This window comes from Blastococcus sp. SYSU D01042, from assembly GCF_054050515.1.
In genome coordinates this window covers 57,672-113,693 of sequence record NZ_JBJGZM010000011.1, presented here as the reverse complement: position 1 = coordinate 113,693, position 56,022 = coordinate 57,672, and the positions used below count along the sequence as shown (strand labels likewise).

At 75.8% G+C, this 56,022-nt stretch carries 55 protein-coding genes (2 of these 55 running past the window's edge); 18 read left to right on the top strand and 37 right to left on the bottom strand.

The window, feature by feature from the left end; genetic code table 11:
* The 9 genes from ACI79H_RS17905 to ACI79H_RS17865 form a co-directional block, all read right to left on the bottom strand.
* A protein-coding gene (locus ACI79H_RS17905; protein ID WP_456555773.1) for an ATP-dependent helicase crosses the window boundary here: on the bottom strand, positions 1–2,976 show its 5' portion. 216 nt of this gene lie to the left of the window's left edge; only the first 2,976 of its 3,192 coding nucleotides appear in the window; it begins with the start codon at positions 2,974–2,976; its stop codon lies off the left edge, out of view.
* Positions 2,977–3,043: 67 nt separating this feature from the next.
* Positions 3,044–3,208, bottom strand: coding sequence for a hypothetical protein (locus tag ACI79H_RS17900; RefSeq protein ID WP_456555772.1), 165 nt, complete (start codon positions 3,206–3,208; stop codon positions 3,044–3,046).
* Between the two features lie 46 nt (positions 3,209–3,254).
* On the bottom strand, positions 3,255–3,725 hold the full coding sequence (locus ACI79H_RS17895) for a GNAT family N-acetyltransferase (RefSeq protein WP_456555771.1): 471 nt from the start codon (positions 3,723–3,725) through the stop codon (positions 3,255–3,257).
* Between the two features lie 28 nt (positions 3,726–3,753).
* Positions 3,754–4,506 carry a transglycosylase domain-containing protein gene (locus ACI79H_RS17890; RefSeq protein WP_456555770.1) on the bottom strand — a complete coding sequence of 251 codons (753 nt, stop codon included), beginning with the start codon at positions 4,504–4,506 and terminating at the stop codon, positions 3,754–3,756.
* A gap of 4 nt (positions 4,507–4,510) precedes the next feature.
* Positions 4,511–4,894 (bottom strand): MGMT family protein, encoded by a 384-nt coding sequence (locus ACI79H_RS17885; RefSeq protein WP_456555769.1) that lies wholly within the window; start codon positions 4,892–4,894, stop codon positions 4,511–4,513.
* 44 nt (positions 4,895–4,938) lie between these two features.
* Entirely contained in the window at positions 4,939–5,520 is a 582-nt protein-coding gene (locus tag ACI79H_RS17880; protein WP_456555768.1) for a TIGR03086 family metal-binding protein, read from the bottom strand.
* A gap of 71 nt (positions 5,521–5,591) precedes the next feature.
* Positions 5,592–6,752 carry an adenylyltransferase/sulfurtransferase MoeZ gene (gene moeZ / locus ACI79H_RS17875; RefSeq protein WP_456555767.1) on the bottom strand — a complete coding sequence of 387 codons (1,161 nt, stop codon included), beginning with the start codon at positions 6,750–6,752 and terminating at the stop codon, positions 5,592–5,594.
* Between the two features lie 107 nt (positions 6,753–6,859).
* Positions 6,860–7,783: a DUF3152 domain-containing protein gene (locus ACI79H_RS17870; protein WP_456555766.1), complete on the bottom strand. Its 924-nt coding sequence runs from the start codon at positions 7,781–7,783 to the stop codon at positions 6,860–6,862.
* Between the two features lie 87 nt (positions 7,784–7,870).
* On the bottom strand, positions 7,871–8,902 hold the full coding sequence (locus ACI79H_RS17865; protein ID WP_456555765.1) for an alpha/beta fold hydrolase: 1,032 nt from the start codon (positions 8,900–8,902) through the stop codon (positions 7,871–7,873).
* A 70-nt stretch (positions 8,903–8,972) separates the two neighbouring features.
* Between ACI79H_RS17865 and ACI79H_RS17860 the strand changes: the two genes are divergently transcribed.
* Together ACI79H_RS17860 and ACI79H_RS17855 are read left to right on the top strand one after the other, a co-directional pair.
* The gene (locus ACI79H_RS17860; RefSeq protein ID WP_456555764.1) at positions 8,973–9,620 is read left to right on the top strand and encodes a TetR/AcrR family transcriptional regulator; all 648 of its coding nucleotides are present in this window, start codon (positions 8,973–8,975) and stop codon (positions 9,618–9,620) included.
* A gap of 98 nt (positions 9,621–9,718) precedes the next feature.
* Positions 9,719–9,958: a DUF3107 domain-containing protein gene (locus tag ACI79H_RS17855; RefSeq protein ID WP_456555763.1), complete on the top strand. Its 240-nt coding sequence runs from the start codon at positions 9,719–9,721 to the stop codon at positions 9,956–9,958.
* Between the two features lie 54 nt (positions 9,959–10,012).
* Here the strand turns inward: ACI79H_RS17855 and ACI79H_RS17850 are convergent, their stop codons facing one another.
* Positions 10,013–10,663: a ferritin-like fold-containing protein gene (locus tag ACI79H_RS17850; protein WP_456555762.1), complete on the bottom strand. Its 651-nt coding sequence runs from the start codon at positions 10,661–10,663 to the stop codon at positions 10,013–10,015.
* Positions 10,664–11,097: 434 nt separating this feature from the next.
* On the opposite strand from ACI79H_RS17850, the gene ACI79H_RS17845 reads away from it, so the two are divergent.
* The 4 genes from ACI79H_RS17845 to ACI79H_RS17830 are packed head-to-tail and all read left to right on the top strand — an operon-like array spanning position 11,098 to position 15,575.
* Complete coding sequence (locus ACI79H_RS17845) at positions 11,098–12,615, top strand: DEAD/DEAH box helicase (RefSeq protein ID WP_456555761.1); 1,518 nt, start codon at positions 11,098–11,100, stop codon at positions 12,613–12,615.
* 32 nt (positions 12,616–12,647) lie between these two features.
* A complete protein-coding gene (locus tag ACI79H_RS17840) occupies positions 12,648–13,748 on the top strand; it encodes a PQQ-binding-like beta-propeller repeat protein (protein WP_456555760.1) in 1,101 nt (366 codons plus the stop codon).
* A 43-nt stretch (positions 13,749–13,791) separates the two neighbouring features.
* Complete coding sequence (locus ACI79H_RS17835) at positions 13,792–14,700, top strand: alpha/beta fold hydrolase (RefSeq protein WP_456555759.1); 909 nt, start codon at positions 13,792–13,794, stop codon at positions 14,698–14,700.
* Positions 14,697–15,575, top strand: a complete 879-nt coding sequence (locus ACI79H_RS17830; RefSeq protein ID WP_456555758.1) for an oxygenase MpaB family protein — start codon at positions 14,697–14,699, stop codon at positions 15,573–15,575. The genes ACI79H_RS17835 and ACI79H_RS17830 overlap by 4 nt, the downstream gene beginning before the upstream one ends.
* Positions 15,576–15,582: 7 nt before the next feature.
* Here the strand turns inward: ACI79H_RS17830 and ACI79H_RS17825 are convergent, their stop codons facing one another.
* From ACI79H_RS17825 to ACI79H_RS17810, 4 genes are all read right to left on the bottom strand, one after another.
* The gene (locus ACI79H_RS17825; RefSeq protein WP_456555757.1) at positions 15,583–16,440 is read right to left on the bottom strand and encodes a PHP domain-containing protein; all 858 of its coding nucleotides are present in this window, start codon (positions 16,438–16,440) and stop codon (positions 15,583–15,585) included.
* Between the two features lie 40 nt (positions 16,441–16,480).
* Positions 16,481–17,104 carry a PH domain-containing protein gene (locus ACI79H_RS17820; protein WP_456555756.1) on the bottom strand — a complete coding sequence of 208 codons (624 nt, stop codon included), beginning with the start codon at positions 17,102–17,104 and terminating at the stop codon, positions 16,481–16,483.
* Positions 17,105–17,111: 7 nt separating this feature from the next.
* Positions 17,112–17,270: a hypothetical protein gene (locus ACI79H_RS17815; protein ID WP_456555755.1), complete on the bottom strand. Its 159-nt coding sequence runs from the start codon at positions 17,268–17,270 to the stop codon at positions 17,112–17,114.
* A gap of 160 nt (positions 17,271–17,430) precedes the next feature.
* Complete coding sequence (locus tag ACI79H_RS17810) at positions 17,431–18,054, bottom strand: DUF6758 family protein (protein ID WP_456555754.1); 624 nt, start codon at positions 18,052–18,054, stop codon at positions 17,431–17,433.
* A gap of 71 nt (positions 18,055–18,125) precedes the next feature.
* Here ACI79H_RS17810 and ACI79H_RS17805 point away from each other — a divergent pair, with 71 nt between their 5' ends.
* On the top strand, positions 18,126–18,545 hold the full coding sequence (locus ACI79H_RS17805) for an NUDIX hydrolase (RefSeq protein WP_456555753.1): 420 nt from the start codon (positions 18,126–18,128) through the stop codon (positions 18,543–18,545).
* 27 nt (positions 18,546–18,572) lie between these two features.
* On the opposite strand, the gene ACI79H_RS17800 is transcribed toward ACI79H_RS17805, so the two are convergent.
* Entirely contained in the window at positions 18,573–19,079 is a 507-nt protein-coding gene (locus ACI79H_RS17800) for a MaoC family dehydratase (protein WP_456555752.1), read from the bottom strand.
* A 180-nt stretch (positions 19,080–19,259) separates the two neighbouring features.
* A complete protein-coding gene (locus ACI79H_RS17795; protein ID WP_456555751.1) occupies positions 19,260–19,553 on the bottom strand; it encodes a WXG100 family type VII secretion target in 294 nt (97 codons plus the stop codon).
* Positions 19,554–19,708: 155 nt separating this feature from the next.
* Between ACI79H_RS17795 and ACI79H_RS17790 the strand changes: the two genes are divergently transcribed.
* Positions 19,709–23,881 carry an FtsK/SpoIIIE domain-containing protein gene (locus ACI79H_RS17790; RefSeq protein ID WP_456555750.1) on the top strand — a complete coding sequence of 1,391 codons (4,173 nt, stop codon included), beginning with the start codon at positions 19,709–19,711 and terminating at the stop codon, positions 23,879–23,881.
* A 5-nt stretch (positions 23,882–23,886) separates the two neighbouring features.
* On the opposite strand, the gene ACI79H_RS17785 is transcribed toward ACI79H_RS17790, so the two are convergent.
* From ACI79H_RS17785 to ACI79H_RS17770, 4 genes are all read right to left on the bottom strand, one after another.
* Entirely contained in the window at positions 23,887–24,399 is a 513-nt protein-coding gene (locus tag ACI79H_RS17785) for a DUF6912 family protein (RefSeq protein ID WP_456555749.1), read from the bottom strand.
* Between the two features lie 96 nt (positions 24,400–24,495).
* Positions 24,496–25,875: a WS/DGAT/MGAT family O-acyltransferase gene (locus ACI79H_RS17780; protein ID WP_456555748.1), complete on the bottom strand. Its 1,380-nt coding sequence runs from the start codon at positions 25,873–25,875 to the stop codon at positions 24,496–24,498.
* Between the two features lie 70 nt (positions 25,876–25,945).
* Positions 25,946–27,241, bottom strand: a complete 1,296-nt coding sequence (locus ACI79H_RS17775; protein ID WP_456555747.1) for an AAA family ATPase — start codon at positions 27,239–27,241, stop codon at positions 25,946–25,948.
* On the bottom strand, positions 27,241–27,966 hold the full coding sequence (locus tag ACI79H_RS17770; protein ID WP_456555746.1) for an SAF domain-containing protein: 726 nt from the start codon (positions 27,964–27,966) through the stop codon (positions 27,241–27,243). The genes ACI79H_RS17775 and ACI79H_RS17770 overlap by 1 nt, the downstream gene beginning before the upstream one ends.
* 187 nt (positions 27,967–28,153) lie before the next feature.
* Between ACI79H_RS17770 and ACI79H_RS17765 the strand changes: the two genes are divergently transcribed.
* The gene (locus ACI79H_RS17765) at positions 28,154–28,420 is read left to right on the top strand and encodes a helix-turn-helix domain-containing protein (RefSeq protein WP_456555745.1); all 267 of its coding nucleotides are present in this window, start codon (positions 28,154–28,156) and stop codon (positions 28,418–28,420) included.
* A 19-nt stretch (positions 28,421–28,439) separates the two neighbouring features.
* Here ACI79H_RS17765 and ACI79H_RS17760 read toward each other — a convergent pair whose 3' ends face one another.
* Entirely contained in the window at positions 28,440–29,009 is a 570-nt protein-coding gene (locus ACI79H_RS17760; protein WP_456555744.1) for a hypothetical protein, read from the bottom strand.
* Positions 29,010–29,141: 132 nt separating this feature from the next.
* On the opposite strand from ACI79H_RS17760, the gene ACI79H_RS17755 reads away from it, so the two are divergent.
* From ACI79H_RS17755 to ACI79H_RS17740, 4 genes are all read left to right on the top strand, one after another.
* Positions 29,142–29,747, top strand: coding sequence for a hypothetical protein (locus tag ACI79H_RS17755; RefSeq protein ID WP_456555743.1), 606 nt, complete (start codon positions 29,142–29,144; stop codon positions 29,745–29,747).
* A 44-nt stretch (positions 29,748–29,791) separates the two neighbouring features.
* Positions 29,792–30,349, top strand: a complete 558-nt coding sequence (locus ACI79H_RS17750; protein ID WP_456555742.1) for an Rv3235 family protein — start codon at positions 29,792–29,794, stop codon at positions 30,347–30,349.
* A 72-nt stretch (positions 30,350–30,421) separates the two neighbouring features.
* The gene (locus tag ACI79H_RS17745; RefSeq protein WP_456555741.1) at positions 30,422–31,720 is read left to right on the top strand and encodes an acyltransferase family protein; all 1,299 of its coding nucleotides are present in this window, start codon (positions 30,422–30,424) and stop codon (positions 31,718–31,720) included.
* Entirely contained in the window at positions 31,717–32,961 is a 1,245-nt protein-coding gene (locus ACI79H_RS17740) for an acyltransferase family protein (RefSeq protein WP_456555740.1), read from the top strand. The genes ACI79H_RS17745 and ACI79H_RS17740 overlap by 4 nt, the downstream gene beginning before the upstream one ends.
* A gap of 55 nt (positions 32,962–33,016) precedes the next feature.
* Here the strand turns inward: ACI79H_RS17740 and secA are convergent, their stop codons facing one another.
* Positions 33,017–36,007 (bottom strand): preprotein translocase subunit SecA, encoded by a 2,991-nt coding sequence (gene secA / locus ACI79H_RS17735; RefSeq protein ID WP_456555739.1) that lies wholly within the window; start codon positions 36,005–36,007, stop codon positions 33,017–33,019.
* An 82-nt stretch (positions 36,008–36,089) separates the two neighbouring features.
* On the opposite strand from secA, the gene ACI79H_RS17730 reads away from it, so the two are divergent.
* Both ACI79H_RS17730 and ACI79H_RS17725 read left to right on the top strand, forming a co-directional pair.
* On the top strand, positions 36,090–36,482 hold the full coding sequence (locus ACI79H_RS17730) for a pyridoxamine 5'-phosphate oxidase family protein (RefSeq protein ID WP_456555738.1): 393 nt from the start codon (positions 36,090–36,092) through the stop codon (positions 36,480–36,482).
* 11 nt (positions 36,483–36,493) lie between these two features.
* Positions 36,494–37,042 carry a GNAT family N-acetyltransferase gene (locus tag ACI79H_RS17725; RefSeq protein ID WP_456555737.1) on the top strand — a complete coding sequence of 183 codons (549 nt, stop codon included), beginning with the start codon at positions 36,494–36,496 and terminating at the stop codon, positions 37,040–37,042.
* Between the two features lie 41 nt (positions 37,043–37,083).
* Here ACI79H_RS17725 and hpf read toward each other — a convergent pair whose 3' ends face one another.
* The 14 genes from hpf to ACI79H_RS17655 all read right to left on the bottom strand — a co-directional run bounded on the left by hpf (position 37,084) and on the right by ACI79H_RS17655 (position 53,006).
* The gene (gene hpf / locus ACI79H_RS17720) at positions 37,084–37,779 is read right to left on the bottom strand and encodes a ribosome hibernation-promoting factor, HPF/YfiA family (RefSeq protein ID WP_456555736.1); all 696 of its coding nucleotides are present in this window, start codon (positions 37,777–37,779) and stop codon (positions 37,084–37,086) included.
* 72 nt (positions 37,780–37,851) lie between these two features.
* Positions 37,852–38,607, bottom strand: a complete 756-nt coding sequence (locus ACI79H_RS17715; protein WP_456555735.1) for a ComF family protein — start codon at positions 38,605–38,607, stop codon at positions 37,852–37,854.
* Between the two features lie 69 nt (positions 38,608–38,676).
* A complete protein-coding gene (locus tag ACI79H_RS17710) occupies positions 38,677–40,410 on the bottom strand; it encodes a GerMN domain-containing protein (protein WP_456555734.1) in 1,734 nt (577 codons plus the stop codon).
* Positions 40,407–42,125, bottom strand: coding sequence for an MtrAB system histidine kinase MtrB (mtrB, locus tag ACI79H_RS17705; RefSeq protein WP_456555733.1), 1,719 nt, complete (start codon positions 42,123–42,125; stop codon positions 40,407–40,409). The genes ACI79H_RS17710 and mtrB overlap by 4 nt, the downstream gene beginning before the upstream one ends.
* A gap of 91 nt (positions 42,126–42,216) precedes the next feature.
* Positions 42,217–42,924 carry an MtrAB system response regulator MtrA gene (mtrA, locus tag ACI79H_RS17700; RefSeq protein ID WP_456555732.1) on the bottom strand — a complete coding sequence of 236 codons (708 nt, stop codon included), beginning with the start codon at positions 42,922–42,924 and terminating at the stop codon, positions 42,217–42,219.
* Positions 42,925–43,083: 159 nt separating this feature from the next.
* A complete protein-coding gene (gene ahcY / locus ACI79H_RS17695; RefSeq protein WP_456555731.1) occupies positions 43,084–44,580 on the bottom strand; it encodes an adenosylhomocysteinase in 1,497 nt (498 codons plus the stop codon).
* Between the two features lie 172 nt (positions 44,581–44,752).
* Positions 44,753–45,721, bottom strand: a complete 969-nt coding sequence (locus ACI79H_RS17690) for a GmrSD restriction endonuclease domain-containing protein (RefSeq protein ID WP_456555730.1) — start codon at positions 45,719–45,721, stop codon at positions 44,753–44,755.
* Positions 45,722–45,817: 96 nt separating this feature from the next.
* Complete coding sequence (gene manA / locus ACI79H_RS17685) at positions 45,818–46,993, bottom strand: mannose-6-phosphate isomerase, class I (protein WP_456555729.1); 1,176 nt, start codon at positions 46,991–46,993, stop codon at positions 45,818–45,820.
* A 36-nt stretch (positions 46,994–47,029) separates the two neighbouring features.
* The gene (locus tag ACI79H_RS17680) at positions 47,030–48,835 is read right to left on the bottom strand and encodes a glycerol-3-phosphate dehydrogenase/oxidase (protein WP_456555728.1); all 1,806 of its coding nucleotides are present in this window, start codon (positions 48,833–48,835) and stop codon (positions 47,030–47,032) included.
* A gap of 19 nt (positions 48,836–48,854) precedes the next feature.
* Positions 48,855–49,805, bottom strand: coding sequence for a DUF808 domain-containing protein (locus ACI79H_RS17675; protein ID WP_456555727.1), 951 nt, complete (start codon positions 49,803–49,805; stop codon positions 48,855–48,857).
* 64 nt (positions 49,806–49,869) lie between these two features.
* Positions 49,870–51,009: an SIS domain-containing protein gene (locus ACI79H_RS17670; protein ID WP_456555726.1), complete on the bottom strand. Its 1,140-nt coding sequence runs from the start codon at positions 51,007–51,009 to the stop codon at positions 49,870–49,872.
* Positions 51,006–51,209, bottom strand: coding sequence for a Trm112 family protein (locus tag ACI79H_RS17665; RefSeq protein WP_456555725.1), 204 nt, complete (start codon positions 51,207–51,209; stop codon positions 51,006–51,008). The genes ACI79H_RS17670 and ACI79H_RS17665 overlap by 4 nt, the downstream gene beginning before the upstream one ends.
* Complete coding sequence (locus tag ACI79H_RS17660) at positions 51,206–52,570, bottom strand: phosphomannomutase/phosphoglucomutase (protein WP_456555724.1); 1,365 nt, start codon at positions 52,568–52,570, stop codon at positions 51,206–51,208. Before ACI79H_RS17660 ends, ACI79H_RS17665 begins: the two co-directional genes overlap by 4 nt.
* 67 nt (positions 52,571–52,637) lie before the next feature.
* Positions 52,638–53,006, bottom strand: coding sequence for a DUF3499 domain-containing protein (locus ACI79H_RS17655; RefSeq protein WP_456555723.1), 369 nt, complete (start codon positions 53,004–53,006; stop codon positions 52,638–52,640).
* An 83-nt stretch (positions 53,007–53,089) separates the two neighbouring features.
* Between ACI79H_RS17655 and ACI79H_RS17650 the strand changes: the two genes are divergently transcribed.
* Genes ACI79H_RS17650 through ACI79H_RS17640 form a run of 3 tightly spaced genes read left to right on the top strand, consistent with a single transcriptional unit; the run spans position 53,090 to position 55,258 of the window.
* Positions 53,090–53,842 (top strand): SDR family NAD(P)-dependent oxidoreductase, encoded by a 753-nt coding sequence (locus ACI79H_RS17650; RefSeq protein WP_456555722.1) that lies wholly within the window; start codon positions 53,090–53,092, stop codon positions 53,840–53,842.
* A gap of 40 nt (positions 53,843–53,882) precedes the next feature.
* Positions 53,883–54,347 carry a metallopeptidase family protein gene (locus tag ACI79H_RS17645; protein ID WP_456555721.1) on the top strand — a complete coding sequence of 155 codons (465 nt, stop codon included), beginning with the start codon at positions 53,883–53,885 and terminating at the stop codon, positions 54,345–54,347.
* 38 nt (positions 54,348–54,385) lie between these two features.
* Positions 54,386–55,258, top strand: coding sequence for a hypothetical protein (locus ACI79H_RS17640; RefSeq protein ID WP_456555720.1), 873 nt, complete (start codon positions 54,386–54,388; stop codon positions 55,256–55,258).
* A 7-nt stretch (positions 55,259–55,265) separates the two neighbouring features.
* Here the strand turns inward: ACI79H_RS17640 and ACI79H_RS17635 are convergent, their stop codons facing one another.
* A protein-coding gene (locus tag ACI79H_RS17635; protein ID WP_456555719.1) for a hypothetical protein crosses the window boundary here: on the bottom strand, positions 55,266–56,022 show its 3' portion. 89 nt of this gene lie beyond the right edge of the window; only the last 757 of its 846 coding nucleotides appear in the window; its start codon lies beyond the right edge, outside the window — the gene reads right to left on this strand; it ends in the stop codon at positions 55,266–55,268.

Here is a 56,022-nt window from a genome sequence, read left to right as displayed (position 1 = left end):
CAGCAGCGCCGCCCCTCCGGGCACCTCGCCGTGGCGGCCGAACCCGCCGGCGGCCACCGCCACCTGGTAGGCGGCCAGCTGGCCGTGCTCCTCGGTGTTCTTGGCGGGCGTCTTCCCGGTCTTCAGGTCGACGACGACCAGCCGGCCCTCGGCGTCCCGCTCCAGCCGGTCGACCTGGCCGCGCAGCCGGGCCCGGCCGACGACGACGTCGAAGTCCTCCTCGACGCCGACCAGCTCGCGGTCGTTGGCGGCGTGCCAGCGCACGAAGCGGGCCAGCATGTCCTGGGCCGCCTGCCGCTGCCGCTGGTCGGCCCAGCCGGGGCCCAGGTCGAGCTGGTCGAGCTCGCCGTCCAGCACGGCGGGGGCCTCCGCGGGGGGCAGCCCCTCGGCGACCTGCTGGGCGACGGCGTGCACCGCCGTGCCGACGGTGCGGGTGGAGTCCGGGGACGCCTCGGCACCGACGGCGCCGAGCACCCACCGCAGCGGGCAGCGCTGGAAGGTCTCGATGTGCGAGGGCCGGACGCGGACGTCGGCGTCCTCCGGCACCAGGGGCGCGTCGTCGGACAGCGCGGCCAGCCCCCACCAGTGCCGCGGCGAGGCACCGGGCACGCCCTCGTCGGCGAGCCGGCGCAGCACCGAGGCGGCGGCCGACCGGCGCTCTGCCGGGGTGGCGGGGTCGGTGACGGCGCGGCGCAGCTCGGCGACCAGCGCGGGCAGCGTGAGCGAGCGCGGCAGCTCGGTGAGCGGGCGCCCCTCCTCCGGTGCCGGCTCCACGAGCTCCAGGAAGCGCGACGCCGTCGCACCGGCGTCGGCCCCGTCGAGGGCGCCCTGGACGGCGGAGACCAGCAGCCGGCGGCGGGCCCGGGTGACGGCGACGTAGAACAGCCGCCGCTCCTCGGCCAGCGCCAGCGCCCGCCGGTCGACCGCGGCGCCGTCGATCCCGGCCGCCCGCTCGACGAGCACCTCGGCGCCCAGCAGCGAGGAGCGTTCGCTGAGGTTGGGCCACACGCCCTCCTGGACCCCGGCGATGCAGACGAGGTCCCACTCCAGCCCCTTGGACGCGTGCGCCGTGAGCAGCCGGACCGTCTCCCCGGCCGACGTGCGCGCCGCGCCGGTGTCGCCGGGCAGCTCCTGCGCCGACAGGTGCGCGAGGAAGGCGCGGACGTCGGCGCTGGGGAGCCGGTCGACGAAGCCGGCGGCGGCGTCGAACAGCGCGACGACGGCGTCCAGGTCGCGGTCGGCGACAGCGCCGGGCGGGCCACCCGCCGCGCTGGCCCGCGCCCACTTCGCGGCCAGGCCGCTGCTCTGCCACATCGCCCACAGCACGTCCTCGGCGGTGCCGTCCTGGGCCAGCGCCAACCGACCCGCCCCGAGCACCGCGGCGACCCGCAGCGCCGGCCGGGCGACGTGCTCGGGCAGTTGCTCCAGCAGCGCGTCGTCCTCCAGCGCCATCGCGAGCGGAGCCCCCCGCTCCGCGGCGTCGACGCCCTGGCGTGCCAGCGCGACCCGCACGGCGCGGCGCATCCGGCGCAGGTCCAGCACGGTGGCGTCACCCAGGGGCGAGGCCAGCAGCGCCTCGGCGGCCGGCTCGTCGAGGCCGGGCGGGCCGCCGTCGTCCGGACCGGTGCCGGCACGGGGAAGCAGCGCCGCCAGGGCGCCGAGGAACGGGGCGACCGCCGGCTGCCCGGCCAGCGGCAGGTCGTCGGAGGAGACGCCGACCGGCACCCCCGCGGACGCCAGCGCCCGGCGCAGCGGGCCGAGCGCCGCCGCGGTGCGGACGATGACGGCCATCTGCGACCACGGCACGCCGTCGAGCAGGTGCGCGCGGCGCAGCCGGTCGGCGAGGTAGGCGGCCTCGAGAGAAGCCGAGCCGAACACGTGCACCTCGGCCGCGCCCGGGTCACCCGTCCCGCCCGCCGTCAGGCGGCGGTGCTCCCAGGGGCCGGGCAGGCCCTCGACGGCCTGCCGGCTGATCCGCAGCAGCTCGGCGCCCGACCGCCGGGAGACGCCCAGCGACACACGGCCGGCCGCGCGCCCGTCGGTGTGCCGGAACCGGTCGGGGAACTCGGTGATGCCGCGCGGCTCGGCGCCGCGGAAGGCGTAGATCGACTGGTCGGGGTCGCCGACCGCCACCAGGTTGCCGCCCCGGCCGGCCAGCAGCTCGAGGAGCTCGACCTGGGCCGGGTCGGTGTCCTGGTACTCGTCCACGAACAGCCAGCGGGCGCGCTCGCGCTCCTGCCGGAGCAGCTCGGGGTCGCCGTCGAGCTCGGCGATGGCCTGCCGCACCAGCTCGGCCGGGTCGAAGCCGGACGCGTCGCCGCGGCCGAACGTGGAGAAGGCGGTGACGCCCTCGTACTGCTCCTGGAAGGCGGCGGCGGGCACCCAGTGCTCGCGACCGGTCTCCCGCCCCCACGCAGCCAGCTGCTCCGGGCCCACGCCGCGCTCGGTGGCCCGCAGGAGCAGCTCGCGCAGCTCGGTGCGGAAGCCCTCGGTGCCCAGGGCGGGGGCCAGGTCGGCCGGCCAGCGGACCGCGCCCTCCTCCTCGGCGTCGCCGCGCAGCAGCTCGGCGATCACGGCGTCCTGCTCGGCCGAGGTCAGCAGCCGCGGGGGCGCCTCGCCGCGCAGCACGGCGGCCCGGCGCAGGACGCCGTAGGCGTAGGAGTGGAAGGTGCGCGCCAGCGGCTCGCGGATAGTCCGCCCGACGCGGGCGGTGACCCGGGTGCGCAGCTCCGCGGCGGCCTTGCGGCTGAAGGTGAGGACGAGGATCTGCTCCGGGTCCGCACCCGCCTCGATGCGGGTGGCCACCGCCTCGACCACGGTCGTGGTCTTCCCGGTGCCGGGACCGGCGAGCACCAGCAGGGGCCCGGACGGGTGGTCGACGACCGCCTGCTGCGTCGGGTCGAGCCGCGGCCGCGCGGCGCGCGGCTGCTCCCCCTGCACCAGCCGGTAGACCGGCGCTGCTCCCCCGTGTGCCACCTCTCGATTGGAGCACGCCGCACCGACAGTTCCGGGACCCCCGCGGCGGGGAGGGCGTCGTCCCCGGTCAGGCCAGGGCGACCTCGCGCAGACCGGCCTCGACCACGAGGTCGGCCGCGGTCGTCAGCCAGCCGGCGACCTGCAGCAGCGGCCACGGACCCTCGTCGTCCAGGGACGCCGTCGTCGCGACCAGCGCGGCCTGGGCGACCGCCCGGCATGCCATCGTGTTCATGCCCAGGAGATCGGCACGACCCGCCCGGTGCTGTAGCGCGCCGGGTTCAGGCCGGCGGGACGAGCTCGTGGACCAGCGTGCCCGGCTCGGCGCCCGGCGCGGGGACGAACCCGAGCCGCTCGTACAGCCGGCGCGCCGGGTTCCCCTGCTCGACGCTGAGCGCCAGCGCGGGGAGCGACCGGCGCCGCGCCTCGGCGACCGCGGCGCGGACCAGCTCACCGCCCAGCCCGGCGCCGCGGTACCCCGGCAGCACGCACACGCTGAGCTCGGGGACGCCGGCCCGCACGAAGCCGTAGCCCGGAGCGCTCGCCGGGAAGAGGGTCGCCCACACCACGCCGGTCGCGTCGTCCCCGGCGGTGGACACGAAGCCGAACTCGGGCGCCGTGCGGTGATAGGCGGCCAGGTGCGGATCGGCGTCCACGTCCGCGACGGTGAACCGCTCCGCGGCCCAGTTGACGTTCCACCAGGTCGCCAGGCGCAGCAGCAGGCCGTCGTCGTCCAGGGCCCGGATCCGCACGGCCCGACCCTCCCACGGCCGGCCCCGATCAGCCCTCGACCAGCCGCCAGGGCGTGACGGCGACCTGGTCGGCCTCGGCGCGGTCGAGCGTGCCGACCTCCACCAGCCGGTCCAGGACGTGCGCCTGCCGGGCCTGCGCCCGCTCCGGGTGCACCAGCGGGTCGAAGGCGCTCGGCGCCTGCACCAGGCCGACCAGCATCGAGGCCTGCGCCCAGTCCAGCTCCGCGGGGGTCAGGCCGAAGTAGCCCTGCGCCGCGGCGCCCAACCCGTAGAAGCCGTGCCCGAAGTAGGCGGCGTCGAGGTACATCCGCAGGATGTCCACGTTGCTCCACGCACGGTCGATCTTGACCGCGAGGACCACCGCGCGCGCCTTGGCCAGCGGATCGGTGGCGCCGTCCTCGTAGACGACCCGGGCCAGCTGCTGGTGCAGCGTGGAGCCGCCGCGGTCGTGGCCGCTGACCACGCCGAGCGGCGCCCGCAGCGCCCCCCGCCAGTCGATGCCGATGTGGTCGGCGAACCGGCTGTCCTCGGTGGCCAGCAGGGCCGCGGCGATCCGCACGGGCACCTCGCCCTGGAGCGCCGTCCCGTCGAACGCCGCCAGCCGCGCGTCGACCCGCGCCCGGGCGTCGGCGACGCCGGGCGTCGTCGTCCAGCCGGCGCCGAGGAGCAGCACCGCCAGGACCACGGTCCCCAGGAGCACCCGGCGCGCGAACCGGCGCAGCCGGGGCGCGCGGACGGGTGGGGCGGGGGTCGCGGTGCGCTGCTGGCTCAGGTCCGTCACCCCCTCATCCGACCGTGCGGGACCGTCCTCCCGCGTCGTCCCGGGAGGCGATCTTGCGCGATCCGGCGTCAGACCTGGGGACGACGGGCGTGTCGTCGTCGGGCCAGGCGCAGGCGGCCAGGTCGACCCTCCCGCTGCGGAGCGGCACCCCCTCGGCGGCCAGCAGCTCCAGCTGCCGCACCCGCACCGGCTCCGCGGCGCTCCCGTCGGCCCGCACCACCCGGAACCACGGCACCGCCCCGCCCCCGGAGCTCAGCGCCCGCGCGACCCGGCGCGGGCCGACACCGACCAGCCGCCCGATCGCGCCGTAGGTGCTCACCCGCCCGGGCGGGATCTGCTCCACGACGTCGAAGACGGCCTCGTCCACGTCGAGCACGGCGTCGTCCACCCGGGCATCGTGCCGGTCGGGACGGCGGCCCGGCAGCCCCTGCCCTAGACGTCCTTGCGGCCGAAGCGGGCCAGGAGACGGGTCTGCGGGCTCGCCGCGGCCGACACGTCCAGCGGCGGGTCGAAGGCACCCGGCACGCCGTCCTCGGGCAGCTGCTCGCCGAGGACCAGTGCGGCGGTGACCAGCTCGCCGTCGAGCACGGTGTCGCCGCCGGTCGCCCGGGCGAGGTCCCACGCGTGGACGGTGAGGTCGGCGGTCATCTCCAGGATGTACTGCGCCGCCGGCGTCGGTCCGCGCTGCAGGTGCACGGTGTGCCGCAGGGCGTCGTCCTCGGCGAACGCGGACAGCGCGCCGTCCGCGGCGGTCTCCCAGCCGGTCAGCGGGTCGTCACCCAGCAGGTCGCCGGTGTCGTCCGGGAAGCGCCCCTCCGCGAAGGGCTCGCCGGCCAGCAGCGGCGGCGCCCACAGCTGCTCGCTGATCAGGTGCGCGACCAGGTCGGCCACCGTCCAGCCGGGCAGCGCCTGGTCCTCCCACTGGCCGGGTTCGACCGCGTCGACGCGGTCGGTGAAGGCGGCCTGCGCGCGCTGGAAGAGTTCGAGCAGCTCGACGGGCGAGAAGTCGGCCATGCAGCCAGTGAACATGGCGAGGGCCCGGCCCGCCTCCCCGGAGGGAGGCCGGACCGGGCCCTCGGCTGCGCTCAGTAGGTCGGGAGCGTCTTGTCGATGCGGGTGGCCCACGAGGTCACGCCGCCCTGCACGTGGACGGCGTCCCGGAACCCGGCGGCCTTGACCGCGGCGAGCACCTCGGCCGAGCGCACACCGGTCTTGCAGTGCAGCACGATCGGCTTGTCGTTCGGCAGCTGGGCCAGCGCCCGGCCGGACAGGATCTCGTCCTTGGGGATCAGCTTCGCGCCCGGGATGGACACGATCTCGTACTCGTTGGGCTCCCGGACGTCGATGAGCTCGAAGTCCTTGCCGGCGTCCATCATGTCCTTGAGCTCGTCGACGGTGATCGTCGAGCCGGCCGCGGCCTCCTGCGCCTCCTCGGAGACGACGCCGCAGAAGTTGTCGTAGTCGATCAGCCCGGTGATCGGCTCGCCCTCGGGGTCCTTGCGCACCTTGATGGTGCGGAAGGTCATCTCCAGGGCGTCGTAGACCATGAGCCGGCCGAGCAGCGTCTCGCCGATGCCGGTGATGAGCTTGACCGCCTCGGTGGCCTGGATGGCGCCGACCGTGGCGCAGAGGACGCCGAGCACGCCGCCCTCGGCGCAGCTCGGGACCATGCCGGGCGGCGGCGGGACCGGGTAGAGGTCGCGGTAGTTCGGGCCGTGGTCGTTCCAGAAGACCGACACCTGGCCGTCGAAGCGGTAGATCGAGCCCCACACGTACGGCTTGCCCAGCAGCACGCAGGCGTCGTTGACCAGGTAGCGCGTGGCGAAGTTGTCCGTGCCGTCGACGATGAGGTCGTACTGGCTGAAGATCTCCATCACGTTGTCGTTGTCCAGCCGCGTCTCGTGCAGCCGGACGTCGATCAGCGGGTTGATCTCCTTGATGGAGTCGCGTGCGCTCTGCGCCTTGGACCGGCCGACGTCGGACTGCCCGTGGATGATCTGCCGCTGCAGGTTGGACTCGTCGACCGTGTCGAACTCGACGATGCCGAGGGTGCCCACGCCCGCGGCGGCGAGGTACATGAGGACCGGCGAGCCGAGACCGCCGGCGCCCACGGCGAGCACCTTGGCGTTCTTCAGGCGCTTCTGCCCGTCCATGCCCACGTCGGGGATGATCAAGTGGCGGCTGTAGCGGCGGACCTCGTCGATCGACAGGTCGGCGGCGGGCTCCACCAGGGGTGGCAGGGACACGCGGGCTCCTCCGTGTGGCGGTCTCGCCGGCCGGGCCGGCGCGTTCATCGGCACAACAGCGTGCCAGCCGGGAACCTTCCCGCCGGATGCAGCCCCGTCGCTCGCCGCTACGGGTAGGGCCAGGCGTTCTTGGCGCAGCCGTTGAGGCCCAGGGTCTGCTGCTGCATCACCGGCGCGAGGCGGCCGGCGCCGGGGCAGGGCTCGTGGCCCTGGCCGAGGGCGTGGCCGACCTCGTGGTTGACCACGTACTGCCGGTAGGTCGCGACGTCGCCCTCGTAGTCCGGGACGGCGGTGGCCCAGCGCGCCAGGTTGATGACGGCGCGCTCGCCGTAGCGGCAGGAGGTGTAGCCGCCGGTGCCGACCCCGGGGCAGTACGTCTCCATGTTGCCGGGGCTGACCAGCGTCACCTTGAACTCGTACTGCGACGCCGCGGCCTCGGCGGCACCGACCCGCTGGAAGGACATCCGCCCGCCGCCGCCCCAGGACCGCGGGTCGCCCAGCGTCGCCTCGACGGCCGCGGCGAACCCGGCGCCGTCCACGTCGATGCCGTCCTCGACCTCGACGACGAAGCGGCGCAGCGGCCCGGTGCCGTACACCTCCGAGGAGCCGTCGACGACGGAGACGGTGCCCGCGCCCTGCTGCACGTAGGTCGCCACCTCCGGGGCGGGCGGGACCACCTCGGTCGGCTCGGCGTCGCCCTCCGCGGGGGCGTCCGGCGCACGGCCGGCGTCGGGCAGCGGCAGGACCGCCGGGGTCGGGGCCGTGGTCCCGGCCGCGTTGCTGACGGCGGGGACGGCGTCGGGGGTCGCGTCCCGCGCGACGTCGACCAGGGCGAACAGCGTGGCCACGGTGAGGAGCGGGATGGCGTAGGCGCGCCACCCGTACCGGCGGACGAAGCCGCGCACCGGGCCGTCGGGCGTGCGTGCCCGCACCCGCACGGGGTCGGGGGCGGCGGCCAGCGGGCCGGGTCGTGCGCGGGCGGGCCGGCGGTCGCGGAGGTCGCCGCGGCCGTCGGTGCGGCGTCCCTGCACTCCGACCTCCCTGGCACCCGTCCGACGTCCCCGCCAGCGTCTCACGCTCCGTGGCGTGTCGGCCGCAGCCCGGGACCCCGCTCCGCGTCAGCCCGCGGGCAGCTGCTCCAGCAGGCCGAGCACCGCGCGCGCCGTCGGCTCCGGCGCCTCCAGCATCGCCACGTGGCCGACGCCCTCGAGGACCCGCAGGCGGGCGTCGCGCACGACCGCCGCGAGCCGCGGGGCGAGCGCCGGGTCGACCAGCTTGTCGCGGTCGCCCCACACCACGAGCGTCGGCTGCTGCAGCGCGCCGGCCATGCGCCAGGCGTTGGCCCGGCCGACCCGCAGGTAGGAGGTGATCAGCCCGCGCATGCTGCCGGCCAGGGCCCGGTCGGCCCACGGCTGCTCCGCGCGGGTCCGCATCTCCGCGACGGCCTGCTCCACCCGCTCCTCCGGCACGAGCTCCGGGCGGCCGAAGCACATGCGGATCATCGAGCGCACGTTCTGCTCCGGGGTCACCCCGGCCAGGCGGCGCTCGGCCAGCGAGGTGGCGCCCGGCAGCAGCAGGAGCAGCAGCGCCCGGCTGAAGGCCGGCGGCACCCGGTAGACGGGCATCGCCGGGGAGATCAGCGTCAGTGTGCCGACGAGGTCCGGCCGCCGGGCGGCGACCAGCAGGCTGACCAGCCCGCCGAGGGAGTTGCCGAGCAGGTGCACCGGGCGGTCCTGCGCCTCGCCGGGCTGCCGCCGCACGTGCTCGAGGACGTCGACGACGGCGCGCACGTGACCGCGGATGGAGTACCGGTCGCCGGCCGGCGGGTGCGACGAGCCGAACCCCGGCAGGTCGACCGCCCAGCCGTCGACGCGGACGGCGAGCAGCGCGGCCAGGTCGGTCCAGTTCGTCGAGGCGCCGCCCAGGCCGTGCACGTAGAGGGCGCGCTCGCGCGGGGCGCCGTCGCGGTCGCCGTCGACCGGCCCGGTCCACGGCGTGCACCGGACGAACACCTCGCCGCCCCCGACCGGCAGGGGCGACCCCGGCCACGGCGGCAGCAGCCGGCCGAGCTCCGGCAGCGCCGTGGTCGAGTCGGGTGCCTCCAGGACCGGTGACGGCGCACCGGCGGCGGACCTGGGCTTCTCGGGCATCGGGACGACGGTAATCCAGCGCCGGCAGCCGTGACCGCCGTGGAGAACCCGTCGGTAACATCCCCGCACCATGCAGCCGCCACGCCCAGCCCCCGCAGCCAACCGGCGCACCTCCCGCCTGCCGCGGGGCGCCCGGCGCGTCCAGCTGCTGCGCGCGGCGCAGGACGTGTTCGTCGCGCAGGGGTTCCACGCCGCCGCCATGGACGACATCGCCGACCGCGCCGGGGTGAGCAAGCCGGTGCTCTACCAGCACTTCCCGGGCAAGCGGGAGCTGTACCTGGCGCTGCTGGAGGAGCACGTCTCGGAGCTGGCCGACCGCGTGGCGGAGGCGATGGGCCGCACCGACGACAACCGGGCCCGCGTGGACGCCGCCGTCGGCGCGTACTTCGACTTCATCGACGCCGAGGGCGAGGCCTTCCGGCTGGTCTTCGAGTCCGACCTGCGCAACGACGCGGACGTCCGGGCGATCGTCGACCGCGGGACCGGCGTCTGCGTCGAGGCGATCGCCGAGGTGATCGCCGCCGACACCGGCGCCGACGCCGAGCGCGCGCTGCTGCTGGCCGCCGGGCTGACCGGCCTGGCCGAGTCCAGCGCCCGCTGGTGGCTGCCGCGCAAGGGCACCGTCTCCCGCGACGAGGCGGTGGCCATGATGTCGGCGCTGGCCTGGCGCGGCATCTCCGGCTTCCCGCGGGTCGACGCCGGCCACCCGCTGGCCTAGCCGACGTTCGCTGTCGGCGCACCCGCTCCGGCGGCCCCCCGCCGCGCGGCTGGACTAGCGTTGACCCCGGTAGCGCGAACCGAGGAGGCATCGCCCACGTGGAAGTCAAGATCGGCGTCCAGCACTCGCCCAAGGAGCTGGTCATCGACAGCCCCAAGACCCCTGACGAGATCCAGGCGGACGTGGCAGCGGCCATGTCCGGCTCGACCAAGGACGGCCTGCTGACCCTGGTCGACGAGCGGGGTCGCCGCGTCGTCGTCCCCGTCGACCGGATCGCCTACGTCGAGATCGCGCAGCCCGACCAGCGTCGGGTGGGCTTCATCGCCGGCACGGTCTGAGCCCGGGCTCACGAGAGGGGCGTTCCGCGATGCGCGGAGCGCCCCTCTCCGCTGTCACGGGTTCAGGCCGAGTGCGGTCATCCGCTCGGTGTGCGCGCTGGTGATCCGCTCGATCAGCCGGCCGACGCCGGCCAGGTCGCCGGTGCCCGTGATGATCAGGTCGGCCAGCCCGTCGTGCTCGGCGATGACCGCCTGCGACCGGGTGATGGCCTCGCCCACGAGCCGCCGTCCCCACAGCGCCAGCCGGCCCGCGAGCCGGCGGTCCGCGGCGATGGCCGCGCGCACCTCGCGGACGGCGAAGTCGGCGTGGCCGGTGTCGTCGAGCACCTCGAGCACCAGCGCCCGGTCCTGCTCGGGCAGGAAGGCGGCGATCTCGCGGTAGAAGTCCGCGGCCAGCCCGTCGCCCACGTAGGCCTTGACCAGACCCTCCAGCCAGGTGCTCGGCCGGGTGCTCTCGTGGAAGGTGTCCAGCGCGGAGGCGAACGGCGCCATGGCCGCGGCCGGGTCGGCGCCGAGCTCCACGAGCCGCTCGGTGAGGCAGACGTGGTGGCCGATCTCCGCGGCCGCCATGCGGGCCAGCGCCGCCCGGCCGGTGAGCGTGGGCGCGAGCCGGGCGTCCTCGGCGAGCCGGTCGAAGGCGGTCAGCTCCGCGTAGGCGAGCACGCCCAGCAGATCGACGACGGCGCCGGACTCGGGCTGGCTCACACGCGTCTCCTGGGGCTCGGGGCTGGCGCGCAGAGGCTAACCGGTCGCCGCGCTACCATGGGCCCCGGTGGGCCGCACGGCCCGCTCCGAATCTGTGCGCTGACGACCGTCGGACGACGCCCCTCCCGGGGGCCGTCTCCCGGGCAGGTCCCGCAGGAACGCCCGGTCGTGCTGGCCGCGTCGGCGCTGGAACCGATCCCGCGACAACCGACCCGGGACAGGTCCGACGGCGCGAAGCGCGCCGGGACCTCTCCCCCCGCAGACCAGAGGCGAGACCGCTGACCTCCACCGAGAACACTCCCCCCGCCACCGAGGCGACCGCCCTCGAGCACGCCGAGACCGGCGCTCCCGCTCCCGAGGAGCTCGAGCAGCAGGTCGAGGAGCTGGGCGGCGCACCCGTCGCCACCGACAGCCCGCTGTTCAGCGACTTCGACGTGCACCCCGACATCGTCGCCGCGCTCGCCGAGGCCGGGATCACCCGCACCTTCGCCATCCAGGAGCTCACGCTCCCCTTGGCGCTGTCGGGCAACGACCTCATCGGCCAGGCCCGAACCGGCACCGGCAAGACCCTCGGCTTCGGCGTCCCGATGCTGCAGCGGGTCACCCCGCCGGCCGAGGGCGGCGACGGCGTCCCGCAGGCGCTGGTCGTCGTCCCGACGCGCGAGCTGTGCGTGCAGGTGGCCCGCGACCTCGGCGCCGCCGGCGCCAAGCGCGGCATCCGCGTGCAGGCCATCTACGGCGGGCGCGCGTTCGAGCCGCAGATCGAGTCGCTGCGCGCCGGCGTCGAGGTCGTCGTCGGCACGCCCGGGCGGCTGCTCGACCTGGCCCAGCGGGGCGACCTGATCCTGGGCAAGGTCAAGGCGCTCGTGCTCGACGAGGCCGACGAGATGCTGGACCTGGGCTTCCTGCCCGACATCGAGCGGATCCTGGCGATGGTCCCGGAGAAGCGTCAGACGATGCTGTTCTCGGCCACGATGCCGGGCCCGATCGTCACGCTGTCGCGGACGTTCATGACCCAGCCGACGCACATCCGCGCCCACGGCAACGACGAGGGCTCGACGGTCCCGCAGACCACCCAGTTCATCTACCGGGCGCACAACCTGGACAAGCCCGAGCTGCTCGCCCGCGTCCTGCAGGCCCGCGAGCGCGGCCTGGTCATGGTGTTCTGCCGCACCAAGCGCACCGCGCAGAAGGTGGCCGACGAGCTCGTCGACCGAGGGTTCGCCGCGGCCGCCGTCCACGGCGACCTCGGGCAGGGCGCCCGCGAGCAGGCGCTGCGCGCCTTCCGCAGCGGGAAGGTCGACGTGCTGGTCGCCACCGACGTCGCCGCCCGCGGCATCGACGTCACCGGCGTCAGCCACGTCGTCAACTACCAGTGCCCCGAGGACGAGAAGACCTACGTGCACCGGATCGGCCGCACCGGCCGGGCGGGCAGCACCGGTGTCGCCGTCACGCTGGTCGACTGGGACGACATCCCCCGCTGGCAGCTGATCAACAAGGCGCTGGACCTCGGCTTCGACGACCCGCCGGAGACCTACTCCACCTCGCCGTGGGTCTACACCGACCTCGACGTGCCCGAGGGCGCCAAGGGCCGGCTGCCGCGCTCGCAGCGCACCCGCGAGGGCCTGGAGGCCGAGACCCTCGAGGACCTCGGCGAGACCGGCAAGCGCAACCGGCCGGCCGCCGGTGGCGACCGCGGGTCCCGCGGGCGTTCCGACGCCGAGCGCCCCGCCGGTGGCGAGGGGCCCTCCGGCGGCGGCAAGAGCCGCCCGCGTCGCCGCACCCGCGGCGGTGGCGGTGGCGGTGCCGAGGGCGCGGCGTCGACCGCTCCCGCCGGGGACGCCGCGCCGCAGACCGCGGCCGGTGAGGGGTCCGGCGGCGCACCGCGTCGCCGTCGCCGCCGTCGTGGCGGCGCCGGGCGCGGCGGCGCGGAGCCGGCCGCCGGCGCCTGATGCGGGGGTCGCCGGTCCGCCCGCCCCTGCGGGTGTGGGTCTGGACCGCGGCCACCCTGGCCCTCGTCGTCGTGGCCGCCCTCCTGTGGCGCGGCTCCGACGCGGCGGCCACCGAGAGCACGACCGCAGCACCGGCCGACGCCCTCCCGGGGGCGCCGGCCGGTGCCCTCTCCGAGGCCTGGTCGGCCGACGGCGACCCGTTGCCGGCCGACGTCGTCGAGGAGGGCCGGGTGCTCGTCGGCTCCGACCACGGGGTGCGGACGCTGGACCCGCTGACCGGCGACGAGGCCTGGCACTACACGCGGAGCAACGCCCTGATGTGCGGGCTGACCGTCACCGACGGCGTCGCGGTCGCGGTGTTCCGCACGGCCGGGCGCTGCGACGAGGCGGTCGCGCTCGACGCGGGCACCGGCGTGCGCGCCTGGACGCGCAACCTCGACCTGCGGGGCGACGCCGCGCTGACCTCGACGACCTCGATCGTGCTGGCGAGCAGCCCGACCGGCGTGCTCACCCTCGACCCCCTCGGTAACAACGTGCGCTGGCGGGCCGGGGCGCCCGGGGGGTGCACCTGGCTGTCCGCGGCCGCGGGGAGCGCCGGGGTCGCGGTCCTGCAGCGCTGCGCGGGCGGGGACGTCGTCCAGCTACGGCTCTACGACGGCTTCACCGGCTCCGAGCACTGGACCGTCGACGTGCCGGTGGCGGAGGACGCCGAGCTCGCGCTGCTGGGCGCCGACGCGCTCGTCGGCCTGCGCGTGGACGGCGAGGTGCGGCTCCACGCGCCGGACGGCGGTGCGCTGCGGACCACCCTGGCCGTCCCCGGGGACGACACCGTCCAGCAGACGGCAGCCGCGGGGCTGGTCCTGGTGCGGGTCGGAGGCACGGTCTCGGCCATCGATCCCGTGCCGGGAGCCGTGCGGTGGACCGCCCCGGCCGACGGCCTGCCCGCGGCGGCGCCCGCCGACGTCACCGAGGTGCTCGTCCCGACGGCGCAGGGGTTCGTGCGCCGGGACGCCCGGACCGGCGCCGAGCTCGGTCGCTCGGACGCACCCGGGGTGCCCGGCGGCGGCACGGCGGCGGTCGTCGGCCCCGTCGTCGTCCTCCGGCTGGGCGACGGGGTGCGCGCCTACCGCTGACCCCGCGTGACGGGGGGCGCCGGAGCGCGGCACACTCGGGTCCATGGTCCTGCCCGGCGGTTCCGACGCCCCGTTCCAGCTCGCCATCGCGCCCGACGACCTGCGCCAGCTGGCCGCGCACGACGCCGCCCCGCGCACCTTCGAGGGTGGCGCCGGTCCGCTCGCCGCGCTGGACACCGGCCCGGGCGCCGCGGGGACCGTCCTCATGGTCGCGGGCTACACCGGCAGCAAGGAGGACTTCGCGCCGCTGCTGGCCCCGCTGTCGGCCGCCGGGTACCGGGTCGTGGCCATCGACCAGCGCGGCCAGTACGAGTCCCCCGGCCCCGACGACCCGGCGCGCTACACCGTGGCCGAGCTGGCGGAGGACGTCGTCGCCGTCGCCCGGGTGCTGGCGGAGGAGGCCGGTGGCCCGATCCACCTGCTGGGTCACAGCTTCGGCGGCCTGGTCACGCGGGGTGCCGTCCTCGCCGAACCGGCGCTGTTCCGGTCCTTCACGCTGCTGGGCTCCGGGCCGGCCCAGCTCACCGGCGGGCGCGCCGAGCTGCTCGACCACCTCGGCCCGCTGCTCGAGGCCGGCGGCGTCGAGCTGGTGCACGAGACCATGGAGCAGCTGTCGATGACCGACCCGAAGGCGCAGGCGGTGCCGGCGGAGACACGTGCCTTCTACGCCCGGCGCTTCCTGGCCAACTCCGGCGCCGGGCTGCGCGGCATGGCCGACGCGATGCTCGCCGAGCCCGACCGCGTCGAGGAGCTGAAGGCGGTCGGTCTGCCGGTGCTGGTCGCGCACGGCGAGGCCGACGACGCGTGGATGCCGCACGTGCAGGAGGACATGGCACGGCGGCTGGGCGCCCGCCACGAGGTCATCGAGTTCTCGATCCACTCGCCCGCGGTCGAGAACCCGCCGAGGACGGTGGCCGTCCTCGGCAGCTTCTGGGGGTCGGTGACGGCATGAGCCGCCTGGCGCCGCTCCCCTCCCCCGAGGACTGGAGCGCCGAGGAGGACCGGCTGGGCTTCTTCGGTCCGGACAGCGTCACCTGGCGGGTCCACGGAGATCCCGCGTACCACCTCGGTGCCATGCGGTCGCTGATGATCCAGGCCCTGCACCCGGTCGCCATGGACGGCGTGGCGCGCAACTCCGCCGGGTTCAAGGACGACTGGTGGATGCGGATCACCAGGACCGGCCAGTACATGGAGACCGCCGTCTACGGCACGCGGACCGAGGCCCGCCGGATGGCCGCCCGCGTGCGGGGCTACCACCGCAAGCTGTCGGGGGTCGAGGAGACGACCGGCCGGGCGTACCGCGTCGACGACCCCGACCTGCTGCTCTGGGTGCACAACTGCGCGGTCGACTCGATCCTGTCGACGGCGCGCCGGGCCGGGCTGGCCCTGTCGGACGCGGAGGCCGACCGCTACGTCGAGGAGCAGGTGGCCTTCGCGCACCTCGTCGGCGTGCCCCTGGAGACGGTGCCGAGGTCGGTGGCCGAGATGGACGCCTACTTCGAGGCCATCCGCCCGTCGCTGGCGGCCACCCCGGCCGCCGTGAAGGGTGTGCGCGACCTCTTCCTCCCACCGATGCCCGGGTGGCTGCAGGTGCTGACGCCGGCCCGGCCGGTGTGGGGCTCCCTCGCCGGGCTGTGCTTCGCACTGCTGCCCCCGTGGGCCCGGCGGATGTACTCCCTGCCGGGGTTGGCGCTCACCGACGCCGCGGCGACCACGGGCCTGAAGGCTTTCCGGGCCGGGTTCCTGGCGCTGCCGCCGCGGGCGTACCGGTCACCGATCGTGCGGGCCGGGTTCGAGCGGGTGGCCGTGGAGCGGCTGAGCGCCTGATCCGCCGTCAGTCGCGGTAGGGCGCGGATCCGGTCCCGGCGGCGAGCAGCGCCTCGAACTGGTCGGGGTCGGTGGTGCAGGCGCCGATCGGCGTCGTCTTGTTGGCGCCGTGGTAGTCGCTGGAGCCGGTGACCAGCAGGCCCAGCTCGCCGGCCAGCCCGTGCAGGTGCGCCCGCTCGGCATCGCTGTGGTCGGGGTGGTCCACCTCGAGCCCGAGCAGGCCGGCCTCGACCATGGTGGCGATCGCCTCGTCGTCGACCACCCGGCCGCGCTTGGTGGCCAGGCCGTGCGCGAACACCGGCACGCCGCCGGCCGCGCGGACCAGCGCGATGCCCTGCCGGACGTCGGTGTCGGCCTTGGCCACGTAGTAGGGGCTGCGGTGGTGCAGCAGCGTGGCGAAGGCGGCGTCGACGGACTCGACGACACCGGCCCGCACCAGCGCCCGGGCCACGTGCGGCCGGCCGACCACCCCGCCGGCGGAGGCCTCGACGATCTCCGCCCACACCACAGGGTGGCCGTCGGCGGCGAGCGCCTCGACGATGCGCTCCCCGCGGCTGAGCCGCTCGGCGCGCAGCCGTCCCCGCTCCGCCGACAGCGCCGGCGCGAGCGGGTCGAAGAGGTAGGCCAGCAGGTGCACGCTGATCGGCGGCTGGTCGGCGGGGAAGAAGCGGCAGGAGAGCTCCATGCCGGGCACGACGGTCAGCCCGGCCGGGCGCGCCTCCTGCGCCTCCGCCCAGCCGTCGGTGGTGTCGTGGTCGGTGAGCGCGACGACGTCCAGCCCGGCGGCCCGGGCCGTGCGCACGAGCTCGGCGGGGGTCTCGGTGCCGTCGGACACCGAGGAGTGGGCGTGCAGGTCGATGCGCATCAGCGCCCACCCTGCCGCACCGGGGGCCTGCCGGGCGACCTCACTGCGGCGGCGGGAGCGGCGGGATGGGCTCGGTGTCCCGGCGCACGGCCGGCGCCCTGGGCGGCGGGTCGGGGTTGCCCTCGTCGTCGCCGCCGCTGGCCGCGCCACCCCAGTCGGCGCTGAACAGCAGTCCGCTGACCTCGCGGTAGACCTTCTTGGCGTCCGGCATGAACGTGATGTGCCGCAGCGCCTGGTCCTGGCCGGCGGACTCGAAGCGGAAGCTGCCGTAGCCGAGGATCTGCCCGAAGAACGTCTCCTCCCACGTCAGGTCGGTGATCCGGCGCAGCGGCAGCAGGGTGACGGTGCGGACGATCACGCCCGAGGTCAGCAGCACCCGCCGCCGGGTGACGATGAAGTGCCGCATCCACCACTCGCCGACGCGCAGCGCGTACCAGGCGAGCGCGACGAGCACCACGACCAGCCCCACCGTGCTCGTGGCGGCGTTGTCGGGGTCCAGCAGGAACAGCCAGCCGCCGACGAGCAGCACCGGCAGGAAGCGCAGGGTCGGGCCGATCAGGACGGCCCAGTGCCGCCGCGTCGCGAGGACGACGTCCTCGCCGGGCAGCAGGTACTTGTCGGCGTCCTTGCTGGCACGGCCGGGCAGCACCGGGGACGCGGTCACGGGTTGCTCAGGTGAGCGAGCCGACGAACTCGGAGAGGGACGTCGCGGCGTCGCCGAGGGCGTTGCCGGCGTTGCGGACCATCTCCGCGGAGCCTTCGGGGTCCTGGATGACGTACCAGACCACGAAGGCGACCACGAGCCAGGTGAGGACCTTCTTCAGGTTCACGCACTCTCCGAGGGGCTCGAACGGGCAGGCCGGGAGGAGCGCCGGTCTGCGTGGGAAGACCCGCCTCACGTGCGGCGGACGCGTTCGTCTCATGGGTAACACAGTCACCAGGAGCACCAGTCGCGACGCGCCGACCAAGATCCGAGGCGCGCCGGTCCGGTCAGCTCCCGGGCAGGAGGTGCTCGCTGGGCGGGCCCAGCGGCAGGTCGGGGTAGATGCGTTCCCGCAGGTCCAGGAGCCGCGGCTCCTCGGCGAGCAGCCAGGCGGCGTTCATCGGCCAGGTGACCAGCCACAGCCACACGCCGTACGCCTCCCCCACGAAGGCGGCGCGGTCGTCGCTGGTCGGCACCGCCCACAACGGCGCCCGCTGGCCGGCCGCCTCCACGGCGACCGAGGACGGGCCGGAGATGACGTCGCCGGGGTCCAGGCCGGGCAGCCCGGCGTAGCCGCATCCCACCCCGGTGCCCGGCTCCTCGGCCACGAGGACGAGCTCCGCGGAGCCCCCCAGGGGTGCCGGGCCCGCCGTGTCGACGACGATGGCGCGCGCACCCGGCTCGCCGCCCCACGCCAGGCCGGTGACCGACCAGCCGGGCGGCATCGGGTCGGGCACCCAGGCGGGGACGCGCGCGTCGGCGGTGACCGCGGCGAGGGCGTCGTGCGCCACGACGACGGTGTGGTGCAGCGGGGTGACCGCGCCGTGCACGTGGCACCAGGCCTGCGCCGTGGAGCCGGGACGGACCCTCAGCGGCTCGCCGCAGCGGGGGCAGACCGGCGAGACGCTCATCGGCACAACCGTCCTGTGACCGGCGAGGTTCGTCAAGCACGAGGGTCCGGTCAGCCCGTAGCGTGCCGCTCGTGCCCGAGCTGCCGGTGGTGCCGTGCGTGGGGGCGGTGGTCGTCGACGCCGCCGGCCGGCTGCTGCTGATCCGGCGCGGTCACGCCCCCTCGGCGGGCCTGTGGTCGGTGCCGGGCGGGCGGGTGGAGACGGGCGAGTCCCTGCGTGAGGCCGTGGTGCGGGAGGTGCGCGAGGAGACGGGCCTGACCGTCCGGCCGGGCGGCGTCGTCGGGCGGCTCTCGATCCCCGGGGCCGGCGTCGTCTACGACGTCACCGACTTCGCGTGCGAGCTGGTCGGCCCGCCGGCGGACCCGGTGGCCGGGGACGACGCCGCCGACGTGCTCTTCGCCGACGCCGCCACCCGGGAGCAGCTGGCGTGCACGCCGCGCCTGCTGGAGACGCTGCGGGCGTGGGGCGCGCTGCCGGCCGGCGGTCCCTGACCGGCGGCCGGCGGCGCGCCCGGCGGCTCAGCCGCGGACCGGCTCCGGGCGGCCGGGCTGCTCGCCGCCACGGACGTCGCCGTAGGAGCGCTTGGGGACCATGACCTTGCGGCGGAAGATGCAGACGACGGTGCCGTCCTGCTTGTAGCCGATGGTCTCGACGTGGACGACGCCGCGGTCGTCCTTGGACTTGGACTCGGTCTTGTCGAGGACCGTCGTCTCGCCGTAGATCGTGTCGCCGTGGAAGGTCGGCTTCACGTGCCGCAGCGACTCCACCTCCAGGTTGGCGATGGCCTTGCCCGAGACGTCGGCGACGCTCATGCCGAGCAGCAGCGAGTAGATGTAGTTGCCGACGACGACGTTCTTGCCGAAGTCGGTGGTCTTCTCCGCGTAGTTCACGTCCATGTGCAGCGGGTGGTGGTTCATCGTGATCAGGCAGAAGAGGTGGTCGTCGTACTCGGTGACGGTCTTCCCGGGCCAGTGCTTGTAGACCGCGCCGACCTCGAACTCCTCGTAGTACCGACCGAACTGCATGTGCCTGCTCCCGACCTCGACGCGCGTGCGGGTGCACCGGCCGGCGCGCGGGCGCACCGGGAACCGGTGGCCGACCGCCACCCCGTGTGCCGGTGACCCGTCTGGACGGGTCGTGATCCTACGGAGCACCCGCCCACCTGCACGCCGAGAGCCCCGGACGGGCGACGGGGGGCGTCCCGCTCACAGCAGGGATCCGATGCGGGCGGCCATGTCCGCCTCGTGCTGCTGGTAGGAGCCCGCCACGCTGGTGAGCAGGCCACCCATCCCGTCCAGCGCCTCGGCCAGGTTCTGCGCCGAGCGCCGCCACTGCTCGTAGAGCTCGGTGAAGCGCAGCGCCGCCTGGCTGTCCGTCCAGCCGTCCAGCACCGAGGTGTTGATGCTGCCCGACAGGGTGGCGGTGCGCGCCGTGCTCTCCCCCGCCTCGGCGCGGCACTGGCCCGCCATGGACTGCAGCGTCCCGATGTCGACCTTCACGCAGATCTCCTCCTCCGACCCGGGCCCGTCCCGGTGGCGGCGAACGCTAGGTCCGCGGAGCCGATCGCCGCTCCGCCCGTCCACAACCGCACCCGTCGTCCACAGGTCGGCCGCGAGCCGCCCTCGGGAGATGCGGGACCAGCGACGATGCGCCGGTGACCCGTTCCCCGGCGCCGGCCGAGCGCCCGCCGCGCACCTCGCGGTGCTGGACGCTGCGCGGCGCCCAGGGTGCCGTCGACGTGGAGGTGGTGGGCGCCGACGACGAGCCCGTGGTCGACGTCCTCCCCTGCCTGGTCGACGCGCTGGGCGTCCCCGTCACCGGGCTCTGGGCAGGTGACCAGCCCCTCGACGAGCAGGTGGCGCTCGGGGCGCCCGAGCTGCGCCACGGCGCCGTCCTCGGGGTGGACGGTCCGGCGCGCACCCCCCGGCGGGCCGCGAGCCCCCTCGAGCTGCGGTTCCTGGGTGGACCGGACGCCGGCCGCGTCCTGCCGCTCGACCGCGGGGTGCACGTCGTGGGGCGCGACCGCGGCTGCGGCGTCCGGGTGACCGACGCCGACGTCTCGCGGCGCCACCTCGAGGTCCGGGTCGGCGACGGGGCGGTCGAGGTGCGCGACCTCGGCTCCACGAACGGCAGCGTGCTGGACGACGAGCAGCTCGACGACCGCTTCCGCCGCTGGCCGGACGGGGCCGGGCTCCGGCTGGGTGCCACGACGCTCGCGGTGAGCGGCGCCCACGACCCGCCCGCGGCGCTCGAACCGGCCGGCGGTGGCCGCACCCGGGTCCGGCCTCCGCTCCGCCTGCGCGCGCTGCGGGAAGACGTGGAGGTCGCGCTCCCCCGACCACCCGCCGATCCCCCGCGCCGCCGCCTGGCCTGGGCCGCCGTCCTGCTGCCCGCGGTCGGCGGCGTCCTGCTCGCGGGGTTGCTGCGGACGCCCACCTTCCTGTTCTTCGCGCTGCTGAGCCCGCTCGCGGCGCTCGGGACCTGGGCGTCCGACCGCTGGTCCGGACGGCGGAGCGGGCGCCGCGATGCCGCGGCCTACCAGGCGCAGCTCGCCGCCGCCCACGACGAGCTGGCGGACGCGGTCCGCGCCGACGTCGGTGCCGCCCAGCGGGAGCACCCGGATCCGGCCGCGGTCGTCGCGGCGGTGGCCCGTCGCACCGCCGCGGTGTGGAGCCGACCCGCCGGGGACGGCGAGCCGCTCGTCGTCCGGGTGGGCAGCGGGCCCGGCCCGGTGCGGGTCAGCCGCATCGAGACCGACGGCCGGCGCCAGCGCGAGGTCGCCGAGCGCGTGCCCGTGGTCGTCGACCTGCCGGCCACCGGCGGCCTCGCCGTCCTGGGTCCGCGCGCGCAGGGCCTGGGCGTGCTCCGGGTGGTCCTGGCCCAGCTCGTCGCCCTGCACCCGCCGGACGGTCTGCGACTGCTCCTGCTGACCCGCCCGGACCGGCTCGCCGACTGGCGCTGGACGCGGTGGCTGCCGCACCTCGCGGCCGGCGCCGTGCGCGTGGCAGCGGACCCGGGGGCGGAGCCGGACGTCGGCGAGGAGCTGCGCCGGCAGCTGACCGCCCTGGTCGCCGACCGGTCCCCCGCGGCGGCGGTCGGCCGCACGGTGGTCGTGGTGGACCGGCAGGTGGACGGGCGGACCGCCGCCCTGCTCCGTGCCGCCCGCGGTGCGGGGGTCGTGCTGGTGGGCACCGCGGAACGGGCCGAGGGACCGCCGGTCGCGGTCGACGCCACGCTGACCCTGTCCGGCGAGACCGCGACCTCGGCCGTGCTCGCCCAGGACAGCTCCGCCGACCGCCCCGTCGTGGTCGACCGGCTCGCGGACGATCTGGCCGAGGAGCTGTCGCGCGGCCTGGCCGACCTGGTGCCGGTGGCCTCGGGGGCCGCCCTGCCGGCGGAGGTCCGGCTGCTCGAGCTGCCGGGTCCAGCGCTGCGGCTGGACGGGCGGGACGCGGTCGTGGGGCGCTGGTCCGAGGAGCGGGGCGCGCTGCGGACCGTCCTGGGCCGCTCGGCCGACGGTCCGGTGGAGGTGGACCTGTGCCGGGACGGTCCGCACGTCCTGGTCGCCGGCACGACCGGCTCGGGCAAGTCCGAGCTGCTGCAGTCCCTGGTCGCCGGGCTGGCGCTCGGCCACCCGCCGGAGCGGTGCTCGTTCCTGCTGGTGGACTACAAGGGCGGCGCGGCGTTCGCGGAGACGGCGCGCCTGCCGCACACGGTCGGGATGCTCACCGATCTGGACGGCTCGACCACGGCCCGCGCGCTGAGGTCGCTCACCGCCGAGCTGTCCCGGCGGGAGGCGCTGCTCGCGGAGCACGGGGTGCCCGACCTCGCCGCGCTCCCCGGCGGCGTCGAGCTGGCCCGGCTGGTCATCGTGGTCGACGAGTTCGCCACGCTGGTCGAGGAGCTGCCCGCCTTCGTCCCCGGGCTGGTCGGCATCGCCCAGCGCGGGCGCTCGCTGGGCATCCACCTGGTGCTCGCCACGCAGCGCCCCGGCGGGGTGGTCTCCCCCGAGATCCGGGCCAACTGCACGCTGCGGATCTGCCTGCGCACGACCGACGAGTCCGACTCCCGCGACGTCGTGGGCACCCCGGCCGCGGCCCACCTGCCCGTGCACGCACCCGGCCGCGCCCTCCTGCGCACCGGGAACGGCGCCCCCCGCCTCCTCCAGGTCGCGCGGGTGGCCACGGCCCCCGCGGGCACCGACGGCGGCGTGGTCCTCGGGCGGTGGGCCTGGCCGCACACCGCCTCGACGCAGCGCCCGCGCCCCGGCCGCGGCCCCACGGACCTGGAGCGGGTGGTCGACGCGCTGACGCGCGAGGCGGAGGTCCGCGGGATCCCCGCTCCGCACCGCCCGTGGCAGCCACCGCTACCGGACCGGCTCTCCCCTGACGACCTCGCGGGCCACCGGTCCGCCGCGCCGCGCGACCCGGCGGCCCGGCCGGTCCCGATCGGTCTGGTCGACCACCCCGGCCGGCAGGCACGCGAGCCGCTCGAGCTCGACCTCGCCGCCGGAGGCGGTGTCCTGGCGGTCGGCGGCCCGCGCAGCGGCCGCTCCACGTTCCTGCGCAGCGTGCTGCGCTCCGCGACGTCGCTGCTGGGACCGGCCGAGCTGCACGTCCACGTCATCGAGGCCGGGGGCGGTGGGCTCTGCGCCGAGGCGGCCGCACTCCCCCACACCGGGACCGGCACCGGCGCCGCCGACGTGTTCCGGACGGTGCGGCTGCTCGACCGGCTCGCCCGCGAGGTGGAGGCCCGCCGTGCCGCACCACCGGGGAGCCCGGCGCCCCTGCTGCTCCTGCTGGTGGACGGGGTGGAGCAGGTGAGCACGGTCCTGGACGAGGCCGATCCGGGCCGCGGGTCCGACGCGCTGCTCCGGGTGGTCCGCGAGGGTGCTGCGGTGGGCGTGACGTGCGTGCTCACGGCCGATCGCGCGCTGCCCGGTGGCCGCCTCGGCGCTGCGGCCCGCCTGCGGCTGGTGCTGCCCCTCCCCGACCGCGCCGACTACACCGTCGCCGGGGTGCCGCCCCGAGCCGTCCCGACCCACCGGCCACCCGGACGTGCGCTGCTCGGCGAGGACGCGCTCGAGTGCCAGCTGGTGCTCCCCGGCCCCCCAGCGGCTCCGAGCACCGCCCCGCCGGACCCGGGCGCGCCGGTCCGCATCCGGGTGGTCGACCTCCCCGCCGACCCGGCGCTGCCCGTCGAGGTCGGGCCGGCAGCCGGTCGGCGGCTGGTCGTGGGACCCGGCGGGGACGACGGCGGGCTCCTCGACGTGGACGTCGACCGCAGCGGGGGCCTGCTGGTCGTGGGGCCACCGGGCAGCGGCCGGACGGCGGCGCTGACCTCGTTCGCCCGACGGCTGGCCGCCTCCGGCGCGGAGGTCGCCTGGCTGGTGCCGCCGCACGGCGCGCCGGCACCCGGATCGACCCGGATCGACCCGGCAGACACCGGTGCGCTCGATGCCTGGGTGGGCGGCCTGGCCGGTCGGCGCGGGGTGCTCGTCGCGGACGACCTCGGCCATCCGACGGGGTACGGCGGGTTGTCGGCGCTGCCACCACTGGGGGCCCTCACCGGCCTGGCGCTCCTCGCCGCCGGGGCGCCGGGCCAGCTGACCAGCTACTACCAGGGGCCGGTCGCGGCCCTGCGCCGCGCCCGCACCGGGTTGCTGCTGCGCCCGGGTCCCGCCGACGCCGAGGTGCTCGGCATCCGGCTGCCCCGGTTGCCGCTGCCGGCCCGGGCCGGCAGCGGCTGGCTGGTCACGGACGGGACGGCGCGGCGGGTGCAGGTGGCCCGGGCGGTCCCGGCCGACGCACCGGTGCCGCCGAGGTGACCGGCTCAGAGCAGTTCGAGCACCGCGCCCAGCTCCTGCGAGGCGTACCAGGCCAGCTCGTGCCCCTCGGCCTGGTCGACGACGAACTGCGCGTCCTCGCTGCCCAGGTCGGCCTCCAGCACGACGTTCACCGCCGCCCGGACGTCGTCCTCGGCCTCGCTGCCGTCGACGTGGGCGCTGGCGACGTCGCGCATCCGCACGTCCGCGGTCACGCGCACGGCGCCGCGCTCGACGTGCGGGTCGTCCATCGGGCTGACCTGGTCATCGGGCACGTCCGCGGCCAGGACGACCCGCCGCCGGGGTGCCGTGGGGTCGACGTCGAGCAACCGGAGGCTCGCCCGGGCCGCGGTGAGCAGCGCGGCGTACTCCAGCTCCTCCTGGTCGGCGTCGGCGTCGCTGCGCTCGTAGAACTCGCGCAGCTGCGGCGTGACGGCGAAGGCGGTGTGCGGGCCGGAGAGCCGGCCCTCGTCCACCAGCGTCCGCAGCACGGTCGTGGTGGCCGGCAGGTACACGCGCACCCGGGGTGCCTCCTGTAGTCGGTGGAGGTCGACGGTATCCCGGACGGCGCGCCGCCCGGCGCGGCGGGCGGCGCGCACCGGCCCCCGGGAAGGCGGTCAGCGGGACGTCGCCACCAGCTGCTCCACCTGCTGCTCGATCAGGTCGGCGAGCACGTCGACGTCGCCGACGCTGTCCCGGTCGGCGTTGAGGCCGAAGAACACCGTGCCGTGGTAGCTGGTCATCCCGATCGACAGGCCCTGCCCCCGCGCCAGCGGGACCACCGGGAAGACCTCGAGCATCTGCCCGCCGGCCGCGTACAGCGGCACCTGCGGCCCGGGCACGTTGGTGACCACCAGGTTGAACAGCCGGCGGGACAGCCCCCGGGCGGCGCGCGCGCCGAGCGCGTGCAGGGTCGGTGGGGCGAAGCCGGTGAGGGCGATGAGGCTCTCGGCGGTCGCCGAGCGACCCGGGCTGCCGACACCGCGCATCGCGTAGCCGATGCGCGCCATCCGGACGCGGGGGTTCGGCTCGCCCACCGGCAGGTCCACGAGGTGGGAGGTGAGCCGGTTGCCCGAGCCCGCCTCGTCGTCCTGGAGCGACACGGGCACCAGCGCCCGGACGGCTGTCCCGCCCACGACGGGCTCGCCGCGGGTGAGCAGCCACTCACCCAGCGCCCCGGAGACCACGGTCAGCAGCACGTCGTTGACCGTGCCGCCGTGCACCGTCCGCACCCGGCGCAGGTCGTCGAGCCGGGCCCGGGCCACCGCGACCCGGCGCTGCCGCCCGACCGGCGCGTTGAGGGGGCTGTGCGGCGCCGGCAGCACGGTCGAGCGCACCGCCCGGAGGAGCCCGCCGGCCACACCCCCGACGCGCCCGGCGGTCGAGCGGAGGTCGGCCGCCGCAGCCCGCGCGGCACCGACCACCGAGGACGGGCGCCGCACGTACTCGTCCACCGCCTGCAGGACCAGCTCGGCCCCGCTCGGCGCGCGGGTGGGCTGCCAGTCGACCGGCTCGGGTGCCGGCGCCTCGGGGTCGACGTCGAGCAGCACCTGCCCGATGTCGATCGCGCTGAGCCCGTCGACCAGCGCCGGGTGCGTCTTGGTCATGACCGCCACCCGGTCCCCGCTGAGCCCCTCGATCAGGTACGCCTCCCACAGCGGGCGGTTCCGGTCCAGCGGCCGGGACGCCAGCCGCGAGACCAGGTCGAGCAGCTGCGCCTCGCTGCCCGGGCGCGGGAGCCCGGACCGCCGCAGGTGGTAGCCGAGGTCGAAGTCCTGGTCGTCCACCCACACGGGGTCGGCCAGGTGGCCCGGCACCTCGACCACCCGCTGGCGGTACCGGGGCACCAACGGCAGGCGGGCGGCGACGAGCGACGCCAGCGCGTCCAGGCCCCCGGGCGGTGTCTCCAGCACCAGCACGCCGCCGACGTGCATGGGGGTGGTGGCCTCCTCCAGGTACAGGAACGAGGCCTCGAGCGGGCCCAGCCGCTCCACCATGGGACTCCTCGGGGTTCGGGGGCGGGTGCTCACGCTACGACGGGGTGCCGGTGTTCCGACACTCCGGCGATCAGCCCGCCCGGCCGGCGATGCGCAGGCCGCGCCGGCGCGCTGCCGGGACCGGCACCTCCGCGAGCGCCGCGGCCATGCCGCGGAGCCCCGAGCGCAGGGCGCTGCCGGGAGCCACCTCGGCCAGGGTCAGTCCCGCGCCGAGCGCGGCGTCCGTGGCCCGGCGGTCGGCGGGCAGGAAGTACGAGACCTGCCGGCCGGCGAAGCGGTCCAGGGCCGCGGCGATCTCGCGTTCCGGGTCGCCCGGGACCGGACCACGCCGGACCTGGTTGACCACCAGCACCGGGTCGACAGCGGGCAGCACGTCGCGCAGTTCGTCGAGTGCCCGGACACTGCGCTGCAGGGCGACCGGATCCGCACCGCTGACGCAGAGCACCGTGTCGGCGGCCTCCAGCACGGCCAGCGTCGCCCCGTTGCGCCGCGGGGCGGCGGTGTCGAAGGACAGCTCCTCGTCGTCCTCGAGGTTGAAGGCGCAGTCGACGACGGTCAGCCCGGCCAGGCGCCGGGCCTCCTCCAGCACCGTCGTCACCGCGCGCGGGCGCAGTTCCGGCCAGCGGTCCGCCCGGGCGGGACCGGTGAGCACGCGCAGCCCCGGCCGCACCGCCCAGGCCAGCGCGATCAACGCCGCCTGGTCCAGGGTGCCGGCGCTCGCCTGCCGCGCGGCGCCCGCCAGCCCCGGTGAGTCGTCCAGCAGCCCGAGCACCTGGGCCACCACGCCGCCGTAGACGTCGGCGTCGACCAGCAGGCTGGAGACGCCCAACCGGGATGCCTCGTCCGCGAGGCCGACCGCGACCGTCGTGCGGCCGGGCGCCCCGGTCGGCCCCCACACGGCGACCAGCCGGCCCCGCCCCGACGGTTGCTCCACGTCCTCGGGCGGCACACCCAGCGCCGGCAGGGCCGCTCGGGGGTCGGCGACGTCCCGCGACGCTGCCGGAGCGCCCGCCACCGCCTCGCGCAGCGCGCGGGCGATCACCCCCGCGTCGGCGTCTGCCGGCAGGACGTGCAGCACCCCCAGCTGCCGCAGCCGCTCAGCGGCGCGGTCGTCGCCCGGCTCGACCAGGCCGACGACCGCCACGCCGGCCGCGGTGAGCCGGGCCACCGCGTCCCCGTCGAGCCGGCGGAGCTCGGCGGACAGCAGCGCCGCCTGGCCCGTGCCGGTGGCCGCGGCGGCCAGCAGGTCGGAGACGTCCACGCACCGGCGGACGACCACCACGCCGTGGTCGGCGCCGTCCAGCGCACCGACCAGCGCCGACTCCCACGCCGCCCCGGTGACCGCGGTCAGCACCTGGACCGGCATCAGCCGGTCGGCCCGGCCGCTGCGGGCACCTGCCCCGCGCGAGCCGGGCTCGTCTCCACGGACCCGTGGACGACTACCACGAGCGGGCGACCCCCGATCGCGGCGAGCACCCCCGCCGCCTCGTCCGCGACCACCTGCACGACCACCTGGACGGTGGTCGTGGGTGTCGACAGCACCCCCTCGGTGCGGCCCGACAGCGCCTGGACCGGCGCGCGGAGGACCACCGGGGTCACGCTCCCACCGGTCGTCGCCGTGGCGCCCACGGTCGGGTCGGCCACCGCGTAGACGTCGACGAAGCCCCCGCGCCGCAGCCCCGGCGGCACGAAGCCGGCCTGCACGGGCAGCGCCACCTGCACCAGCTCGGCCGGCTCCTCCAGCACGGAGCTCGGCACCAGCTCACCCGACCGCACGGCGCGCGCGAGCGTGCGGCCCGCCGGGCGGGTCGACGCGGACAGGTAGGCGTCGGCCGTCCCGTCGAGGCGCACGTCGACGGCGACCAGGTCGTCCGCCGCCAGCTCCGTCCCGGCGGCGAGGTCCGCGGACGCCGCCCACACCGGCACCGTGGCGTCCGCGGAACCGACCACGCGCGCGCCCAGCAGGACCGAGCCGAGGACGAGCAGGACCCCCAGCAGCAGCCGGAGGTCCAGCCAGCGCGGCGGGCGGATCCGTCGCGGCACCGGGCCGGTGGGGGCGGTGGGCGACGGAGCAGGACGCACGGCGGTCACGACGGTTCCCTCTCCTGCACGTCGGCACCCGTCACGGCGGTTCGGGCGCTGGTGACGGCGTTCGGGTGCAGATGATGCGTCACGGGGCGGTTCGCCCGCTGCCGTCATCCACACGTTCGGGTGTGGACGCCCGCTCCGGGTCACCGGTGCGGCTGACAGACTGGCGCCACCGGATGGAGAGGACCCCATGCCCACGCCCCGCTTCCTGACGCTGGACGACGTCGCCGAGATCCTCAACGTCTCCTGGTCGCAGGCCTACGCCCTCGTCCGGCGCAAGGAGCTCCTCGCCATCCAGATCGGCGGGCGCGGCCAGTGGCGGGTCGAGGTCGACGAGCTGGAGCGGTTCATCCAGCAGAAGTACGCCGAGGCCCGCGCCGGCACGGTGCCGCCCGCGGAGGAGGGCCGGCCGGTCGAACCGGCCGACGCGGACAGCAGTGGAGCCGCGCCCGCCTGACCCCTGAGCGGACCTCCGCTCAGCCCGGCCCGGGCAGCAGCGTCCGGACCGCCACCACCGCGTCGATGACGACCGTGCGCACCCCCTGCACGGCATCCGCGCGCCGCGGCTCGTCGGCGGCGTGCTCCGCCAGCTCCACGTGGTCCGATCCCACCCGGTCGATCGTCCCGTGCAGCCGGGTGCCCTCGTCCAGGACGACCTGCACCGCGGCGCGGTCGCGCGCCAGGCCGCGCAGCGCCCGCCGGAGGTCGAGCCGGGCGCGTACCGGGCCGCCGTCCTGCGCCGGTGCCGTGCGGCGGCCGAGCCCGGTGACGGCGAGCACCGCGGGCAGCGCCACGAGGCACTCGCGGCCCTGGTCGTCGACGAGGAGCAGCCAGTCGCTGCCCACGTCGACCAGGGTGCCCGGTACCGCGCCGGCACCGCGGCACAGCAGGACGACGGGGAAGCCGAGCGCGCCGGCCAGGCGGTCGCGGAACCGCAGGGCGCCGACCTCGTGCCTCGACCGCGACGACACCTCCCCCCGGTCCGCCGCCTCCCGCTCGGCCTCGAAGCGCGCCTCGAGATCGGCGAACAGCTGCTGCCAGCGCATGACCCACCTCCGTCCACAGCCTAGATGCACGTTTTCACTTGCGTTTGCTTTTATTTGCTTGTTCTGATGATCGAGAGCGTGAAGGAGGTGAGTCCGTTGTCCGTACGCCGCCTGGGAACGACGACCGCGGTCATGGCTGCCGTCGCCGTGGCGCTGTCGTGGCTGACGCCCCCGCTCCCCGAGCTGACCGGCTCCGTCCTCGGCGCCCAGCGCACGGCGGACACGGCCGGCGCGGAGGCCCTGCTGCTCGCTGCCGCCGGGCTGCTGGCCTGGGCGGTCTGGGCCTGGGGCGTCCTGGGCCTGCTGCTCACGGCCGGGTCTGCACTGCCCGGTGCGCTCGGTTCCGCGACGGGTGTGCTCAGCCGCGTGGTCCTGCCCGCCGGCGCCCGCCGCGGCGCCGCCCTGGCGCTCGGGCTCGGTCTCGCGGTGGCGGCCCCGGCCGCCGCGGCGCCGCTGCCCGCACCCGTCCCCGACTGGCCGCTGACCGCCCCAGCGGCCGGCGCGCTCCCCGACTGGCCCGTGGCGCCGGTCCTGCCGGTCGCAGGGGACCACGTCGTCGTCCGCGGCGACCGCCTCTGGGACATCGCCGCCGCGGACCTCTCCACCCGGCTCGGCCGGTCCCCGACACCGGCCGAGACCGTGGGCGCGACGCACGCGTGGTGGGCCGTGAACGCGGCGGTCATCGGCTCCGATCCCGACCTGCTGCTACCCGGCCAGGTGCTCCGCCCGCCGCCGTGAGGCCCATCCGTCCCCGCCCGCCCCGTCCCGGAGGTCCCGCGACCGTGCCCGCCCAGCCGTCCCCGCCGCCCGCCCCCGCCCCGCCGGCGGCCCGCCCGCCGCTGCGCCTGGTCCGCGTGCGCACGCCCCAGCCGCCGTTGCAGGACGAGCGGCTGCCCGTCCGCCTGCTGTTCCCGGGCGTCGCGGTCCCCCGCCCGCCGCACCGGCCCGGACCGCGCCCGCGGTCGGCCGCCGTCGCCCGCCCGGACGACGAGTTCGGCCCGACCTGGACCCTCCGCGCGGAGCTGCCGGCCGCCGGCGAGGCCGGCCGCCGGCTCGTGACGCTGGCGCTCGAGGTCCTCGCCGGGCGCCGCCCGCCCGTCCAGCTCCAGCCGCACACGTCGCCGAGGGTGTTCGCGGCCCTGACCGGCGGCCGCCGGCCGCGCTGGTGCGCGGAGGGCACCGCACCGCTGCTCGTCGGGCCGGTGCGGGTGTGCGAGCCGGTGGACGGCGTCGCCGAGGTCAGCGCGGTCGCGCACCGGGCCGGGCGCGCCCACGCGGTCGCCGCGCGGCTCGAGGGCATCGACGGCCGCTGGCGGTGCACCGCGCTCCAGATCGGCTGAACCGTGCCCGCCCCGATTGACCGGTGTGCTCCGCCGTGATTACGTCCCCGGCCACGGGCGGACGGAGGACTCATGACGGCATCTGCCGTGCTCGACGGGGGGCCGGCGGCGGCGCAGGAGCGCGCGTTCCCGGCGCTCGACGGGATGCGGATCATCGCGGCGGTCGCCGTCGTCGTCAGCCACACCGCGTCGGCGACCGGAGCCAGCTTCGCTCCTGACTACGGAGCGAGCGTGCTCAGCCACCTGTCGGTCGGCGTCGCGATCTTCTTCGTCCTCTCCGGCTTCCTGCTCTTCCGGCCGTTCCCGCTGGCCGCCACCCGGGGGCTCCCGCCCCCCGGCGCGGGCGCCTACCTGTGGCGGCGGGCGCTGCGGATCCTGCCGGCGTACTGGGTCACGGTTGCCGCGGCCATGCTCCTCATCCCGGAGAACGCCGACACGGCAGCAGGCACCCTGCTGCGCTACTTGACGCTCACGCAGATCTACGACGACGACGGCTTCACCACCGCGTACGGCCTGGACCAGATGTGGAGCCTGTCCACGGAGGTCTCCTTCTACGCCGTCCTCCCGCTGCTGGCCGCCGGTCTCGTGTGGCTGTCGCGCGCCCGGCCGGACCGCCCCTGGCCCGCACTGCTCGTCCTCCTCGGGCTGACCGTCGCCGGGTCGGTCTTCCTGTACGGCGCGATGCTCTGGCCGGTGGACTTCCTCCCCACCAACGTCTGGCTCCCGTCCCTCATCGGGTGGTTCGCGGGCGGGATGGCTCTCGCGCTGCTGACCGTCGCCGACCCCGACTGGGCGCCGGTCCGCGCGGCGCGCGCGCTGGGCGGCCAGCTGTGGCTGTGCTGGTTCGGCGCGGTGGCCCTGTACGCGGTCGCGTGCACCCCCCTCGGCGGTCCGCACGACTACTTCACCCCGTCGACCCCGGCGCAGATGGTCATCCGCAACCTGATGCACATGGGCGTCGCGATGCTCCTCGTCCTCCCCCTGGTGCTGGGGCACGAGCGCGGTGGACCGGTGCGCCGGGCGCTGTCGGGCAGGACCGGCAACCGCCTGGGCGAGATCTCCTACGGCGTGTTCCTCGTGCACATGCCGCTGCTCTTCGGCCTGTACACCTGGCTCGACCTCCCGGCCACAAGCGGCGGTCTCATCCCGGTCACGGTGCTCGTCCTGGGGGCCAGCGTCACGATCGCGGCGGGGATGTACCTCGCCGTCGAACGGCCGCTGCGCCGCCTCCGGACGCTGGTCCCCGACCGGTCCCGGGCCGGCGCTCCCGCGCCCGGGCGCCATCAGGCACCCGCCGCCACGTCCCTCGCGACCGCGACCGCGCCCGCGGTCGCCGTCCCGCAGCACGCGACCGGAAGGCCGACGCCGTGACCGCCTCAGCCCTGCCCGTCGGCGGGCCGGCCGCGGCCCAGGGGCGGCCGTTCCCGGCGCTGGACGGCTTGTGCTTCCTGGCTACCACCGCCCTCGTCGTGTGCCACGTCGCGTTCATCACCGGCACGAGCTCGTCCGACACCGGCATCGGGGCCAGCGCGCTGGCCCACCTCGAGGTCGGCGTCGCGGTGTTCTTCGTGCTCTCCGGCTTTCTGGCCTTCCGCCCCTTCGCGCTGGCCGCCGTCCGGGGCGGGCCGGCGCCCGACGCGCGCGCCTACCTGTGGCGGTGGGCCCTGCGGATCCTGCCGACCTACTGGATCACGGTCATCGCCGCGGTCCTCTTCCTCCCCGTCAACGAGGGCACCGACGCCGGCATGCTGCTGCAGCACCTCGCGCTGGTGCAGGTCTACGGCGACGAGGGGACGATCGGCGGGCTGGACCCCATGTGGATCCTGTGCGCGGCGGTCGCCTTTCTCGCCGTCCTGCCGCTGCTGGCCCATGGGCTGGCGCTGCTGTCGCGCGGCCGGTCGGGCCGGCCGTGGCCGGCGATGCTCGCCCTGGTGGGGCTGGCGATCGCCGGCCCGACGTACCTCTACGTCGCCAAGGAATGGCCATGGGGCTTCCACCCGACCCAGCTCTGGCTCCCCGCCTTCGCCGGCTGGTTCGCCGGCGGCATGGCGCTGGCGCTGCTGACCGTCGCCGACCGCGACTGGGCGCCGGTCCGCGCCGCGCGCGCCCTGGGCCGCCCCCTGCTCGTGTGCTGGGCCGCCGCGGCCGCCCTGTACTGGGTGGCCTGCACCCCGATCACCGGGCCGTACACCTTCGAGCAGCCGACGCCCGGCGAGTCCGTCGCCCGCAACCTCCTCTACATGGGCACAGCGGTCCTGGTCGTGCTGCCGCTGGTACTGGGGCAGGAGCGCGGGGGCCTGGTGCGCCGGGCGCTGTCCGGCCCGACGGCCCACCGGCTCGGCGAGGTCTCCTACGGGGTCTTCCTCGTGCACATGCCGCTGCTCACCGGCTTCTACGCGTGGCTGGAGATCCCGGTCCTGACCGGCCCGCCGATCGCGGTGTTCGCGATCGTGTGGGGGGCCAGCGTCGCGATCGCGGCGGGCCTCTACCTCTTCGTCGAGCGGCCGCTGCGCCGATTCCGCTCCCTCGTCCCCGACCACCGCCGGACACCAGGGGTCGAACCGGCCCCGGCCCCTGTCGCCGGTGACCTGGCGGTCGAGCCGACGAGGTGAACCCGGGCGCCGGCCGGCGGCATCGCCGACCGGCCGGCACCCGCCGTCAAGCCGGTCAGCTCCCGGCGGCCGACCCGTGGCACTGCTTGTACTTCTTGCCCGAGCCGCAGGGGCACGGCGCGTTGCGCGGGGTCTCCTTGGTGCCGCTGACCGTCGCGGTCTTCGCCGCCTTCGCGCGGCCCGCGTCCTTGGCCGAGGCGTCGAGGCTCGGCGCGGAGTAGGTCAGGTTCTCCGGCGGCCGCACCTCGTCCAGGCCCTTGACCGAGAGCTCCGGCCCGGTGCCCGACGGGGACGCCGTCTGCACCGCGGGAGCGGCGGCCGCGGCGGCCGGCGGGGCCTTCCGCGCGGTGCCCGAGCGCCGGGCGGTCGGGGCCGCCGGCGCCGTCGCGGTGCCCGAGTGCGCGGCGTGCGCCGCCTCGGCCGCGGCGGCCCTGGCCTTCGCCTCGGCGGCCTGGCGGGCGAGCACCCGCGCCGTGCCCTCCTGGGCCGCGGCGAGCGCCTTGGCCTCGGCCTCGTCCTGCTTGGCCTTGGCCTCGGCGTCCTGCTCCTCCTTGGTCTTGACCTCGAGGTTGAACAGGAAGCCGACCGACTCCTCCTTGATGCCGTCGAGCATCGCGTTGAACATGTCGTAGCCCTCGCGCTGGTACTCCACGACCGGGTCGCGGTTGGCCATCGCGCGCAGGTGGATGCCGGCCCGCAGGTAGTCCATCTCGTAGAGGTGCTCGCGCCACTTGCGGTCCATGACGCTGAGCAGCACCCGCCGCTCCAGCTCACGCATGACCTCCGAGCCCAGCGTGGACTCGCGGGTGTCGTAGGCGCGGTGCACGTCCTCGAGCAGCTCGGTCTTGAGCGCCTCGGCGGAGACCTCCGCCTGCTCGCCGCCGCCGAGCCGGTCGACGACGTCCTCGACGGTCACGCCCACCGGGTAGAGCGCCTTGAGCCCGGTCCACAGCTGCTCGAGGTCCCAGTCCTCGGCGTAGCCGGTCTCGGTCGCGCCGTCGACGTAGGCGGCGACGACGTCGTCGACCATCGAGCGCAGCTGCTCGTGCAGGTCGGCGCCCTCGAGCACCTTGCGGCGCTCGTCGTAGATGACGGTGCGCTGGCGGTTGAGCACCTCGTCGTACTTGAGGACGTCCTTGCGGACCTCGAAGTTCTGCTGCTCGACCTGGGTCTGCGCGGACTTGATCGCCCGGCTGACCATCTTCGACTCGATCGGCTGGTCGTCGGGCACCCGCAGGGTGTTCATCATCGACTCGAGCATCGGGCCGTTGAAGCGGCGCATCAGGTCGTCGCCCAGGGAGAGGTAGAACCGCGACTCCCCCGGGTCGCCCTGGCGGCCGGAACGACCACGCAGCTGGTTGTCGATGCGGCGGCTCTCGTGCCGCTCGGTGCCCAGCACGTAGAGCCCGCCGGCCTCGGTGACCTGCTCGTGCTCGGCCTTCACCTGCGCCTTGGCCGCCTCCAGGGCGTCGTCCCAGGCGGCCTCGTACTCCTCCGGCGTCTCGGCCGGGGACAGCCCGCGGGCGCGCAGCACCTCGTCGGCGATGAACTCGGCGTTGCCGCCGAGCTGGATGTCGGTACCGCGGCCGGCCATGTTGGTGGCCACGGTGACCGCGCCCGGACGGCCGGCCATCGCGATGATCGCCGCCTCACGGGCGTGGTTCTTCGCGTTGAGGACCTCGTGCGGGATGCCGCGGCGCAGCAGGAACCTGGCCAGCACCTCGGACTTCTCGACGCTGGCCGTGCCGACGAGGACGGGCTGGCCGTGCTCGTGCCGGTCGGCGATGTCGTCGACGACGGCGTCGAACTTCGCGGTCTCGGTCTTGTAGATGACGTCGGCGCGGTCCTCGCGGATCATCGGCCGGTTCGTCGGGATCGGGACGACGCCCAGCTTGTAGGTCTGGTGCAGCTCGGCGGCCTCGGTCTGGGCCGTGCCGGTCATCCCGGAGAGCTTCTCGTAGAGGCGGAAGTAGTTCTGGAGGGTGATCGTGGCGAGCGTCTGGTTCTCGTCCTTGATCTTCACCTTCTCCTTGGCCTCGATGGCCTGGTGCATGCCCTCGTTGTAGCGGCGACCCGACAGCACGCGACCGGTGAACTCGTCGACGATGAGGACCTCGCCGTTGCTGACGATGTACTGCTGGTCCTTCTTGAACAGCTCCTTGGCCTTGAGCGCGTTGTTCAGGTAGCCGATGAGCGGGGTGTTGACCGCCTCGTAGAGGTTGTCGATGCCGAGCTGGTCCTCGACGAACTCCACACCCTGCTCGGTGACGGCGACCGTGCGCTTGGCCTCCTCGACCTCGTAGTGCACGTCGCGCTTCATCAGCGGCACGATGCGGGCGAACTCGCCGTACCACTTGGCGCTGGTCTCGGCCGGGCCGCTGATGATCAGCGGGGTGCGCGCCTCGTCGATGAGGATCGAGTCGACCTCGTCGACGATCGCGAAGTGGTGCCCGCGCTGCACCAGGTCGGCCTTGCTCCAGGCCATGTTGTCGCGCAGGTAGTCGAAGCCGAACTCGTTGTTCGTGCCGTAGGTGATGTCGCAGGCGTACTTCTCGCGGCGGGTGGCCGGCGGCTGCCCGGAGACGATCGTGCCGACCGTCAGGCCGAGGAACCGGTGCACCCGGCCCATCCACTCGGCGTCGCGGGAGGCCAGGTAGTCGTTGGTGGTGACCACGTGCACGCCCTTGCCGGTCAGGGCGTTGAGGTAGGCCGGCAGCACGCCGGTGAGGGTCTTGCCCTCACCGGTCTTCATCTCGGCGATGTTGCCCAGGTGCAGCGCCGCGCCGCCCATGAGCTGCACGCGGAAGTGCCGCTGACCCAGCGTGCGGGTGGCGGCCTCGCGGACGACGGCGAAGGCCTCGGGCAGCAGCTCGTCGAGGGTCTCCCCGTCGGCGTACCGCTCCTTGAACTCGTCGGTCTTGCCGCGCAGCTCGGCGTCGCTGAGATCGGTGTAGTCGTCGGCCAGGGACTCGACCGCATCGGCGATCTTGGTGAGTCGACGGACCTGCTTGCCCTCGCCGGCGCGGAGGATCTTCTGGAACACCACGACCCCAGCGTAGGCGTGCCACCTGGCAACGCGGTCCCGCAGCGAGCCGGACGCCCCGAGTTCGTCCTCTAACCTCCCGCCCGTGTCCAGGAACCCCGCTGACCTCGCACCGGCCACCCTCGAGTTCCTCACCGAGCGGCACCTGGCGACCCTGACGACGCTGCGCGCCGACGGCACCCCGCACGTCGTCCCGGTCGGGGTCACCTACGACCCGGCCACGGCGACGGCCCGGGTGATCACCTCGGGCGGTTCGGCGAAGGCCCGGCACGTGCGCGCCGGGCAGTCGCGGGTCGCGGTCTGCCAGGTGGACGGCGCCCGGTGGCTGACCCTCGAGGGGTCGGCGGTGGTGAAGGACGACGCCGCCTCGGTGGGCGACGCCGTCGAGCGCTACGCCCGCCGCTACCGGCAGCCCCGGGTGAACCCCGCGCGCGTGGTCATCGAGATATCGGTCGACCGGGTGCTGGGCAACGCCTGATCATCACCGGCGTGGACCTCTCCCTCGTCGACCTCCCCACCGAGGTCGTGCGCACCGACCGGCTCGTGCTGCGCCCCTACCGGCCCGACGACGTCGACGCGGTGCACCGCGCCTGCCAGGACGCGGACATCCAGCGCTGGACGACGGTGCCGTCGCCCTACACCGAGGCCGACGCCCTCGCGTTCGTCACCGGGACCACGGTGACGGCGCGCCTCGAGAGCCGCGGGCTGCTCACCGCGATGGAGGCCGACGGACGGTTCGTCGGCTCGGCGGGACTCCACTTCACCGGCGGTGTGCTCGGACCCGGCGTCGGCTACTGGGTCGCCCCCTGGGCCCGTGGGCGGGGGTACGCGGCGGAGGCCGCTCGCGCGCTGGCCGACTGGGCGCTGCAGCACGACGCTGCACGCGTGCACCTCTCGGCCGACGTGCGCAACGCCGCCTCCCAGGCCGCCGCGCTGCGGGCGGGCTTCGTGCGGGAGGGCGTCGCCCGCGCCGGCCTGCCCTACCGGGACGGCACCCGCGGCGACGCGGTGCTGTTCTCCCGGCTGCCCGGGGACTGAGCGGGAGGGGGGCGCCCCGGTCGGGCGCCCCCCTCCCCTGGTCAGGCGGGTGCGCCCGCGGGCATCGCGACCGACGCCTGCGGCTGGGCGACGTGCTCGGGGGCAGCGCCGTCCTGGGGCACGGGGGCCAGCCGGATCAGGCCGTAGTCGTAGGCGTGCCGGCGGTAGACCACCGTGGGCTGCCCGGTGTCGGCGCACTGGAACAGGTAGAAGTCGTGGCCGACCAGCTCCATCTCGTGGAGGGCCTGGTCGACGTGCATCGGCGTGGCCGGGTGGAACTTCTCCCGGACGATCTGCCCGGGGAGGTGCTCGTCCGGCTCGGTCGCCGGTGGGCCGCCGTCCTGCTCGACCTCGGCGCTCGTCCCGGTCGTCGCGTCCAGCGCGACGTTGTCCGCCATGCGGACGCTGGCCGGGGTCCGCCGGCCGTGGTGGACCCGGCGCCGGTCGGCCGCGCGGCGCAGCCGGTTGTCCAGCTTGCCCACCGCGGCGTCCAGGGCGGCGTAGAAGTCGGGGCCGCTGGCTTCGGCGCGCACGACGGGGCCCTTGCCGCGCAGCGTGATCTCGACGCGCTGGCAGTTGTCGGACTGGCGGGGGTTCTTCTCGTGGAAGAGCTCCACGTCGATGCGCTGCATCTTGAGCTTGGCGTCGAAGCGGTCGGTCACGCCGACCTTGTCCTCGACGTGCTGGCGGTAGTGCTCGGGAACTTCGACGTTGCGACCACGGACGACGATCTCCATGAGACCTCCCGGTAGGGATCCGGCGTTGGGTCGCTTCGACGCTAGTCCCTCCGCCGCGGTCCCGACAGTCGATCAGCGGTGCCCGCCGGGACGCCCGCCCGCACCGCTCGGGACGCCGCCGGAGGCGGCCCGGGAGCGCTGCCGCGGGGTCGCGGCGACGACCGCGGCGAGCACCGGCGGACCGCCCGCCGCAGCCAGCGGGGCGAGCACGGAGGCGGCCTCGGTGAGCGTCGCGCCGCTGGTGACGACGTCGTCGACGAGGACGAGCGCGCCGTCGACGGCGTCCGCACCCGGTCGCAGGACGAAGGTGCCGGCGAGGTTGGCGCGGCGCTGCCCGGCGGAGAGCTCGGCGGAGTCGTGCACGCGCCCGCGCCGCCGGAGCAGCCGGCCCTGGGCCGCCGGCAGCCCGGCCGCGCGGAGCTCGCGCACCGCCCGGTCGGCCAGCTCGCGGACGTGGTCGCGTCCCCGCGTCCGCAGCGCGGCCGCCGAGCTGGGCACCGGCACGAGCAGCACGGAGCGCGGCGCGGGGCCGGGGACGGCGGAGAGGACCGCGGCCGCGGCGAGCGCGAGCGCCGCGCCCAGGGGCCCGGCGAGCTCCGCGCGGCCGCGCTCCTTGAACGCGAGGACGGCGGGGCGCACCGGCCCGTCGTAGGCGCCGGCGGCCACGGTGGGCGGGAAGCCCTCCGGGAAGCGGCGCGGGGTGGCCAGGTGCGGCCGGGCGAGCAGCCCGGCGCAGCGGCCGCACAGCTGGACGCCGGGCAGCCCGCACCCGGCGCAGATGCGCGGCAGCACGAGGTCGGCGAGCGCGGACCACGTCGGACCGCCCACCGCACCAGCCTGCCGCAGTCGGGGCCGGCGCAGGGCGGCCGGACCCGGGGCCTGTGGACGGTCGCCCCGCTACTGCGGGTAGAACGGCGCCGATCCGCGCACCGGCTCCTGACCGCGCAGCAGCGTGACCCACCGCTGGCCGGCGTCCGACCACTGCCACAGGCTCTCCCCGGCCACCACCAGCGGCGGCCGGCCCGGGGCCGCGGCCAGCGACGTGGGCCGGGCCGGCAGGCCGGCTCTCCCCACCGTGGAGAGGTCCCAGCCGTCCACGCCGACCGAGTACAGCTGCTGCTGGTCCGGCTGACCGGCCAGGACCCACAGCTCCCCGGGCGAGCGCCACGCGACGTCGATCACCGAGGTCAGCCCGGGCGTCACCTCGATGAGGTCCTGGACGGAGAGCTGCGGCTCGCGCACGACGGTGGCGACGTAGAGCCGCCGGACCCCCTGCGGATCAGCCGCGACGACGGCCAGGCGGACGCTGTCGGGCGAGAGCTCGATGGTCTGGGCCGTCCTCCCCGACGTGGCCAGCGTCGGGGCGCCGACGCCCTGCGGGGGCCCGTCCTCGGGCATCCGCACGATCTCGACGCCGTTGCGGACGACCCAGACCTCCCGGCTCGTCGCGGCGACCGTGGGCGCGCTCAGCGTCCCGCCCGCCGGCAGCACGGGGAGGAGCTCACCGTCGTAGCGACCGCGCACCAGGCTCGCGCCACCGGGTTCGGAGCGCACGCCGACGAGGAAGGTGAGCTGCCCGGTCCGCGGGTCGGCCGATACGGCGGCCGACGTGAGGCCGGCGCCCGGCTGCCCGGCGGGACCCGGGGCCGGCTGGCCGTCGGTGGTCCTGCGGAGCCCGCCGGCGTCGACGTAGTGCCCGACGGCCGCCAGCGGGCTCGCGTCGGGATCGAAGACCGCCCAGTCGTCGGTCGTCTGCTGCTGCGGCACGTCCCCGCAGTCCAGCGGCTCGCCGTCGGCGGTGATCTCCACCGCGCGTATGCCGACGTCCTCGAGCTGGGTCAGCGTCCACACCAGCTGTGCGCACATCTCGCGCAGCGGCGTGGCGGGCTCGACCACCACGTCGGCGAGGTCGACCCGTGCCGTCTGGTCCTCCACCGTGACCGTGCGGGCCAGCCGGGCTCCCTCCAGCGGGTTCGCGACGCTCCGGGCCAGCGGACCCGACGCCCCCTCGATCAGCCGCTCCACCAGCGCCGTCGGCTGCGCCTCGCCGCGGATGAGGTAGCGCGGGTCGGGGACGAGCCGCTGCAGGGTGGGATCGGGGAAGTAGGCCTCGACCCGGTGGTACAGCCGCTCGAAGTCCGACTCGAGCATCACCAGGACGTCCGGCGGATCGGTGATCCGCCACTCGCCGTCGACCTCGGCCAGCGGGAACGCGTAGGAGTAGGGCTCGGCGCCGGCGACGGTGAAGACGCCGCGCTGGTCGACACCGCCCACCTGCGTGGCGGTCACCTCGACCGAGCCGCCCTCGCCGGCGACCGTCGCGTAGCCCTGGCCGATGATCGTGATGCTCGTGGCGTCGGACCACGCCCGGGCCGCATCGGGCGCCAGGTACTCCGCGGCGACCGGCCGCCCGCGCACGGTGCTGGCCGCGGCGTCGATGAACCCCCGGACGACCTCCTCGGGTGTCGCATCGGGCGCCGGCGGCAGCGGTTCGAAGCCCCCGTTCTGGACCGGCCGCTCCGGCGCCTGGGTGATCGGGACCGTCGGCGAGCTGGTCGGGACGATCGAGCAGGACGTGAGCGCCAGGACCACGGCGGCGAGCAGCGCGGGCAGGCCCGCGCGGCCCCTCACGCCCGTCCTCCGGGCCGGCCGACCACGGTCGGGCGCAGCGGCAGCGGTGAGCTGGTGAGCTCCCCACCGGCGGTCAGCGGCACGGTCAGCCGGAACTGCGCCCCCGCACCGGGCTGACCCCAAACCTGGAGCCAGCCCCCGTGCAGCCGGGCGTCCTCCAGGCTGATGGAGAGACCGAGGCCGCTCCCGCCGACGCTGCGCACCCGGGAGGGATCGGCCCGCCAGAAGCGGTCGAAGACGTGCTGGGCGTCGGCGGACGACAGACCCACGCCGTGGTCGCGCACGGTCACGGCGGCCGCCGTCCGGTTGGCGGCCAGGGTGATCTCCACCGGTCGCCCGGCCCCGTGCTCGATCGCGTTGCCGACCAGGTTGCGCAGGATCCGCTCCACCCGCCGGCCGTCGACCTCGGCGATGACGTCCCCGTCGGGGCGGTCGACCACCAGCTCGCAGCCGTGCCGCTCGGCCAGCGACCACATGCCCGCCGCCACCCGCGCGACCAGGCCGCCGAGGTCCGTGGACTCCGCCTCCAGCACCGCCGCGCCGGCGTCGTACCGGCTGATCTCCAGCAGGTCGGTGAGCAGCGCCTCGAACCGGTCCAGCTCGGCCCGCAGCAGCTCCGCGGACCGCGCCACGTGCGCCGGGAAGTCGCCGCGGGCCTCGTGCAGCACCTCGGCGGCCATCTGCACCGTGGTCAGCGGGGTGCGCAGCTCGTGGGACACGTCGGAGGTGAAGCGCTGCTGCAGCTGCGACAACCCCTCCAGCTGGGTGATCTGCCGCTGCAGGCTGTCGGCCATGGCGTTGAAGCTGGTGGCGAGGCGGGCGAGGTCGTCCTCACCGCGCACGGTCATCCGCTCCTCGAGCTCGCCCTCGGCCAGCCGCTGGGCGATGCCCGCCGCCCGCCGCACCGGGTCGACCACGAGCCGGGTGACCAGCACGGCGATGCCGACGACGAACATCGTGAGCGCGAGCCCGCTGATGACCACCGTGCTGCGGATCAGCCCGAGGCTCTCGGCCTCCTGGGTCAGCGGGAAGACGTAGTACAGCTCGATCTGCTCGCTGCCACCGGTGTCGCCCTGCACCGGCGCGCCGATGACCAGCGACGCCCGGGGCTCGCCGGCGTCGTCGGGGATCTCGGCGTAGCGGTAGGACTGGTTGCCGGCGTCGACGTCGGCCCGCAGGTCGTCGGGCAGCGCCTGGTAGATGAAGGGCCGGTCGTTCGGGCCGGAGACCTCGCGGTCCCCGCTCCGGTAGACCATGACGACGTCGAAGTCACCGGCCGCGCCGCCGCTCTGCTGCAGGGCGCTGACCGTCCGGGCCAGCGTCGCCCGGACGCTCGAGGCGTCGCCGGTGGCGATGCCGGACACCTGCGTCTGCGCGTCCAGCACGCCGGCCTGCGCCTGGTCGATGGCCGCCTGCCGCTTGACCGTGAGCAGCTGGTCCCGGATCTGGCTGAACAGCACCAGGCTCACGATGATCACCACCGTGCCGGCGACGGCCATCGTGATGGCGCCGATCCGCACCTGCAGCGACGAGCGCCAGGCGTGCAGGGCGCGGCTGGCCGCGCGGCGCAGCACCCGCTGGGCCCGACGGCGCGCCGCACCGGCCCGCCGGCCCGCACCGCGGCGGATCCGCGCGAGCTCGCCCGCGCGGGGGCGGCCCGGCTCCGGCTGCCCCGCCGTGCCGGTGTCCGCCGGCGGCGTGCGGGTGGCGGTCACGAGCCCATTGTCAGGCAATCTCCTGGTTCGCTCCCGCGGCGCGCTCCGCTCCTCGCTCGTTCCTCGCTGCGATGCTCACGGACCTGTCCGCTCACGGCGGCCCGGCCTTGTAGCCGACGCCGCGCACGGTGAGGACCACCTCGGGCTTCTCCGGGTCCTTCTCGATCTTGGCGCGCAACCGCTGCACGTGGACGTTGACCAGCCGGGTGTCGGCGGCGTGGCGGTAGCCCCACACCTGCTCGAGCAGCAGCTCGCGGGTGAACACCTGGCGCGGCTTGCGGGCCAGGGCGACCAGCAGGTCGAACTCCAGCGGGGTCAGCGCGACCGGTACGCCGTCCCGCGTGACCTGGTGGGCGGGCACGTCGATCTGCACGTCGCCGATGGCCAGGTTCTCCGCCTGCCCGGTCTCCCCGCGGCGCAGCTGCGCGCGCACGCGGGCCACCAGCTCGACCGGCTTGAACGGCTTGGTGACGTAGTCGTCGGCGCCGGCCTCCAGCCCCTGGACGACGTCGATGGTGTCGCCCTTGGCCGTGAGCATCACGATCGGCACCGTCGACTGGGTGCGGATGTCCTGGCAGATCTGCAAGCCGTTGCGGCCGGGCAGCATCAGGTCCAGCAGCACCAGGTCGGGCCGCGTCTGCTGGAAGACGCCCATGGCGCGGTTGCCGTCGGAGACGAAGGCCGGTTCGTACCCCTCCCGGCGCAGCACGATCCCGAGCATCTCGGCGAGGGCGGCGTCGTCGTCGACGACCAGGACACGGCCGCGGCTGGGCCCGTTCTGGGGAGCGGTGGGTGGCACGGGGACCATTCTGCGCTGGTCGGTGCCGAGAGTGGGCGCACCCCACCCGCGTGGGTGGGGTGCGCCCTGGGGCAGAGAGCCCTATTCCGGCCGCGGTACGGCCCTGCTGCAGGGGCCCACCCTGAGCGTGCGACGGGTGGGGGGCAGCAGGGTCCTCTCTCAGTAGCGGTAGTGGTCGCTCTTGTACGGACCCTCGACGGGCACGCCGATGTAGTCGGCCTGCACCTTGGTGAGCTCGGTCAGCTTGACGCCGAGGGCGTCGAGGTGGAGCCGGGCGACGTGCTCGTCGAGCTTCTTCGGGAGCACCGTGACGCCGGGCGCCTGGCCCTCGTAGGCGGCCCGGTTGTTCCACAGCTCGATCTGCGCCAGCGTCTGGTTCGAGAACGAGGCGCTCATGACGAAGCTCGGGTGCCCGGTGGCGTTGCCGAGGTTCAGCAGCCGGCCCTCGGAGAGCACGATGATCGTGTGGCCGTCCTCGAACCGCCACTCGTCGACCTGCGGCTTGATGGTGGTCCGGACGACGCCGGGGATCTTCGCGAGGCCGGCCATGTCGATCTCGTTGTCGAAGTGGCCGATGTTGCCGATGATCGCCTGGTGCTTGGTCGAGGCCAGCTGCTCGGCCGAGATGATGTCCTTGTTGCCGGTCGTGGTGATGATGATGTCGGCCTTGCCGATCACCTCGTCCAGCGTGGTCACCTCGTAGCCGTGCATGGCGGCCTGCAGGGCGCAGATCGGGTCGATCTCGGTGATGATCACGCGGGCGCCCTGGCCGCGGAGGGACTCCGCGCAGCCCTTGCCGACGTCGCCGTAGCCGCAGACGACGGCGACCTTGCCGCCGATCATGACGTCGGTGGCGCGGTTGAGGCCGTCGATGAGCGAGTGGCGGCAGCCGTAGAGGTTGTCGAACTTGCTCTTGGTGACCGAGTCGTTGACGTTGATCGCCGGGAAGAGCAGGCGGCCGTCGCGGGCGAGCTCGTAGAGCCGCATGACGCCGGTGGTGGTCTCCTCGGTGACGCCCTTGATGCCCTGGCCGATGCGGGTCCAGTACGAGGCGTCCTCGGCGATCGTGCTGCGGAGGGTCTGGAGGATGACCGCGTACTCCTCGGAGTCGGCCTCCGTGGTGTCCGGGACGACGCCGTCGGCCTCGAAGCGGGTGCCCAGGTGGACCAGCAGGGTGGCGTCGCCACCGTCGTCGAGGACCATGTTCGGGCCCACGACGGCGCCGCTCTCGTCGCGGAACTCGAACAGGCGCTGGGTGCACCACCAGTAGTCCTCGAGGGTCTCGCCCTTCCAGGCGAAGACCGGGACGCCGGCGGGCTCCTCGACGGTGCCCTCGCCGACGACGATCGCCGCGGCCGCGTGGTCCTGCGTGGAGAAGATGTTGCAGGAGACCCAGCGGACGTCGGCGCCGAGCGCGGTCAGCGTCTCGATGAGGACCGCGGTCTGGATGGTCATGTGCAGCGAGCCGGCGATGCGGGCGCCGGCCAGCGGCTGGGCGTCGCCGTACTCGGCGCGCAGCGCCATGAGGCCGGGCATCTCGTGCTCGGCGAGCTGGATCTCCTTGCGGCCGAAGCCGGCGAGGGAGAGGTCGGCGACCTTGTAGTCGGCCTCGCCGGTGGGCGTGGACAGCGTGCGGGTGCCAGTGCTGGCGGTCATGAAAGCTCCAGAGGTGCCCGGCGCGGCGCCGGGCGGTGCAGTCGGATGCAGGGTCGCTTCGATCCCCGGGTCCCGGGGAGAGCGAGCATGCCGAGGCTTCGGCGGGGCTCGTGCCGCCGTCCAGGATAAGCGGCGGGCGCAACCCCCCGCCCGGGTGACGGCCCCGATGTCCTCAGGACTCGCAGCCCACCCCGTCGCCGTCACGGTCGAACTTCGGCTGCCAGCCGGGGTCGCCCACCCGGATCGGCGCGGCGCCCGCCGCCTTGACCTGGGTGCAGTTCGCGTACGAGGCGGACGGCGCGGGTGCCGGAGCCGGAGCCGGTGCGGCCTGCGGCAGCTCGGCGGCCACCCCACCGGGCAGCGGCTCCGCCGGGCAGGCGCTCAGCACCGTCGCCATGGTGTTCTTCTCGGCCTGGGTGACCCAGGCGCCGTAGGCGAGCTTCACCGCGACCTGCCGGGCCACGTAGGCGCAGCGGTAGGTCCGGGCGGGCGGGAGCCAGGTCGCCGCGTCGCCGTCGCCCTTCTGCATGTTCAGCGGCCCGTCGACGGCGAGCAGGTTCAGCGGGTCGTTGGCGAACCGGGTGCGCGTGGCGGCGTCCCACTGCTGGGCGCCCTTCTGCCAGGCGTCGGACAGCGCGACGACGTGGTCGATCTGCACCGCCTCGCTGGTGCCCTGGCCGCGCTGGAACGCGATGGTGCGCCCGGAGTACGGGTCGGCTAGCGTGCCGGTGAGGACGACGCAGTCGCGGGTCCCCGGCTCGAACGTCTCCGCGGCGAGGTCGCGCGCCAGGACGTCGTTGCGGGTGTCGCAGCCGTTCCGGTCGGTGTCCACCCAGCCGGCGCCGAAGAGGTCGCGGTCGTAGCCGGTGCGCGGCGCCCGCCCCTTGACCTCCAGGTCGGCCAGCGCGGCCAGCGCCGTCGTCGGCGCGGCAGCACCGATCGCCGCGTCGGCGGCGCCGCCGTCGAGCGCGGTGCCGGCGAGCCCGTCCTCGGGGACGGCGGCCTCCTCGACCGCCGCCGTGGCCGACCCCCCGGCCGGCTCCGCTCCCGCGTCGCACCCGGCGAGCAGCGCCAGCGCCAGCAGCGGGGCCACCACCGCCCGGGCAGTCCGACGGGGACGGGCGGTCGGTCGAGCGGGCACGGAACTCCTCCGGAGCGGGACGGCAGCGCTCCGGAAAGTAGGCCGGTGCCGCGCCCACCTGGTGGCCCGACACGCAGGGGTGCCGGGCCGGGTGCGTCAGGAGAGGTTCGTCGTCGCCCGGTAGAGCACCGCCGGACCGCGCGCGCTGACCGGCGTGCCCGCGGGCACGAACGCCGACTCGCCCTTGGCCAGCGTGACCGTGTCCTCCGCGGAGGACAGCACCGCGGTGCCCTCGGTGCACAGCAGCAGCTGCGGGCCGCGGGTGGTCAGCGTGCCGGCCTGGTCGTCGAGCTGGCAGCGGGTGAGGTCGAAGTCCTCGACCGGCACCGGGTACCGCAGCCCGCCCGGGCCGAGCACCGGGTGCAGCACCGGCACCCGGCCGTCGGTGAAGTCGAGCACCTCGATCAGCGCCGCCAGGTCGACGTGCTTGCCGGTGAGCCCGCCGCGCAGCACGTTGTCCGAGCTGGCCATCACCTCGACGCCGGCCCCGGAGAGGTAGGCGTGCAGGTTGCCGGCCGGCATGAACACCGCCTCACCGGGCTGCAGCTTGAGGTGGTTGCACATGAGCGAGATGACCACGCCGGGGTCGCCGGGGTAGGTCTCGGCGAGCGAGGCCGCCCAGCGGTAGGTGTTGATGAACTCCGGGTCGTGCGCGGCGACGAAGCCGGCCGCGGCCTCCGCGACGGCGTCGACCAGCACCTCGCGGTGCTCGGCCGACAGCGCCAGCAGCTGCGGGATGGCGGCGCGCAGACCACCGCGGGCCAGCGCGGCGATCGTCGGCTTCAGCTCGGGCACCTGCAGCTTGGCCAGGCAGTGCAGCGACTCCTCGACCGGCCGGAACCCGCAGAGCGCCTCGAAGGGCGTCAGCGCCAGCAGGATCTCCGGCTTGTGCGACCGGTCCTTGAACGTGCGCGTCGGGGAGTCGCGCGGCACGCCCGCGGCCTCCTCGGCGGCGAACCCCGCCTCGGCCTGCTCGTTGGTGGGGTGCGCCTGCAGCGACAGCGGCTGGTCGGCGGCCAGCACCTTCATGAGGAAGGGCAGCCGCGCACCGAAGCGCTCGACGACGTCGCGGCCCAGCAGCTCCTCGGGCTCGGTCGCGATGGCCTTGTCCAGCGGGACGCCGTCGGACCGGACGCTCGGCTCGTCGGGGTGCGCGCCCATCCACAGCTCGGCGTGCGGCCGGTCGGCCGGCGAGGGCAGCCCGAGCAGTTCCGGGATGACCGTGTGCGAACCCCAGGGGTAGTGACGCACCGCGTTCTGAAGCTGCCACATGGGGTCAGGCTAACTTCCCGGTCCCGGTGCGGGCCCTCACGCCGACGTGGCCCGGCCCGGCAGCACCACGGGCACCTCCGCTCCCCGCGGAGCCACCCCGGCGCGCACGTCGGGGGCGCCGAGGCGGGCGGCGTCCGCGGTCCGGTCGTCGGGCATCCGCTGCGACTCGCGCTCGGCGTCCACGCGCGCGGTGTAGTGCGCGACCTCGCGCTCGGTGCGCTCGTCGTCCCAGCCGAGCTCCCGGCGCATCAGCTCGGCGACCCGCGGGGCGGTCTCCACGCCGCGGTGCGGGGCCTCGATGGAGATGCGGGTGCGACGGGTCAGCACGTCGTCCAGGTGCAGCGCGCCCTCGGCGGTGACCGCGTGCACCACCTCGGCGGCGAGGTAGTCGGGTGCCCCGGGCAGCGGCTCGGCGAGACCCGGGTCGGCGGCCGCCAGGGCGAGCACGTCCGGCGTGCGGTCGCCGTGCCGGTGCAGCAGCCGCTCCACCGCCGACTCGGTCAGGCCCGCGCCGGCGGCGAGCTCCGCGGCGCGGTCGCGCACCTCCGACCAGCGGTGCGCTCCGACCAGCGGCAGGTGCGCGGTGCGGGACGACGGCACGCCGGGAAGGCCCACCACCGCGGCGTCGACGGCGTCCTCGGCCATCACGCGGTAGGTCGTGTACTTGCCGCCGGCCACCAGCACCAGGCCCGGCACCGGGGTGACGACGGCGTGCTCGCGGGACAGCCGGCTGGTGTCGTCGGACTCCCCCGCCAGCAGCGGGCGCAGGCCGGCGTAGACGCCGAGGATCTGGTCGGCCGTCACCGGCCGGGTGAGCACCCGGTTGACCTGGTCGAGCAGGTAGGCGATGTCGGCGCTGCTGGCCGCGGGGTGGTCGCGGTCGAGCTTCCACGGGGTGTCGGTGGTGCCGATGATCCACTCCCCGCCCCACGGGATGACGAACAGCACGCTGGTCGGCGTGCGCAGGATCAGGCCGTCCGGGGTGCCGCCCGCGGCGGTCAGCGCGCCGCCGTCGATGGCCGAGCGCGGCACGAGCAGGTGCACGCCCTTCGACGCGCGCACCCGTAGGTCCGGCGCGGAGGCCCCGAGCATGGTGCCGATGTCGTCGCTCCACACGCCGGTGGCCGCCACGACGCTGCGGGCGCGGACGGTGAAGGTGGAGCCGTCGGTGAGGTCCGCGGCCCGCACGCCGACGACCGCCTCGCCGTCGCGCAGCAGCCCGGTGACGCGCGCGCTGGACAGCACGCGGGCGCCGTAGCCGGCGGCGGTGCGGACGACGGCCAGGGTGTGGCGGGCGTCGTCGACCTGGGCGTCCCAGTAGCGGATGGCGCCGTGCACGACGTCCGGGCGCAGGCCCGGGAACGCCGCGAGGGTCGCCGTCCGGGACAGGTGCCGGTGGCGCGGGATGGGCCGGTCGGAGGTGAAGGCGACGCCGAGCACGTCGTACAGCGCGACGCCGGCGCCGAAGTACGCCCGCTGCCAGACCGGGGCGGTGAGCGGCAGCAGGAAGGGCAGCGGCCGCACGAGGTGCGGTGCGATCGTCTGCACCAGGCGGGCCCGCTCGTGCAGCGCCTCGCGCACCAGCGGGAAGGCCAGCTGCTCGAGGTAGCGCAGGCCGCCGTGGATGAGCTTGCTCGACCTGCTGGAGGTGCCCGCCGCGAAGTCGCGGGCCTCCAGCAGGGCCACCGTCAGCCCGCGGCTGGCCGCGTCGAGCGCGGCCCCGGCCCCGGTGACACCGCCGCCGACGACCAGGACGTCGACGACCTCGGTCTCCAGACGGGCCCGGTCCGCGCGTCGCCGGGCCGGTGAGAGCAGCGTCCGGTCGGACGTCCCCGTGTGCATGGCTCCCACTGTTCCCCGTTCAGTGACCCGGCGCGGCGCTCCCCGCCTTCTTCCTGTGCACGGTGAGGGTCATCACCAGCACGATCACCGCGCCGACGACCAACCCGAGCAGGGCGCTGCCGAGGGTGTTGACGATCCAGCCGACCACACCGCCCAGCGCACCGGTGGCGTCGTGCGCGGCCTCCTCCAGGTGGTGCACGAACTCGTAGAGCGGGTGGAACCCGAGCTCGTCGGTGCCCACCAGGATGATGTGCCCGCCGACCCAGAGCATCGCGGCGGTGCCGACGACGGTGAGGACCGACAGCAGCTTCGGCATGCCCCGGACCAGCGCCCGGCCGAAGGCCGCCACCCGGGCCCCGGACCGCTGGGCCAGGTTCAGCCCGATGTCGTCCATCTTCACGATCAGCCCGACGACGCCGTAGACCAGCACGGTGATGCCGAGCGCGACGACGACCAGGATGATCGCCCGCGACACGAAGCCCTCGTCGGCGACCTCGTTGAGCGAGATGACCATGATCTCGGCCGACAGGATGAAGTCGGTGCGGACCGCCCCGCTCACGATCGTCTTCTCGTCCGGCAGCGCCTCCTCCACCGAGCCGTGCTCCTCGGCGTGGCCGCTGACGCGGTGCCAGATCTTCTCCGCGCCCTCGTAGCAGAGGTAGGCACCGCCGACCATCAGCAACGGGGTCAGCAGGAAGTCCAGGAACTCGCTGAGCAGCAGGATCGCCGGGAGGATGATCAGCAGCTTGTTGCGCAGGGAGCCCAGCGCGATCTTGCGGATGATCGGGATCTCGCGGTCGGCGTTGAGCCCCTGGACGTACTGCGGGGTGACCGCGGTGTCGTCGACGACGACACCGGCGGCCTTGATGCTCGCCCGCCCGGCCGCCGCGCCGATGTCGTCGATCGACGCGGCGGCGGCACGGGCCAGCACCGCGACGTCGTCCAGCAGAGCTACCAGTCCACCCGCCACGGGAGGTCCTTTCCGTCGTTCCGGGGTCCGGTCCTACCCACGGGGGTGGTGCCGCCGAACGCGGTCACGGGCGCGCACCGCGCTCCGAGTCCTGGGCCAGTGCGAGGTACACGGCGGTGAAGTCGGCGACGGCGAGCTGGCGGGCCAGCCGAGGCAACCGGCCCCCCGATGCCTCGCCGTGCTCGGCCAGCCCGCTGACCGGCACGTTCGAGCTCGCCGCGGTGCGCAGCACGGTCTCCATCGCCTCCGCGGCCGAGCGCGGCTCGCGCTCGCCGGCGCCGTCGTGGCCCGCGGCCGCCGCATCGCGGATCGTGAGCAGCCGCAGCCGCCGGCCGGCGTCGTCGGCGCGGTCGCGGAAGAAGTCGTCGGCGTCCTGCGGGGCCAGCGGCCCGCCGAGCACCGCGCAGGCGGCCACCCGCTGGTCGGGCAGCCGGAAGCCGGTGGCGGGCAGGCCGGCGAGGGTGGCCAGCTGGTCGGCGATGCGGGTGGCCGCCGCGTCGGCGAGCGGCCCCTCCGCGGCGATCACCGGCAGCGCGTCGAGCAGCTCCACCGCCAGCGTCTTGGCCGGGTTGACGAAGGTCTGCCGCGCCGGGCCGCACTCCTCCGCCGTGGCGTCCAGCGCGGCCGCGATCGCCTCCGGGTCGGCGACGTCGCCCGGCAGCAGTCCGAGGTCGGCGGCCAGCAGCAGCATCGGCGTGAGCATCGACCACAGCGTCGTGTGCCGGACCCTGGTGGCCGGCAGCGCGACGTAGGGCGCACGGGCGGCCGAGCAGGCCGCGCGCAGCGGCGCGTCCTCCGCCCCGATGCCCAGCAGTGAGGCCCCGCGGCGGCCGGCCTCGTAGGCGGGGGCGACCGCGTAGGAACCGGCTCCGGTGCGGGTGGCCACGACGACCACGTCACTGGGGCCGGTCCACACCGGCAGGGCCGGGCCCGGCACCACCTCGACGGTCACCGGGCTGCCGGGGCCGAGCAGGGCGCGCAGCACCGAGGCGGCCACCGCGCCCTCGCGGCGGGCGACGACGACCAGCGCGCGGGGCCGGCCACCGCCGGTGACCCGCCCCAGCCCCGCCTCCGCGGTGAGCCGCGCCGTCTCCCGCACCTGGGCGCCGGCACCGGCGACCGCGGGGAGCAGGCCGCGCGGGTCGCGGGCCCGCATGACCTCGAGGTCGTCGAGGACCTCCTCGGCGAGCTCGGGCGGGATCATGCGGTGCGGTGCCGCGCCTCGTCCAGCAGCAGCACCGGGATGCCGTCGCGCACCGGGAACGCGCGGTCGCAGGTCGTGCACAGCAGCTCGCTCGCCGCCTCGTCCACGGTCAGCGGGCTGTGGTGGGTGTCGGGGCAGGCCAGGATGGCCAGCAGCTCGGGGTCCAGCCCCAGCGGTCCCGTCGTCGTCCCGTTCGTCATGCCCGCACCATCCCCAGCACCTGGTCCCGCACCTCGGTCATCCGCGCCTCGTCGGGCGCCTCCACGTTCAGCCGCAGCAGCGGCTCGGTGTTGCTCGCGCGCAGGTTGAACCACGCGCCGTCGGCCAGCTCGACGGTGAGGCCGTCGAGCTCGTCGACCCGCGTCCCCTCCTGCTCGGCGAAGGCCGCGCGCACCTCGGCGGTCCGCGCCGCGGCGTCGTCCACGGTGGAGTTGATCTCCCCGGAGGCGGCGTACCGCGAGTAGGAGGCGGTCAGCTCCGACAGCGTGCCGGCCTGCTCGCCGAGGGCGGCGAGCACGTGCATGGCCGCGAGCATCCCGGTGTCGGCCCGCCAGAAGTCGCGGAAGTAGTAGTGCGCCGAGTGCTCGCCGCCGAAGACGGCGTCGGTGCGGGCCATCTCGGCCTTGATGAACGAGTGCCCCACCCGGGTGCGCACCGGCTCGCCGCCGTGCTCGCGCACGATCTCAGGCACCGCCCGCGAGGTGATCAGGTTGTGGATGATCGTCGTCCCGCGGCCCTTGGCGAGCTCGCGGACGGCGACCAGCGCGGTGATCGCCGACGGGCTGACCGGCTCGCCCCGCTCGTCGACGACGAACACGCGGTCGGCGTCGCCGTCGAAGGCCAGGCCGATGTCGGCGCCGTGCTCGCGCACCGCCGCCTGCAGGTCGACCAGGTTGGCCGGGTCCAGCGGGTTGGCCTCGTGGTTCGGGAAGGAGCCGTCGAGCTCGAAGTACATCGGGACGACGTCGAGCGGCAGGTCGGCCAGGACCACGGGCACCGTGTGCCCGCCCATGCCGTTGCCGGCGTCGACGACGACCTTCAGGCGGCGGATGCCGGAGAGGTCGACGAGGCCGCGCAGGTGGGCGGCGTACTCGTGGATGACGTCCCGCTGGGACACCGAGCCGACCCGGCCCGGGTCGCGGTCGTAGCTGTCCCGCTCCGCGGACGCGCGGATCTCGGCCAGCCCGGAGTCCTGCCCGATGGGGGCGGCACCGGCGCGGCACATCTTGATGCCGTTGTACTGGGCCGGGTTGTGGCTGGCGGTGAACATCGCGCCCGGGATGCCCAGCGAACCGGCGGCGAAGTAGAGCATGTCGGTCGAGCCGAGACCGGCCTCGACGACGTCCAGCCCGCGGCTGATGACGCCCTCGGCGAAGGCCCGCGAGAGCGGCACCGACGACTCGCGCATGTCGTGGGCGGTGACCACCGAGGTGGCGCCGCTGTCGCCGTGCACGAACTCGGCGAAGGCGGCGCCGATGGCCCGGGCGACCGACTCGTCCCACTGCTCGGGGACCACACCGCGGACGTCGTAGGCCTTGATGATCGATGAGAGGTCGTCCACGTGCGGGACGATAGCGGCGCGCCCGGCGGCCCGCTCGGACGGCCACCCTCCCGGGGGCCGCGGCGCGTCAGGGGAGGTCGGGGAGGACGCGCAGGTGCCCGCGCCGGGTGCCGCGGCCGTCGTCGGCGGGGTCCCGCGGCGGCTCGGGCCGCGCGGCCTCGCGGACGGCGTCGGCCAGGGCGAGCAGGTCGTCGCCGGTCGGGCCCAGGTCGTCGAGGTCGATCTCGTGCCGGACGACCTCCCACCCGCGCGGCACGGTCAGCCGCTCGGCGTGGAACTCGCAGAGGTCGTAGCTGTGCGGCTCCGAGAAGGTCGCCAACGGCCCGACAACGGCCGTGGACTCCGCGTACACGTAAGTCAGAGTCGCCGCTGCCGGTTGCGCGCAGCCGCTGCGCGAGCAGCGACGTGACTGCCTCACCACCGGTTCCTCACGCATGCACCGTAAACCCGCTCGCGGGTCGTCCGCAGCAGGCACACCGGTGTTTCGGGGGCGGCAACCCCATCCTGCACGATGACCCCGTGGGCATCTGCACTGGTCCGGTCCTGGTCCTCGGCGGGCGCAGCGAGATCGGCACGGCCGTCGCCGAGCGGCTCGCCCCGGGCGGCTGCCGCACCGTCGTGCTGGCCGCGCGGCGGGCGGACGACCTCGACGAGCAGGAGGCGGCACTGCTCCGCGCGGGCGCCGCGACGGTCGGCCGGGTCGAGTTCGACGCGGACGACCTGGCCGGTCACGCCGCCGTCCTCGACGAGGTGGAGCGGCGCTTCGGCGTGCCGGCCACGGTCGTCGTCGCCTTCGGCGTGCTCGGCGACCAGGCCCGCGCCGAGCGGGACGCCACGGCCGCGGTCGCCCTCGTGCACACCGACTTCACCGCCCAGGTGCACGTGCTGACGCTGCTCGCCGACCGGCTGCGGGCGGCCGGGCGGGGGACGCTCGTCGTCTTCTCCTCCGTCGCCGGTGTCCGGGTCCGGCGGGCCAACTACGTGTACGGCTCGGCCAAGGCCGGGCTGGACGGCTTCGCCAGCGGGCTCGCCGACGCCCTGGCCGGCTCGGGTGTCCGGCTGCTGCTGGTCCGCCCCGGTTTCGTCGTCGGGCGGATGACCGCCGGCATGTCCCCGGCGCCGTTCTCCAGCACGCCGGACCAGGTCGCCGACGCCGTGGTGGCGGCCCTGCACGGCCGGCGCGGCGAGGTGTGGGTCCCGGGCGTGCTGCGGCCGGTCTTCGCCGTGATGCGGCTGCTCCCCCGGGCCGTCTGGCGCCGGCTGCCGCGCTGACCGCGTTCCCCGTCGCGCGCGCCGTAGGCTCCGCCTCGTCATGACCGGTCCCTCCCGACGCCCACGCTCCCGCCGCGACCGCCACGGCCGCGGCCTGCGCGGTCCCCTCGTGCCGGCCGAGGTGCCGCTGTCCCGCAGCCGGGCCGAGCAGTTCGACGACCTGGTGCTCGACGCGGTCGAGGACCTCGAGCGCCGCTGGGAGCGGGAGCTGGCCGGCGTGGAGTTCGCCGTCGAGGACGTCCCGTGGGTGGAGCACACGAGCCCGGACGACGTCGTCCTGGACTCCGACGTGCTCGACGACGCCGGCGTGCCGCTGGCCCGCGTGCTGCCCGCGCACCGCGAGGACGGCCGCGAGGTGCCGCCGCGGATCATCGTCTACCGGCGGCCGCTCGAGCTGCGCGCCGGCGACCGGGACGACCTGGCCGACCTGGTGCGCGACGTCGTCGTCGACCAGGTCGCCGTCCTGCTCGGCCGCGACCCCGAGGAGATCGACCCCGGCAGCTGAGCGGGGACCCGGCGGCGGCCCCTGCGATGCTGGGCGCGATGGACGTCCCCGCAGCGGCCGCCGGGCCCTGGATCGCGCTCGGCGCGGTCCTCGGGATCCTGCTGCTGCTGGCGGCCGGGGCGGTGGCGCTCCGGCTGCGCACCCGCGCACCGGCCCCGCCCGGTCCCGGCGCCACCGAGGAGCCGCGGGACGACCTCGCGGACTTCCTGTCCTCCCCGCCGGGCACGCCGGGCGCGCGGGACGACGCCGGCGACGGCTGGGCCGCGCTGGCCCCGGCTCCCCCTCCCCCGCCGCCCGTCGGCGCCGCCCCCGTGCGACCCGGTCCGCTGCTGACCGCCTTCGCCGTCGCCGCCCTGCTGCTGGTCGGCACCGCGGCCGCCCTGGCCGCCGCGTCGCGCCCGGCCGGGACCACCGGGGAGCCGCCCGCGGCCTCGGCGTCGGCCGCCCGCACGTCGGCGGCTCCCGGCACGTCCTGGGCCCCACCGGCACCGGACCGGCTCACCGCCCGGCTCTCCTTCGCGGGCGTCGTCCTCGAGGAGCACGCGGTCGGCCTGACCGCCGCGCACCCGGAGCTGGAACTGGCGCTCAGCGGCGACCGCGGCGAGGTCCGCCTGCGGTTGCCCGCGGTCAACTGCCTGGCCGCGGCCGCACCCCCCGCCCCCGGGGACCCGGCCTGCCGGGCCGCGCGCACCGAGTACGCCGAGCTCTCCTCCCCCGACCTGCGGGTCGCGCGCGACGGGGACGACGTGACCGTCTCCGGCCGGTTCGCCACGCGGCTGCGCCCGCCGGGCGGCGGCGAGGAGCCCACCGGGCGGAGCTACGACGTCGCGGTCACCCTGACCGGCGGGCAGCCCGCCGGAGCCGTCCTGGTGTGGGACGGCGCGGTGGTCCCGACCCGCGCCGGGGGCTGAGCGGCCGCTACCGGCCGCCCAGCCGGCGGGCGACGTCGGGGGCCGGCAGCCAGGAGCGCCTCGGGACGGTCACCGCCGCGGTGGGCGCGCCGCGCTCGGCGCGCAGGCCCGGCAGCCCGGGCGTCGCCCACCAGGGCACCGCGGCCGGGCCGTCCAGCAGCACCAGCAGCCCACCCCGGGACGCGCCGTCCGTTCCCTCCACGACAGCGAGCTCCAGCTGACCGGCGGCGGCGTGCAGCCGCGCCGCCACGCGCAGGAAGCCGCGCGCGGCCGGGTCCGGCTCGGCGGCCAGCAGCGCCGGGAGCTCCCGGTCGACCTCCGCCGGGTCGCGGGTGCGCAGCACGGGACCGGCCCCGTCGAGCTCGTCGACCAGCCGGGTGGTCCGGCTCGACGCCATCCGCGCCATCGGGTACCGCGCGGCGAGCCGGCGGGCGGTCGGGTCACCGAGCGGGAGGCCGGCCAGCGCGAGCGACCACGGCCCGCGCAGCGAGCCCAGCAGGTCGCCGATCCCGTCGGCGAGCCGCGCCGCCGCGTCGTCGTCCGCGGCGAGCAGCCGGGCCGGGGGCAGCCCGGGCGGCACCGGGAGGCCGTCGCCGAGCAGGGTCACCGCGGTGAGCGCACCCCGCCGCCGGAGCCGGAGGAAGGCCGCGGCCCCCGGGCAGGCGCCCTCCGGTCCCCCCACGACGACGGCGACCGGCCGGCCGGACCAGCGGCGCGCTGCCTGCGCGTCGAGGACCGCGGTCAGCCAGGGCGCCCTGGCGGTG

Excerpts from the sequence above, each read along its gene's own strand:
- ACI79H_RS17900 (WP_456555772.1), bottom strand. The coding sequence starts at position 3,208 with ATGAACACGATGGCATGCCGGGCGGTCGCCCAGGCCGCGCTGGTCGCG.
- hpf (WP_456555736.1), bottom strand. The coding sequence starts at position 37,779 with ATGGAGATCGTCGTCCGTGGTCGCAACGTCGAAGTTCCCGAGCACTAC.
- ACI79H_RS17755 (WP_456555743.1), top strand. The coding sequence starts at position 29,142 with ATGGCTGCCGTCGCCGTGGCGCTGTCGTGGCTGACGCCCCCGCTCCCC.
- ACI79H_RS17825 (WP_456555757.1), bottom strand. The coding sequence starts at position 16,440 with ATGCGCATCGACCTGCACGCCCACTCCTCGGTGTCCGACGGCACCGAG.
- ACI79H_RS17645 (WP_456555721.1), top strand. The coding sequence starts at position 53,883 with ATGACCGGTCCCTCCCGACGCCCACGCTCCCGCCGCGACCGCCACGGC.
- ACI79H_RS17745 (WP_456555741.1), top strand. The coding sequence starts at position 30,422 with ATGACGGCATCTGCCGTGCTCGACGGGGGGCCGGCGGCGGCGCAGGAG.
- ACI79H_RS17810 (WP_456555754.1), bottom strand. The coding sequence starts at position 18,054 with ATGAGCGTCTCGCCGGTCTGCCCCCGCTGCGGCGAGCCGCTGAGGGTC.
- ACI79H_RS17780 (WP_456555748.1), bottom strand. The coding sequence starts at position 25,875 with ATGGTGGAGCGGCTGGGCCCGCTCGAGGCCTCGTTCCTGTACCTGGAG.
- ACI79H_RS17670 (WP_456555726.1), bottom strand. The coding sequence starts at position 51,009 with ATGATCCCGCCCGAGCTCGCCGAGGAGGTCCTCGACGACCTCGAGGTC.
- ACI79H_RS17640 (WP_456555720.1), top strand. The coding sequence starts at position 54,386 with ATGGACGTCCCCGCAGCGGCCGCCGGGCCCTGGATCGCGCTCGGCGCG.
- ahcY (WP_456555731.1), bottom strand. The coding sequence starts at position 44,580 with ATGACCGCCAGCACTGGCACCCGCACGCTGTCCACGCCCACCGGCGAG.
- ACI79H_RS17865 (WP_456555765.1), bottom strand. The coding sequence starts at position 8,902 with ATGCCCGAGAAGCCCAGGTCCGCCGCCGGTGCGCCGTCACCGGTCCTG.
- ACI79H_RS17665 (WP_456555725.1), bottom strand. The coding sequence starts at position 51,209 with ATGACGAACGGGACGACGACGGGACCGCTGGGGCTGGACCCCGAGCTG.
- ACI79H_RS17860 (WP_456555764.1), top strand. The coding sequence starts at position 8,973 with ATGCAGCCGCCACGCCCAGCCCCCGCAGCCAACCGGCGCACCTCCCGC.
- ACI79H_RS17765 (WP_456555745.1), top strand. The coding sequence starts at position 28,154 with ATGCCCACGCCCCGCTTCCTGACGCTGGACGACGTCGCCGAGATCCTC.
- ACI79H_RS17800 (WP_456555752.1), bottom strand. The coding sequence starts at position 19,079 with ATGCAGTTCGGTCGGTACTACGAGGAGTTCGAGGTCGGCGCGGTCTAC.
- ACI79H_RS17835 (WP_456555759.1), top strand. The coding sequence starts at position 13,792 with ATGGTCCTGCCCGGCGGTTCCGACGCCCCGTTCCAGCTCGCCATCGCG.
- manA (WP_456555729.1), bottom strand. The coding sequence starts at position 46,993 with ATGTGGCAGCTTCAGAACGCGGTGCGTCACTACCCCTGGGGTTCGCAC.
- ACI79H_RS17680 (WP_456555728.1), bottom strand. The coding sequence starts at position 48,835 with ATGCACACGGGGACGTCCGACCGGACGCTGCTCTCACCGGCCCGGCGA.
- ACI79H_RS17655 (WP_456555723.1), bottom strand. The coding sequence starts at position 53,006 with ATGCGTGAGGAACCGGTGGTGAGGCAGTCACGTCGCTGCTCGCGCAGC.
- ACI79H_RS17760 (WP_456555744.1), bottom strand. The coding sequence starts at position 29,009 with ATGCGCTGGCAGCAGCTGTTCGCCGATCTCGAGGCGCGCTTCGAGGCC.
- ACI79H_RS17830 (WP_456555758.1), top strand. The coding sequence starts at position 14,697 with ATGAGCCGCCTGGCGCCGCTCCCCTCCCCCGAGGACTGGAGCGCCGAG.
- ACI79H_RS17775 (WP_456555747.1), bottom strand. The coding sequence starts at position 27,241 with ATGCCGGTCCAGGTGCTGACCGCGGTCACCGGGGCGGCGTGGGAGTCG.
- ACI79H_RS17880 (WP_456555768.1), bottom strand. The coding sequence starts at position 5,520 with ATGGCCGACTTCTCGCCCGTCGAGCTGCTCGAACTCTTCCAGCGCGCG.